General features: G+C 70.6%; 56 protein-coding genes (2 of these 56 only partly in view). 39 read left to right on the plus strand and 17 right to left on the minus strand.

What is annotated here, in order from left to right:
* The 4 genes from ACQBJO_RS04725 to ACQBJO_RS04740 form a co-directional block, all read left to right on the plus strand.
* Positions 1 to 813, plus strand: the 3' portion of a protein-coding gene (locus tag ACQBJO_RS04725; protein WP_421006968.1) for a DUF418 domain-containing protein. The gene continues 255 nt to the left of window position 1, outside the view; 813 of the gene's 1068 nt are visible here — the last part of the coding sequence; its start codon lies beyond the left edge, outside the window; it ends in the stop codon at positions 811 to 813.
* Between the two features lie 177 nt (positions 814 to 990).
* Positions 991 to 3006, plus strand: a complete 2016-nt coding sequence (locus tag ACQBJO_RS04730) for a protein meaA (RefSeq protein WP_421007269.1) — start codon at positions 991 to 993, stop codon at positions 3004 to 3006.
* Positions 3003 to 3260, plus strand: coding sequence for a hypothetical protein (locus tag ACQBJO_RS04735; protein ID WP_421006967.1), 258 nt, complete (start codon positions 3003 to 3005; stop codon positions 3258 to 3260). Before ACQBJO_RS04730 ends, ACQBJO_RS04735 begins: the two co-directional genes overlap by 4 nt.
* 104 nt (positions 3261 to 3364) lie before the next feature.
* Positions 3365 to 3679 (plus strand): hypothetical protein, encoded by a 315-nt coding sequence (locus ACQBJO_RS04740; protein ID WP_421006966.1) that lies wholly within the window; start codon positions 3365 to 3367, stop codon positions 3677 to 3679.
* A gap of 3 nt (positions 3680 to 3682) precedes the next feature.
* Here the strand turns inward: ACQBJO_RS04740 and nucS are convergent, their stop codons facing one another.
* The gene (gene nucS / locus ACQBJO_RS04745; protein WP_421006965.1) at positions 3683 to 4378 is read right to left on the minus strand and encodes an endonuclease NucS; all 696 of its coding nucleotides are present in this window, start codon (positions 4376 to 4378) and stop codon (positions 3683 to 3685) included.
* Positions 4379 to 4484: 106 nt separating this feature from the next.
* On the opposite strand from nucS, the gene ACQBJO_RS04750 reads away from it, so the two are divergent.
* Positions 4485 to 5693: a 3-hydroxyacyl-CoA dehydrogenase NAD-binding domain-containing protein gene (locus ACQBJO_RS04750; protein ID WP_421006964.1), complete on the plus strand. Its 1209-nt coding sequence runs from the start codon at positions 4485 to 4487 to the stop codon at positions 5691 to 5693.
* A 60-nt stretch (positions 5694 to 5753) separates the two neighbouring features.
* Here ACQBJO_RS04750 and ACQBJO_RS04755 read toward each other — a convergent pair whose 3' ends face one another.
* A complete protein-coding gene (locus ACQBJO_RS04755) occupies positions 5754 to 6308 on the minus strand; it encodes a DUF421 domain-containing protein (protein WP_341013228.1) in 555 nt (184 codons plus the stop codon).
* A gap of 75 nt (positions 6309 to 6383) precedes the next feature.
* Here ACQBJO_RS04755 and ACQBJO_RS04760 point away from each other — a divergent pair, with 75 nt between their 5' ends.
* The 3 genes from ACQBJO_RS04760 (at position 6384) to ACQBJO_RS04770 (ending at position 10562) form a co-directional block, all read left to right on the plus strand.
* On the plus strand, positions 6384 to 6668 hold the full coding sequence (locus ACQBJO_RS04760) for a hypothetical protein (RefSeq protein ID WP_421006963.1): 285 nt from the start codon (positions 6384 to 6386) through the stop codon (positions 6666 to 6668).
* A 163-nt stretch (positions 6669 to 6831) separates the two neighbouring features.
* Positions 6832 to 8565: an ABC transporter ATP-binding protein gene (locus ACQBJO_RS04765; protein ID WP_421006962.1), complete on the plus strand. Its 1734-nt coding sequence runs from the start codon at positions 6832 to 6834 to the stop codon at positions 8563 to 8565.
* Positions 8562 to 10562, plus strand: a complete 2001-nt coding sequence (locus ACQBJO_RS04770) for an ABC transporter ATP-binding protein (RefSeq protein ID WP_421006961.1) — start codon at positions 8562 to 8564, stop codon at positions 10560 to 10562. The genes ACQBJO_RS04765 and ACQBJO_RS04770 overlap by 4 nt, the downstream gene beginning before the upstream one ends.
* Before the next feature lie 214 nt (positions 10563 to 10776).
* Here the strand turns inward: ACQBJO_RS04770 and ccrA are convergent, their stop codons facing one another.
* Positions 10777 to 12117 carry a crotonyl-CoA carboxylase/reductase gene (gene ccrA / locus ACQBJO_RS04775; RefSeq protein ID WP_421007268.1) on the minus strand — a complete coding sequence of 447 codons (1341 nt, stop codon included), beginning with the start codon at positions 12115 to 12117 and terminating at the stop codon, positions 10777 to 10779.
* Between the two features lie 272 nt (positions 12118 to 12389).
* A complete protein-coding gene (gene mce, locus ACQBJO_RS04780) occupies positions 12390 to 12821 on the minus strand; it encodes a methylmalonyl-CoA epimerase (protein WP_421006960.1) in 432 nt (143 codons plus the stop codon).
* A 228-nt stretch (positions 12822 to 13049) separates the two neighbouring features.
* On the opposite strand from mce, the gene ACQBJO_RS04785 reads away from it, so the two are divergent.
* A complete protein-coding gene (locus tag ACQBJO_RS04785) occupies positions 13050 to 14249 on the plus strand; it encodes an acetyl-CoA C-acetyltransferase (RefSeq protein WP_255185638.1) in 1200 nt (399 codons plus the stop codon).
* A gap of 2 nt (positions 14250 to 14251) precedes the next feature.
* Positions 14252 to 15217 carry a methylmalonyl Co-A mutase-associated GTPase MeaB gene (gene meaB, locus ACQBJO_RS04790; protein ID WP_255185639.1) on the plus strand — a complete coding sequence of 322 codons (966 nt, stop codon included), beginning with the start codon at positions 14252 to 14254 and terminating at the stop codon, positions 15215 to 15217.
* A 52-nt stretch (positions 15218 to 15269) separates the two neighbouring features.
* Here meaB and ACQBJO_RS04795 read toward each other — a convergent pair whose 3' ends face one another.
* Positions 15270 to 15827 (minus strand): hypothetical protein, encoded by a 558-nt coding sequence (locus tag ACQBJO_RS04795; RefSeq protein ID WP_255185640.1) that lies wholly within the window; start codon positions 15825 to 15827, stop codon positions 15270 to 15272.
* Positions 15828 to 15929: 102 nt separating this feature from the next.
* Here ACQBJO_RS04795 and ACQBJO_RS04800 point away from each other — a divergent pair, with 102 nt between their 5' ends.
* The 6 genes from ACQBJO_RS04800 (at position 15930) to ACQBJO_RS04825 (ending at position 21097) form a co-directional block, all read left to right on the plus strand.
* Entirely contained in the window at positions 15930 to 17429 is a 1500-nt protein-coding gene (locus tag ACQBJO_RS04800) for a serine/threonine-protein kinase (RefSeq protein WP_421006958.1), read from the plus strand.
* Positions 17430 to 17441: 12 nt separating this feature from the next.
* Positions 17442 to 17753, plus strand: coding sequence for a thiamine-binding protein (locus tag ACQBJO_RS04805; RefSeq protein ID WP_255185642.1), 312 nt, complete (start codon positions 17442 to 17444; stop codon positions 17751 to 17753).
* Between the two features lie 89 nt (positions 17754 to 17842).
* Positions 17843 to 18487: a hypothetical protein gene (locus tag ACQBJO_RS04810; RefSeq protein WP_255185643.1), complete on the plus strand. Its 645-nt coding sequence runs from the start codon at positions 17843 to 17845 to the stop codon at positions 18485 to 18487.
* Complete coding sequence (locus ACQBJO_RS04815) at positions 18484 to 19452, plus strand: hypothetical protein (RefSeq protein ID WP_255185644.1); 969 nt, start codon at positions 18484 to 18486, stop codon at positions 19450 to 19452. Before ACQBJO_RS04810 ends, ACQBJO_RS04815 begins: the two co-directional genes overlap by 4 nt.
* 70 nt (positions 19453 to 19522) lie before the next feature.
* On the plus strand, positions 19523 to 20497 hold the full coding sequence (locus tag ACQBJO_RS04820; RefSeq protein WP_421006957.1) for a tetratricopeptide repeat protein: 975 nt from the start codon (positions 19523 to 19525) through the stop codon (positions 20495 to 20497).
* A 123-nt stretch (positions 20498 to 20620) separates the two neighbouring features.
* On the plus strand, positions 20621 to 21097 hold the full coding sequence (locus ACQBJO_RS04825; protein ID WP_421006956.1) for a C40 family peptidase: 477 nt from the start codon (positions 20621 to 20623) through the stop codon (positions 21095 to 21097).
* Here ACQBJO_RS04825 and glgB read toward each other — a convergent pair.
* Genes glgB through ACQBJO_RS04840 form a run of 3 tightly spaced genes read right to left on the minus strand, consistent with a single transcriptional unit; the run spans position 21073 to position 26800 of the window.
* A complete protein-coding gene (glgB, locus tag ACQBJO_RS04830) occupies positions 21073 to 23295 on the minus strand; it encodes a 1,4-alpha-glucan branching protein GlgB (RefSeq protein ID WP_421006955.1) in 2223 nt (740 codons plus the stop codon). The genes ACQBJO_RS04825 and glgB overlap by 25 nt on opposite strands.
* Positions 23292 to 24704 (minus strand): maltokinase N-terminal cap-like domain-containing protein, encoded by a 1413-nt coding sequence (locus ACQBJO_RS04835; RefSeq protein ID WP_421006954.1) that lies wholly within the window; start codon positions 24702 to 24704, stop codon positions 23292 to 23294. Before ACQBJO_RS04835 ends, glgB begins: the two co-directional genes overlap by 4 nt.
* Positions 24704 to 26800, minus strand: coding sequence for an alpha-1,4-glucan--maltose-1-phosphate maltosyltransferase (locus tag ACQBJO_RS04840; RefSeq protein WP_421006953.1), 2097 nt, complete (start codon positions 26798 to 26800; stop codon positions 24704 to 24706). Before ACQBJO_RS04840 ends, ACQBJO_RS04835 begins: the two co-directional genes overlap by 1 nt.
* A 47-nt stretch (positions 26801 to 26847) precedes the next feature.
* Here ACQBJO_RS04840 and glgP point away from each other — a divergent pair, with 47 nt between their 5' ends.
* Positions 26848 to 29424 carry an alpha-glucan family phosphorylase gene (gene glgP / locus ACQBJO_RS04845; protein ID WP_421006952.1) on the plus strand — a complete coding sequence of 859 codons (2577 nt, stop codon included), beginning with the start codon at positions 26848 to 26850 and terminating at the stop codon, positions 29422 to 29424.
* A gap of 251 nt (positions 29425 to 29675) precedes the next feature.
* Here glgP and glgX read toward each other — a convergent pair whose 3' ends face one another.
* Entirely contained in the window at positions 29676 to 31739 is a 2064-nt protein-coding gene (gene glgX / locus ACQBJO_RS04850; RefSeq protein WP_421006951.1) for a glycogen debranching protein GlgX, read from the minus strand.
* A gap of 34 nt (positions 31740 to 31773) precedes the next feature.
* Between glgX and ACQBJO_RS04855 the strand changes: the two genes are divergently transcribed.
* From ACQBJO_RS04855 to ACQBJO_RS04905, 11 genes are all read left to right on the plus strand, one after another.
* The gene (locus ACQBJO_RS04855; protein WP_255185651.1) at positions 31774 to 32292 is read left to right on the plus strand and encodes a T3SS (YopN, CesT) and YbjN peptide-binding chaperone 1; all 519 of its coding nucleotides are present in this window, start codon (positions 31774 to 31776) and stop codon (positions 32290 to 32292) included.
* On the plus strand, positions 32289 to 33071 hold the full coding sequence (locus ACQBJO_RS04860) for an enoyl-CoA hydratase/isomerase family protein (protein ID WP_421006950.1): 783 nt from the start codon (positions 32289 to 32291) through the stop codon (positions 33069 to 33071). Before ACQBJO_RS04855 ends, ACQBJO_RS04860 begins: the two co-directional genes overlap by 4 nt.
* Positions 33071 to 34033, plus strand: coding sequence for a class I SAM-dependent methyltransferase (locus ACQBJO_RS04865; protein ID WP_421006949.1), 963 nt, complete (start codon positions 33071 to 33073; stop codon positions 34031 to 34033). Before ACQBJO_RS04860 ends, ACQBJO_RS04865 begins: the two co-directional genes overlap by 1 nt.
* Positions 34034 to 34041: 8 nt before the next feature.
* A complete protein-coding gene (locus tag ACQBJO_RS04870) occupies positions 34042 to 34686 on the plus strand; it encodes an acyltransferase (protein WP_255185654.1) in 645 nt (214 codons plus the stop codon).
* A gap of 1 nt (position 34687) precedes the next feature.
* A complete protein-coding gene (locus tag ACQBJO_RS04875; RefSeq protein ID WP_421006948.1) occupies positions 34688 to 35041 on the plus strand; it encodes a hypothetical protein in 354 nt (117 codons plus the stop codon).
* A 192-nt stretch (positions 35042 to 35233) separates the two neighbouring features.
* The gene (locus ACQBJO_RS04880; RefSeq protein WP_255185656.1) at positions 35234 to 36013 is read left to right on the plus strand and encodes an electron transfer flavoprotein subunit beta/FixA family protein; all 780 of its coding nucleotides are present in this window, start codon (positions 35234 to 35236) and stop codon (positions 36011 to 36013) included.
* A 31-nt stretch (positions 36014 to 36044) separates the two neighbouring features.
* The gene (locus ACQBJO_RS04885; protein ID WP_421006947.1) at positions 36045 to 36986 is read left to right on the plus strand and encodes an electron transfer flavoprotein subunit alpha/FixB family protein; all 942 of its coding nucleotides are present in this window, start codon (positions 36045 to 36047) and stop codon (positions 36984 to 36986) included.
* A 176-nt stretch (positions 36987 to 37162) separates the two neighbouring features.
* On the plus strand, positions 37163 to 38086 hold the full coding sequence (locus ACQBJO_RS04890; RefSeq protein ID WP_421006946.1) for a hypothetical protein: 924 nt from the start codon (positions 37163 to 37165) through the stop codon (positions 38084 to 38086).
* Positions 38087 to 38266: 180 nt separating this feature from the next.
* On the plus strand, positions 38267 to 39400 hold the full coding sequence (locus tag ACQBJO_RS04895) for a tyrosine-type recombinase/integrase (RefSeq protein WP_430407153.1): 1134 nt from the start codon (positions 38267 to 38269) through the stop codon (positions 39398 to 39400).
* A 40-nt stretch (positions 39401 to 39440) separates the two neighbouring features.
* Positions 39441 to 39731, plus strand: coding sequence for a helix-turn-helix domain-containing protein (locus ACQBJO_RS04900; protein WP_430407168.1), 291 nt, complete (start codon positions 39441 to 39443; stop codon positions 39729 to 39731).
* Between the two features lies 1 nt (position 39732).
* Positions 39733 to 41853: a hypothetical protein gene (locus ACQBJO_RS04905; protein WP_421006943.1), complete on the plus strand. Its 2121-nt coding sequence runs from the start codon at positions 39733 to 39735 to the stop codon at positions 41851 to 41853.
* A 47-nt stretch (positions 41854 to 41900) separates the two neighbouring features.
* Here ACQBJO_RS04905 and ACQBJO_RS04910 read toward each other — a convergent pair whose 3' ends face one another.
* Positions 41901 to 42263 (minus strand): ArsR/SmtB family transcription factor, encoded by a 363-nt coding sequence (locus tag ACQBJO_RS04910; RefSeq protein ID WP_421006942.1) that lies wholly within the window; start codon positions 42261 to 42263, stop codon positions 41901 to 41903.
* Between the two features lie 84 nt (positions 42264 to 42347).
* On the opposite strand from ACQBJO_RS04910, the gene ACQBJO_RS04915 reads away from it, so the two are divergent.
* The 5 genes from ACQBJO_RS04915 to ACQBJO_RS04935 are packed head-to-tail and all read left to right on the plus strand — an operon-like array spanning position 42348 to position 45401.
* On the plus strand, positions 42348 to 42815 hold the full coding sequence (locus ACQBJO_RS04915; protein WP_421006941.1) for an ArsI/CadI family heavy metal resistance metalloenzyme: 468 nt from the start codon (positions 42348 to 42350) through the stop codon (positions 42813 to 42815).
* A 2-nt stretch (positions 42816 to 42817) separates the two neighbouring features.
* A complete protein-coding gene (arsB, locus tag ACQBJO_RS04920) occupies positions 42818 to 43921 on the plus strand; it encodes an ACR3 family arsenite efflux transporter (protein ID WP_084449589.1) in 1104 nt (367 codons plus the stop codon).
* Positions 43918 to 44541 carry an arsenate reductase ArsC gene (locus ACQBJO_RS04925; RefSeq protein WP_007928070.1) on the plus strand — a complete coding sequence of 208 codons (624 nt, stop codon included), beginning with the start codon at positions 43918 to 43920 and terminating at the stop codon, positions 44539 to 44541. The genes arsB and ACQBJO_RS04925 overlap by 4 nt, the downstream gene beginning before the upstream one ends.
* 24 nt (positions 44542 to 44565) lie before the next feature.
* Positions 44566 to 44988, plus strand: coding sequence for an arsenate reductase ArsC (locus ACQBJO_RS04930; protein WP_084449402.1), 423 nt, complete (start codon positions 44566 to 44568; stop codon positions 44986 to 44988).
* On the plus strand, positions 44985 to 45401 hold the full coding sequence (locus tag ACQBJO_RS04935; protein WP_143445375.1) for a low molecular weight phosphatase family protein: 417 nt from the start codon (positions 44985 to 44987) through the stop codon (positions 45399 to 45401). The genes ACQBJO_RS04930 and ACQBJO_RS04935 overlap by 4 nt, the downstream gene beginning before the upstream one ends.
* A gap of 180 nt (positions 45402 to 45581) precedes the next feature.
* Here the strand turns inward: ACQBJO_RS04935 and ACQBJO_RS04940 are convergent, their stop codons facing one another.
* From ACQBJO_RS04940 to merA, 6 genes are all read right to left on the minus strand, one after another.
* Positions 45582 to 46583 (minus strand): IS481 family transposase, encoded by a 1002-nt coding sequence (locus ACQBJO_RS04940; RefSeq protein ID WP_155048747.1) that lies wholly within the window; start codon positions 46581 to 46583, stop codon positions 45582 to 45584.
* 69 nt (positions 46584 to 46652) lie between these two features.
* Positions 46653 to 47573 (minus strand): cytochrome c biogenesis CcdA family protein, encoded by a 921-nt coding sequence (locus ACQBJO_RS04945; protein WP_058623030.1) that lies wholly within the window; start codon positions 47571 to 47573, stop codon positions 46653 to 46655.
* 3 nt (positions 47574 to 47576) lie between these two features.
* A complete protein-coding gene (locus tag ACQBJO_RS04950; RefSeq protein WP_005882713.1) occupies positions 47577 to 48101 on the minus strand; it encodes a TlpA family protein disulfide reductase in 525 nt (174 codons plus the stop codon).
* Positions 48098 to 48397: a hypothetical protein gene (locus tag ACQBJO_RS04955; RefSeq protein ID WP_005882715.1), complete on the minus strand. Its 300-nt coding sequence runs from the start codon at positions 48395 to 48397 to the stop codon at positions 48098 to 48100. The genes ACQBJO_RS04950 and ACQBJO_RS04955 overlap by 4 nt, the downstream gene beginning before the upstream one ends.
* A gap of 29 nt (positions 48398 to 48426) precedes the next feature.
* Positions 48427 to 49089, minus strand: coding sequence for an organomercurial lyase MerB (merB, locus tag ACQBJO_RS04960; protein ID WP_155048750.1), 663 nt, complete (start codon positions 49087 to 49089; stop codon positions 48427 to 48429).
* A gap of 45 nt (positions 49090 to 49134) precedes the next feature.
* Positions 49135 to 50559, minus strand: a complete 1425-nt coding sequence (gene merA / locus ACQBJO_RS04965; protein ID WP_005882720.1) for a mercury(II) reductase — start codon at positions 50557 to 50559, stop codon at positions 49135 to 49137.
* A 105-nt stretch (positions 50560 to 50664) separates the two neighbouring features.
* Between merA and ACQBJO_RS04970 the strand changes: the two genes are divergently transcribed.
* From ACQBJO_RS04970 to ACQBJO_RS04990, 5 genes are all read left to right on the plus strand, one after another.
* Positions 50665 to 51054, plus strand: a complete 390-nt coding sequence (locus tag ACQBJO_RS04970; RefSeq protein ID WP_040347802.1) for a heavy metal-responsive transcriptional regulator — start codon at positions 50665 to 50667, stop codon at positions 51052 to 51054.
* Between the two features lie 133 nt (positions 51055 to 51187).
* On the plus strand, positions 51188 to 51547 hold the full coding sequence (cmtR, locus tag ACQBJO_RS04975; RefSeq protein ID WP_084449591.1) for a Cd(II)/Pb(II)-sensing metalloregulatory transcriptional regulator CmtR: 360 nt from the start codon (positions 51188 to 51190) through the stop codon (positions 51545 to 51547).
* Entirely contained in the window at positions 51544 to 52146 is a 603-nt protein-coding gene (locus ACQBJO_RS04980; protein WP_094364785.1) for a cadmium resistance transporter, read from the plus strand. Before cmtR ends, ACQBJO_RS04980 begins: the two co-directional genes overlap by 4 nt.
* Positions 52147 to 52767: 621 nt before the next feature.
* Complete coding sequence (locus ACQBJO_RS04985) at positions 52768 to 53049, plus strand: ArsR/SmtB family transcription factor (protein ID WP_421006940.1); 282 nt, start codon at positions 52768 to 52770, stop codon at positions 53047 to 53049.
* Positions 53046 to 53987, plus strand: coding sequence for a cation diffusion facilitator family transporter (locus tag ACQBJO_RS04990; RefSeq protein WP_421006939.1), 942 nt, complete (start codon positions 53046 to 53048; stop codon positions 53985 to 53987). Before ACQBJO_RS04985 ends, ACQBJO_RS04990 begins: the two co-directional genes overlap by 4 nt.
* 22 nt (positions 53988 to 54009) lie before the next feature.
* On the opposite strand, the gene ACQBJO_RS04995 is transcribed toward ACQBJO_RS04990, so the two are convergent.
* Entirely contained in the window at positions 54010 to 54570 is a 561-nt protein-coding gene (locus ACQBJO_RS04995) for a TetR/AcrR family transcriptional regulator (protein WP_421006938.1), read from the minus strand.
* Between the two features lie 105 nt (positions 54571 to 54675).
* On the opposite strand from ACQBJO_RS04995, the gene ACQBJO_RS05000 reads away from it, so the two are divergent.
* A protein-coding gene (locus ACQBJO_RS05000; protein ID WP_421006937.1) for an ABC transporter permease crosses the window boundary here: on the plus strand, positions 54676 to 55507 show its 5' portion. The gene runs 173 nt beyond the window's last position; only the first 832 of its 1005 coding nucleotides appear in the window; it begins with the start codon at positions 54676 to 54678; its stop codon lies beyond the right edge, outside the window.

Consider the following 55507-nt stretch of genomic DNA (forward strand, 5'->3'; position numbering starts at 1 on the left):
GTGAGCGGTCCCGTCTTCATCGCGCGCGATGTCGTGCGGGGTCTGCTGCTCGTGCTCGTCGGCCTGGCCCTGCAGTCGCTCGGCACCTTCGTCGCGATCGTGCTGATGTCCCTCGGGCTGACCCTGGCCGTCGCCGCCCCGCTCGCCCTGCTGCCCCTGCCGGCCGTCGCCGGACTCGCCGCCGCCAGCTTCGCGGTCGGGCCCTGGGTCACCGCTGCCGCCCGCTCGACCTTCGACCCTGCTCGGGTGCACTCGCCGGCGCTGCTCGACCAGGTGCTCCAGTGGGTCGTCCTGTCGACCCACTACCGCGTGGTGAGCCTGCTGCCCTTCGTGCTGCTCGGGGTGGTGCTCGCCCGCCTGCGGCTGACACCGAGGGTCGCCGGCGCGACCCTCGGGCTCGGGCTGGTCGCCGGCGTCGGCGTCGTGGCGCTGCGGCTGGCCGGCCACGGCCTCGGCGTGAGCCAGGTGCGCTCCGGTGACCTGCCGGACGCCCTGCTCGACCTCGCCCTCGCGGCGACGGCGTGCGGCGCCGTCGTCCTGCTCGCCCGCTGGGCGCCGGCGCGCCCCCTCGTCGCGGCGTCGGCCCCGGTGCGCGCGACCGGGGCGCTCGCCCTCACCGCCTATGTGCTGCACGTGTGCCTCATCGCCGTCGCGATGCGCGCGATCCCGTGGCCGACTGCCCAGGAGTGGTGGGCCCCGCTGGGCGGCGGGATCCTCCTGGTCACCCTCGTCGTCTGCCACGCGTGGTGGGCGCGACTGGGCAAGGGGCCGGTCGAGCGGGTCGTCGCCGCGGTGACCGACCGCATCGGGTGAGGCGGGCTCCCTTCGTCGTGGGGAGGCGGCCACCTGCGCCGGGTGTGGCGTCATTCACCGCGGACAGGCCTACGCGGCGGCGGGCGCCGCGGGTACGTTGCCCCCATGGCCGACAGCACCGATGCCCCCACCCCTGCAGCCGAGGCAGTGCGTCCCGAGCGTGACCGTCCGTGGGTGATGCGGACCTACGCGGGGCACTCGAGCGCTGCGGCGTCCAACGAGCTCTACCGCCGCAACCTCGCGAAGGGCCAGACCGGTCTGTCCGTGGCCTTCGACCTGCCGACGCAGACGGGCTACGACCCCGACCACGTGCTCAGCCGCGGTGAGGTCGGCAAGGTGGGCGTGCCGATCAGCCACATCGGTGACATGCGCCGGCTCTTCGACCAGATCCCGCTCGGCGAGATGAACACGTCGATGACGATCAACGCCGTCGCGATGTACCTCCTCGCCCTCTACCAGGTCGCCGCCGAGGAGCAGGCCGAGGCCGCAGGGGAGGACCCCGCCGAGGTGCGCGCCCGCCTCGCCGGCACGACGCAGAACGACATCATCAAGGAGTACCTGAGCCGCGGGACCTACGTCTTCCCGCCCGGGCCCTCGATGCGCCTGATCACCGACATGGTCACCTACACCGTGGGCGAGATCCCCAAGTGGAACCCCACCAACATCTGCAGCTACCACCTGCAGGAGGCCGGCGCGACGCCGGTGCAGGAGATCGCCTACTCGATGTCGACGGCCATCGCCGTCCTCGACGCCGTGCGTGACTCCGGCCGCGTGGCCGAGGAGGACTTCGGCAAGGTCGTCGCCCGCATCTCCTTCTTCGTCAACGCCGGCGTGCGCTTCGTCGAGGAGATGTGCAAGATGCGCGCCTTCGTCGAGCTGTGGGACGAGATCACCCGCGAGCGCTACGGCGTGACCGACGCCAAGCAGCGCCGCTTCCGCTACGGCGTCCAGGTCAACAGCCTCGGCCTCACCGAGGCCCAGCCGGAGAACAACGTCCAGCGCATCGTCCTCGAGATGCTCGCCGTCACGCTGAGCAAGGACGCGCGCGCCCGCGCCGTCCAGCTGCCCGCGTGGAACGAGGCGCTCGGCCTGCCCCGCCCGTGGGACCAGCAGTGGGCGCTGCGCCTGCAGCAGGTCCTCGCCTTCGAGTCCGACCTGCTCGAGTACGACGACCTCTTCACCGGCTCGCCGGTCGTGGAGCGCAAGGTCGCCGAGCTCGTCGAGGGCGCCAAGGCCGAGATCGAGCGCATCCAGGAAATGGGCGGCGCCGTGCCCGCCGTCGAGTCGGGCTACATGAAGTCCGCCCTCGTCGCGAGCCACGCGCTGCGCCGCCAGCGGATCGAGGCCGGCGAGGACATCGTCGTCGGGGTCAACAAGTTCGAGACCACCGAGCCCAACCCGCTGACCGCCGACCTCGACACCGCGATCCAGACGGTCGACGCCGACGTCGAGGCCAAGGCCATCGAGGCCGTGCGGGCCTGGCGCACCGAGCGGGACGCCGACCCGGAGCAGGCCGAGGCCGCCCGCAGCGCGCTCGCCACCCTGCAGGAGACGGCGAAGACCGACGACAACCTCATGGAGGCCTCCTTGGCCTGCGCCCGTGCCGGTGTCACCGTCGGCGAGTGGGCCCAGGCGCTGCGCGAGGTCTTCGGCGAGTTCCGCGCCCCGACGGGCGTCTCCGGCTCGGTCGGCGTCGCCGACGGCGGCTCGTCCGACCTCGTCGACGTCCGTCAGCGGGTCAAGGCGACGGGGGAGGAGCTGGGCGGCCAGCTGCGCGTCCTCGTCGGCAAGCCGGGCCTGGACGGCCACTCCAACGGCGCCGAGCAGATCGCCGTGCGGGCGCGTGACGCGGGCTTCGAGGTCGTCTACCAGGGCATCCGCCTCACGCCGGACCAGATCGTCTCCGCGGCCGTCGCCGAGGACGTCGACCTCGTCGGCGTCTCGATCCTCTCCGGCTCGCACATGGAGCTCGTCCCCGACGTGCTCGAGGGGCTCAAGGCCGAGGGCGCCGGTGACATCCCGGTCGTCGTCGGCGGCATCATCCCCGAGTCCGACGCGGCGAAGCTGCGCGAGCTCGGCGTGGCCGCCGTCTTCACGCCCAAGGACTTCGGGCTCAACGAGATCATGGGCTCCTTCGTCGACATCATCCGCGAGCGCCGCGGCCTCGCGGACCGGGAGACCGTCGACGCGTGAGCGCCGCCCGCGTCTCCTGGCTCCACGCGGTCGTCGCGGTCCCGGTCGCGGCGGTCGCGTGGGTCGTCGTCTCCGGAGCGCTCGCCTATGCGCTCGGTGACATCGCCCTCGGTGGCCTCGTCGCCTGCGGCATCGGCGCGGCCGTGGGTGCCGTGCTGCTGCTCGTGCCCCGGCCCGGAGCCCGCGGCGCCGGTCTCGGGTCCATCGTCACGATGCTGCCGTGCGCGATCGGCCTCGCCGTCAGCCTGATGTGAGCCGGCCGGTAACCCTGCACAACCCTAGGGTCCTGCAGAGTTGGGGGCTGGTGACTGCGCAAAACCCTAAGGTCCTGCAGTGTTGGGAGGGCTAGTGTCGGGGGATGGCCCTGCACTGCCCGGCGACACTGCTCGTGGCCCCTGCTCCGCGTGATGCGAAGGGGGTGGCCTCCCTCGTCGACGCCCTCACGGGCGACCGGGTGCTGGCCGTCGTGCGGGCCCCCGGCGTGGCGGTCGGGCAGGAACTCGCGGAGCGGCTCGGGGCACCGCTGGAGGACGAGGTCGGCCTCGCCGCTGACGAGCCCGACCCGGCGACCCTCGACGCGATCGCGGACCTGCACCGTGGGGAGAAGGTCCTCGTGCTCACGTCACCCGGGGAGGCGAGGGGCGCTCCCTTCGTCCGGCTGGAGCTGGACTGAGCCTCAGAAGAGGCGGTGCATGCTCGTGTCGATGCCCTTGAGCTCCTCGTAGTCGAGGGTGACGCAGCGGATGCCGCGGTCCTCCGCGAGCGTGCGCGCCTGCGGCTTGATGACCTGGGCGGCGAAGACGCCGGTGACCGGGCGCAGGGCGGGGTCCCGGTTCATCAGCTCGAGGTAGCGGGTCAGCTGCTCGACGCCGTCGATCTCGCCGCGACGCTTGATCTCGACGGCCACGGAGACGCCCTGCGCGTCCTTGGCGAGGATGTCGACCGGACCGATCGCGGTCATGTACTCCCGGCGCACGAGGGTGTAGCCCTCGCCGAGGGTCTCGATGTGCTCGGCGAGCAGCTTCTGCAGGTGGGCCTCGACACCGTCCTTGACGAGACCGGGGTCGACGCCCAGGTCGTGGGCGGAGTCGTGGTGGACCTCGTGGAGCTTCACCCGCAGGCGGTCCTCGGTCTTGGCGTGCTGGACCACCCACACGGACTCGACGCCCTCGGCGGCCTCGGCCTCGTCGGGGGCGACCTCGGCCATCGAGCAGGGCGGGGCCATCCAGTTGAGCGGCTTGTAGGAGCCGCCGTCGCTGTGGACGAGGACCGAGCCGTCGGCCTTGACCATGAGCAGACGGGTCGCCAGGGGCAGGTGGGCGTTGAGCCGCCCCTCGTAGTCGACGCTGCAGGTCGCAATCACCACTCGCACCCCGCAGACCCTACGCGCACAGCGAAATCGACGGCGACATCCCTGTGCGGACCATCACGCCACGAACCCCTACCGGGGGGTCATGGGGACTGCGATAGTGCTCGACATGTCAGACTCCCGCGCCCTTGCAGACGCCCTGGTCTTCCCGTACCTGAACCACGCCGCCTCGATGTTCGACGAGCAGTACGCCTCGCGTGAGGACATCGACAACGGCATGCGCTTCGGCTGCGGTCTGCCCAAGGGGCCGCTCACCGTCATCGACGAGCTCGGCCTCGAGACCGTGCGTGACGCGCTCGCCGCCCGCTTCGAGCAGACCGGCGACCCGCGCCACCAGCCCAACCCCGCCATCGAGCGACTCATCGCCGAGGGGCGCACCGGCAAGGCTGCCGGCAAGGGCTTCTACACCTACGAGGGTGACGAGGTCGTCGCCGACGAGCTCACCCCCTCCGGCACCGGTCAGGGCGCGGCCCGCCCGGTTAAGACCGTCGGCGTCGTCGGCTCCGGCACCATGGCCAGCGGCATCGTCGAGGTCTTCGCGGCCAACGGCTTCCCCGTGACCTACGTCGCCCGCACGCAGGACAAGGTCGACGCCGTCGCCGCCAAGATCGCCAAGAACCTCGCCCGCCAGGTCGACAAGGGCCGCCTCGAGCAGGGCGACGCCGACGCGATCCTCGGCCGCCTCACCGGGGCCACCGAGCGCGAGGCTCTCGGCGACGTCGACATCGTCGTCGAGGCGATCGCCGAGGAGATCGGCATCAAGAACCAGCTCTTCGCCGACCTCGACCGCATCTGCAAGCCCGGCGCCGTCCTCGCGACGACGACCTCCTCGCTGAGCATCGCCGACCTCGCCGCGCAGACGAAGCGCCCGCAGGACGTCGTCGGCATGCACTTCTTCAACCCCGCGCCGGTGATGAAGCTCGTCGAGGTCATCAACCACCCGACGACCGGCCAGGACGTGCTCGACACCGTCCTCGACCTGTGCCGCAGCACCCGCAAGGTCGCCGTCAGCTGCGCCGACCGCTCCGGGTTCATCGTCAACGCGCTGCTCTTCCCCTACCTCAACGACGCCATCAAGGCGCACGAGGAGGGTGCCGAGCTCGACGCGATCGACGGCGCGATCACCGAGCACTACGGCTACCCGATGGGTCCCTTCGCCCTGCTCGACGTCGTCGGCAACGACGTCGCGCTCGCGATCGAGGAGGAGCTGCTCGCGGAGTTCGAGCACGCCTCGCTCACCCCTGCCCCGCTCCTGCGCGAGGTCGTCGCCGCCGGCAAGCTCGGCCGCAAGACCGGTGAGGGCTTCCGCACCTACTGATCGCCGCGCACGACCACGGCCCCGGATCTCCCTTCGGTCCGGGGCCGTGGCGCGTCGAGGTCACGATGACGAGGGGGCCAGCAGCTCCGGAGGGACGAGCGAGGCACCCACGACCCCGCTGAGGAGCAGCGGGTCGACGCGCTCCCCGCGCCGCAGCACGCTGATCGCCCCCGACGGCTCGAAGGTCACCGCGACGACCTCCTCGTGGTGGCGCACCCCGGCGAGCCGCAGCCGCGACTGGAGCTCGCCCGGGAGGACGTGGCAGCGACGCATGTGCTCCTCGATGACGTGCGGGCCGGCCATGAGCAGGACCGGAGGGTTGACGATCGTGCGCTGGATCCACCCGCGATGCCGCAGCACCCCGAGGAGGCCCTGCATCGTCACGAGGGTCGTCAGGGCGACGAGCCCGCTGCCGAGCACCGGGACGTCGCCGAGCGAGGCCCGCCCGATGATCGAGCCGAAGGCGATGACCGCGACGAGGTCGAAGCTCGACATGCCCGAGAGGACCCGCTGACCCAGCACCCGTACGAGGAGGAGCATCGCGAGATACATGCCGACCGTGCCCACGGCCACGGAGACCGCATCCGTCGGGGTGATCCAGAGCAGGTCGCGCACAGGTCCTCGATTCTTCGGTCGGCGTCGAGCCGGACCGACTGGCCCGGCGGGCGGGGCGTGGGACAGCATGGTCCCATGCCCCGCAACAACCGCCGCAGACGTGACGAGCACCGGCCGCTCGCGCTGGGACGGGCGCCGCAGACGCGGGAGACGTGGATGGGGCGCGCGTGGATCGTGCGGCGCCTCACCGGGCAGACCTCGCAGCGCACCTACACCTGCCCGGGGTGCACGCACGAGATCACGCCGGGGACCCCGCACGTCGTCGTCTGGCCCGACGACGGGCTCGGGGGAGCGGACGACCGGCGGCACTGGCACTCGCGGTGCTGGCAGGCGCGGGACCAGGGGCGCTACGGGCGCTGACCCTTCGAGACGGCCGCGGGCGGCCTCCTCAGGGAGCGGGCACGAGACGGCCGCGGGCGGCTTCCGGATCCTGAGGAGCGAGTCCGCGAAGCGGGCGAGCATCTCGAAGGGCAGGGACCGAAAAGATGTTGGTGCACTACGTGCACGGTGCAACAATCACGGGGTGCTCCTACCCCTCGTGCGCCGCCACCTGAGCGGCACGGGCGGCCGGGTGGTCCTGCTGCTGGTCCTGCAGCTCGTCGCCACGCTCGCCTCCCTGTACCTGCCCAGCCTCAACGGCGAGATCATCGACAACGGCGTGGCCACCGGTGACACCGGCTACATCGTGCGGCACGGGGGGCTGATGCTCGCGGTCTCGGTGCTCCAGATCGCCACGACGATCGCCGCGACGTGGATCGGCGCCGGCCTGTCGGCGACGATGGCCGCCCGGCTGCGGGCGGCCGTCTTCTCCCGGGTCGGCAGCTTCAGCGCGCAGGAGGTCGCCCGCTTCGGGGCGCCGACGCTCATCTCGCGCACGACGAACGACGTCACCCAGGTGCAGACCGTCACCAACATGGCGCTGACGATGATGGTCACCGCGCCGATGATGATGGTCGGCGGCGTCATCATGGCCCTGCGCGAGGACGTCGGTCTCAGCTGGCTCGTCGCCGTAGCCGTGCCCCTCCTCGCCGTGTGCGTCGGCCTCGTCATCCGGGCGATGATCCCCAACTTCCGCCGCATGCAGACGAGCGTCGACACGGTCAACCGGATCCTGCGCGAGCAGATCACCGGCGTGCGCGTGGTCCGTGCCTTCGTCCGCGAAGGGAGCGAGCGCGAGCGCTTCGAGGTGGCCAACGCGGAGTACACCGCCGCTGCGGTCGCCGTCGGCCGGCTGATGTCCCTGGCCTTCCCGATCGTCATGGTGATCCTCAACCTCTCGACCGTCGCGGTGCTGTGGTTCGGCGCGCACCGCATCGAGAGCGGGCAGATGCAGATCGGTGCGCTCACGGCCTTCATGACCTATCTCATGCAGATCCTCATGTCGGTGATGATGGCGACCTTCATGTCGATGATGCTGCCGCGCGCGGCGGTCTCGGCCGGCCGCATCGACGAGGTGCTCTCAATCGAGTCGAGCGTCGTCCCGCCGATCGCCCCGCGGCCGATGCTCGAGGAGCGGCCCGCGGTCGTCCTCGAGGACGTCGAGTTCTCCTATCCGGGCGCCGACTCGCCGGTCCTGTGCGATGTCGACCTGCGGGCCGAGCCCGGTCGCACGACGGCGATCATCGGCTCGACGGGTGCCGGCAAGACGACCCTGCTCGACCTCGTGCCGCGGCTGCACGACGTCACTGGTGGGCGCGTGCTCGTCGGCGGCGTCGACGTCCGCGAGCTCGACCCGGCGCAGCTGTGGTCGAGCATCGCCGTCGTGCCGCAGAAGGCCTTCCTCTTCAGCGGCACCATCGCCTCCAACCTGCGCCAGGCCAAGCCCGACGCGAGCGACGACGAGCTGTGGGAGGCGCTGCGGGTCGCGCAGGCCGAGGACTTCGTCCGGGCCCTCGACCTCGGGCTCGAGGCCCCCGTCGCCCAGGGCGGGACCAACCTCTCCGGCGGGCAGCGCCAGCGCCTGTCGATCGCCCGCGCCATCGTGCGTCGACCGGCGATCTACCTCCTCGACGACTCCTTCTCCGCGCTCGACCTGACGACCGATGCCCGGCTGCGCGCCGCCCTTCGTCCCGTCGTCGCCGACAGCGTCGTCCTCGTCGTCGCCCAGCGGGTCTCCTCGATCATGGACGCCGACCACATCGTCGTCCTCGACGACGGCCGCGTCGTCGGTGACGGCACCCACGAGCAGCTGCTCGAGACCTGCCCGACCTATGTCGAGATCGTCGAGTCCCAAGCATCGCGCGAGGAGGCAGCATGAGCGAGGTACCCACCGCGGAGGAAAAGGCGGCGCAGGCGCGACGGGGGCCGGGTGCCGCCGCGCGCCGCGGACCCATGCAGATGGGCACGCCGGGGGAGAAGTCGCAGGACTTCCTCCCTTCGGCCAAGCGGCTGCTCGGTCGGCTGCGCCCGCAGCGCTCGCGGGTGCTCACGGCCATCGTCCTCACCGTCGTCTCCGTCGCGCTGAGCGCGGTCGGACCGCTCGTGCTCGCCCGGGCCACGGACCGGATCTTCGCCGGGTGGATCGGCGCCGAGCTGCCCGCCGGTGTCCCGCTCGACACGATCGTCGAGCAGCTGCGGGCGCAGGGGGAGGACCGGCAGGCCGACATGCTCGCGGCCATGCCGCACCTCGTGCCGGGGCAGGGGATGGACTTCGGGGCGATCGGCCGGATCCTGCTGCTCGCGCTCGGCCTCTACGTCGTCGCCGCGGTGCTGTCGTGGCTGCAGGGGCGGGTCATCGTCCACGCGGTCAACCAGGTCGTCTTCGACCTGCGGGCCGAGGTCGAGGCGAAGCTGCACCGGCTGCCGCTGCCGTACTTCGACAAGCAGCCGCGCGGCGAGGTGCTCAGCCGGGTGACCAACGACATCGACAACGTCGCGCAGTCGCTGCAGCAGACCCTCAGCCAGCTGCTGACGAGCCTCATCACCGTCGTCGCGATGGTCTCGATGATGGTGTGGATCTCGCCGCTGCTCTCGCTCATCGCGCTCGTGACGATCCCGATCTCGATCGTGCTCACCGGCGCGATCGGCAAGCGCAGCCAGCGGCACTTCATCCAGCAGTGGAAGTCCACCGGCGAGCTCAGCTCGGTCATCGAGGAGACCTACACGGGCCACTCGCTCGTCAAGGTCTACGGGCGGCAGGCGGAGGTCGACGCGGCCTTCGCCGAGCGCAACGAGCAGCTGCGGTCCGCGGGCTTCGGCGCGCAGTTCGTCAGCGGCATCATCATGCCGGCGATGATGTTCGTCGGGAACCTCAACTACGTCGTCATCGCCGTCATCGGTGGCCTGCGGGTCGCCTCCGGCACGATGACTCTCGGTGACGTGCAGGCCTTCATCCAGTACTCGCGGCAGTTCACCCAGCCCCTCACCCAGGTGGCGTCGATGGCCAACCTCATGCAGTCGGGGGTCGCCTCGGCCGAGCGGGTCTTCGAGGTGCTCGACGCGCAGGAGCAGCTCGAGGACCCGGGCGTGCCGGCGGCGCGCGGCGAGGGGCACGGGCGGGTGGCCTTCGAGGACGTCAGCTTCCGCTACGACCCGGCGAAGCCCCTCATCGAGGGGCTCGACCTCGTCGTCGAGCCGGGGCAGACGGTCGCGATCGTCGGTCCGACGGGCGCCGGGAAGACGACGCTCGTCAACCTGATCATGCGCTTCTACGAGCTCGACTCCGGCCGGATCACCATCGACGGCGTCGACATCACGACGATGTCGCGGGCCGAGCTGCGCTCGCGCACCGGCATGGTCCTGCAGGACACGTGGCTCTTCAGCGGGACGATCGGCGACAACATCGCCTACGGGCGCCCGGGCGCGACGCGCGAGCAGGTCCGTGCGGCAGCGGAGGCGACCTACGTCGACCGCTTCGTCCACTCGCTGCCCGACGGGTACGACACCCACCTCGACGACGAAGGGGGCAACATCTCCGCCGGCGAGAAGCAGCTGGTGACCATCGCCCGCGCCTTCCTCGCCGACCCGAGCCTGCTCATCCTCGACGAGGCGACGAGCTCGGTCGACACCCGCACCGAGCGGCTCGTGCAGCAGGCGATGGCGGCGTTGCGGGGCCATCGGACGAGCTTCGTCATCGCGCACCGGCTCTCGACGATCCGCGACGCGGACCTCATCGTCGTCATGGAGGACGGGCACATCGCCGAGCAGGGCACGCACGAGAGCCTGCTCGCCGCCGACGGTGCCTATGCGCGCCTGTACCGCAGCCAGTTCGCCGCAGCCGTCACGGAGCTGGACACCTCGGTCAGCCTCGCCTGAGGAGCGCGGCGCAGCCCGAGGCAGGGGGCCGCTCCCGGCGAGGAGGGCCGGCGCGCTGCCGACGTCCGTCGTCGTCGTGTCGTCCCGTTGTCGTTGCTGCGCCGACCCTCCTCGCCGTCCGCCCCCTTCGCTCGACCACAGGCGCGCCCCACGGCATGACGAAGGGGGCCGCACCGGTGATCCGGTGCAGCCCCCTTCTGTGGTGCTGGTGCGGTCAGACCGCCTGGAAGCGGTTGATCTGCTTCTCGAACTTGGCGCGCTTTTCGGGGTCGGTGACGCCGAGGCCAGGCTCGGGGGAGAGCGCGAGGACGCCGACCTTGCCCTGGTGCTTGTTGTGGTGCACGTCGAGCGTCGCCTGTCCGACCTCCTCGAGCTTGTAGGTCTTGCTCAGGGTCGGGTGGACGAGACCGCGGTTGATGAGTTCGTTGGCCTCCCACGACTCGCGGTAGTTCGCGAAGTGGCTGGAGATGATGCTCTTGAGGTTCATCCACAGGTAGCGGTTGTCGTACTCGTGCATGTAGCCCGAGGTCGAGGCGCAGGTGACGATCTTGCCGCCCTTGCGGGTGACGTAGACCGAGGCGCCGAAGGTCTCGCGGCCCGGGTGCTCGAAGACGACGTCGACGTCGTGGCCACCCGTGAGCTCACGGATCTTCTTGCCGAGGCGCTGCCACTCCTTGGGGTTCTGCTCGGTGTTGTCGTCGTTCCAGAACTTGTAGCCCTCGGCGTTGCGGTCGATGATCAGCTCAGCACCCATGTCGCGGCAGATCTGGGCCTTCTCGGGGGAGGAGACGACGCAGATCGGGGTCGCGCCGGCCGCCAGGGCCATCTGCGTGGCGTAGGAACCGAGGCCACCCGAGGCACCCCAGATGAGCACGCGGTCGCCGAGCTTGAGCGAGGCGCCGTTCTTGGAGATCAGCTGGCGGTAGGCGGTGGAGTTGACCAGACCGGGGGAGGCGGACTCCTCCCAGGTGAGGTGCTGCGGCTTGGGCATGAGCTGGTTGGCCTTGACGATGGCCAGCTCGGCGAGGCCACCGAAGTTGGTCTCGAAGCCCCAGATGCGCTGCTGCGGGTCCATCATCGTGTCGTCGTGGCCGTCGGCGTCCTCGAGCTCGACGGACAGGCAGTGGGCGACGACCTCCTGGCCGGGCTTCCACTTCGAGACGTGGCCGCCGGTGCGCAGGACGACGCCGGAGAGGTCGGAGCCGACGATGTGGTACGGCAGGTCGTGACGCTTGGAGTACTTGTTGAGCCGGCCGTAGCGCTCGAGGAAGCCGAAGGTCGAGACCGGCTCGAAGATCGAGGTCCACACGGTGTTGAAGTTGATCGCGCTGGCCATGACGGCGACGAGCGCCTCGTCGGGGGCGAGCTCGGGGATCGGCACGTCGTCGATGTGCAGCGACTTGCGCGGGTCCTTGTCGCGGCTCTGCAGACCCTTGAACATCTCGACCTCGTCCTTGTGGACGGTCGTCGCGCGGTAGGTGTCCGGCAGGGGGAGGTTGGCGTAGGTCTCTTCGCTGCGGTCACCGGAGAGGATCGCGTCGCGGATCTGGTCGATTGCCATGAAGGGGGCTCCTCGGCCTCGTCGGGGTGTCTGGGTGATGCGTCTGCGTGCAACTTAGGTCGTCATGGCGCCGTGGGGGCGGCGCTCATGACCCAGTTCACACATCGCTGTGGGACGGTGCGCACCGGGGTGCGGACCGCATCGAAGACATCGTGTCCCGTCCGACGATCCGACGCAGGACCCCGGCTCGTGACCTCCCTCTCACACGACGCAGGGGGTGGCGCACCGATCGGTGCGCCACCCCCTTCGCGTGCTGCTGCGGAGTGTCAGTGACCGCCGTCGGCGGCCGGCTCGACGAGCTCGACGAGGATGCCGCGGGCGTCCTTGGGGTGGATGAAGTTGACGCGCGAGTTGCTCGTGCCGCGCTTCGGGGTGTCGTAGAGCAGGCGCAGGCCGCGCTCACGGAGCGTCGTGCACACGGCGTCGATGTCCTCGACGCGGTAGGCGAGCTGCTGGATGCCCTGGCCGTTGCGGTCGAGGAACTTCGCGATCGTCGACTCGGGGGAGAGGGGCGCCAGGAGCTGGATGCACGAGCCGGAGTCGCCGACGCGCATCATCGCCTCGCGCACGCCCTGCTCCTCGTTGGTCTCCTCGTGGGCGAGCTCCATGCCGTAGGAGTCGCGGTAGAAGGCGATGGCCTCGTCGAGGTCGGGAACGGCCACACCGACGTGGTCGATGGCGGTGAAGAGATCAGTCATGTTCGCACTCTAGAGAGCCGAAGGGGGGCGCCGCGCCCCCCTTCGGCTGTGGTCTGTCCCACCCGCAGGTGGTGCGTGGTCAGGCCCCGACGCGGCCCGTCGTGCCGGCGCGTGTGGCGGGCCCCACCCGGGTGGGGCCTGCCCTCCCTTCGTCCTCGTCGCTAGGGTGAGCGCAAGCCGCGGCCCGGGACCGGTGCCCGTGGGACCACACATGTTGGAGGCTTTTACATGTCCGATCGTCCCGTGTCCGTCATCGTCGCCGGGGCCCGCACCCCGATGGGTCGCATGAGCGGCTCGCTCAAGGGCTTCTCCGGCTCCGACCTCGGCGGCTTCGCCATCAAGGGCGCGCTCGACAAGGCCGGGGTCAAGGGCGAGGACGTCGACTACGTGATCATGGGCCAGGTGCTCACCGCGGGCGAGGGCCAGATCCCCGCCCGTCAGGCGGCGATCAAGGGCGGCATCCCCAAGAACGTCCCGGCCCTGACCGTCAACAAGGTCTGCCTCTCCGGCATCGACGCCATCGCGCTCGCCGACCAGCTCATCCGCGCCGGCGAGTTCGACATCGTCGTCGCCGGTGGCCAGGAGTCGATGACCAACGCCCCGCACCTGCTGCCCAAGAGCCGCGACGGCATCAAGTACGGCGACGCCACGCTCAAGGACTCGATGGCCTACGACGGTCTCCACGACGTCATCACCAACCAGGCGATGGGCGCGCTCACCGAGGCCAAGAACGCCGAGAACTCGGACTTCACCCGCGAGGAGCAGGATGCCTTCGCCGCCGCGAGCCACCAGAAGGCCGCCAAGGCCTGGGCCGACGGCAAGTTCGCCGACGAGGTCGTCCCGGTCGAGATCCCGCAGCGCAAGGGCGACCCGGTCGTCTTCGCGACCGACGAGGGCGTGCGCGCCGACACGACCGCCGAGTCCCTCGGCAAGCTGCGTCCCGCCTTCGCCAAGGACGGCACCATCACCGCCGGCTCCGCCTCGCAGATCTCCGACGGTGCTGCCGCGGTCGTCGTCATGAGCAAGGCCAAGGCCGAGGAGCTGGGCCTGACCTGGCTCGCCGAGATCGGCGCCCACGGCGTCGTCGCCGGCCCCGACTCGACCCTGCAGGCCCAGCCGGCCAATGCCATCGAGGCCGCCGTGGCCAAGGAGGGCATCGCCGTCTCCGACCTCGACGTCGTCGAGATCAACGAGGCCTTCGCGGCCGTCGGCCTGGCCTCGGCCAAGCAGCTCGGCCTCGCGGACGAGCAGGTCAACCCCAACGGCGGCGCGATCGCCATGGGTCACCCGCTCGGCATGTCCGGCGCCCGCATCACCCTCGCGCTCGCCCACGAGCTCAAGCGCCGCGGTGGCGGCGTCGGTGCCGCCGCCCTGTGCGGTGGTGGCGGTCAGGGTGACGCGCTGATCATCCGCGTGCCGAGCGCCTGAGCTTGAGCCGCAGCGTCGACGTCCCCGTCCTGGTCGAGGAGGCCAGGACGGGGACGTCCCGTGCCATCGGGCGTCTGGTCTCGCTCGTCGACGACCAGCACCCGGACCTCCCCGAGGTCATGCGGCTGCTCGCGCCGCACACCGGCCGGGCGCACGTCGTCGGCATCACCGGGGCCCCCGGCGTCGGCAAGTCGACGACGACCAATGCCCTCGTGCGGGCCCTGCGCGAGCAGGGTCAGCGGGTCGCGGTGCTGGCCGTCGACCCGTCCTCACCCTTCAGCGGCGGTGCGCTGCTCGGCGACCGCATCCGGATGACCGACTCGGCGAGCGACCCGGGCGTGTGGATCCGCTCGCTCGCCAGCCGCGGGCACCTCGGCGGGCTGTCGGTCTCGACGCCGCAAGCCGTGCGGGTCCTCGACGCCGCGGGCTTCGACACCGTGCTCGTCGAGACGGTCGGCGTCGGCCAGTCGGAGGTCGAGATCGCCGGCGCCGCCGACACGACGCTCGTGCTCCTCGCGCCCGGCATGGGCGACGGGATCCAGGCGGCCAAGGCGGGGATCCTCGAGATCGGTGACGTGTTCGTCGTCAACAAGGCCGACCGTGAGGGTGCCGACGCGACCGTCCGCGACCTGCGGCACATGATCCAGCTGGGCGAGGGGACCGCCCCCGGCGGCTGGCGCCGCCGGGTCGTGCGCGCCTCCGCGATGAACGGCGACGGCGTCGACGACGTCGTCACGGCCGTCACCGACCACCTGCAGCACCTCGCCTCGAGCGGCACCCTGCGCCGGCGGCGCACCGCGCGCGCCCGCGACGAGATCACGGCCCTGGCCATCGCCCGGCTGCGCGCCCGGATGGGCGACCTCGGCTCGGGTGGGCTGTTGCAGTCGCTCGCCGAGCGCGTCGTCGACGGCAGCAGCGACCCCTATGCCGCCGTCGACGAGCTGCTCACGACCCTCGACATGTCCTGAGTCCGCATCTCCCCAGGGAGATGCGGACTCAGGACGGTGCGGGAGGGCTGGGTCAGAGGCCCTCGGAGACCCGGATCTCGTCGCGGTCGTCGACGTCGAAGACCGCGCCGATGCAGGTGACGTTGCTGTCCGTCTCGCCGGGCTCGAGGTAGGACGTGTTGCACGTGACGTCGTCGAGGACGTTGCCGTCCTCCATCAGGTAGAAGGTCAGGTAGAAGGAGTCGGCCGTGCCGCTCGTGTTGCTGACGCTCAGGTTCACCACGTCGCCGGTCGAGTCGATCGACCACCCGCTCTGGACGGCGGCGCCGTCGACGGTGATCGAGCCGCCCTCGGAGACGGTGCTCGCGCCGGCTGCGTCGGCATTCTTCGACGAGTTGGCCGACGAGCTGTAGCTCGAGACCTGGTCGCTGGCCTCGTTGGCCACGAAGAGGAAGAACCCGCCGACCGAGCAGCAGCACAGGATGACGACCGCGGCGATGATGCCGAGGACCCACCACAGGGTGTTGTCCTGCTTCTTCGGCGGGATGCCCTGGGGGGCGCTGCCGTACGGCGCCTGGTAGGGGTTGGGGCCACCGGCGCCACCGGGCGGAGGCGGGGCTGGGTAGGACATGCGTGGATCCCCCTGGATCTGAGGTGTCTGGACTGGGCGAGTGCCCTGGGTCGGCAGTCTACGTCCCGGTAGCCGGGCCCGGCCGTCTACGCTGGCCCGGACATGACTGACGACACAACGCCCGAGCTCATCGGTGGCCGCTACGAGCGCCTGCGACCGATCGGCCGCGGGGGCATGGGCACCGTGTGGCTGGCTCGCGACACCGTCCTCGGCCGCCGGGTGGCGGTCAAGCAGATCGGTGACTTCCCCGGCGAGAGCGAAGGGGAGACCCGTCGCGCCATGCGCGAGGCACGGGCCGCGGCCGCGCTCAACCACCCCAACGTCGTCGCCGTCTACGACGTCACCGAGCACGACGGCACGCCGTGGCTGGTCATGGAGTACGTCGCCGGCCCGACCCTCTCGTCGGCGGTGCGCGAGCGCGGCCCGATGACGCCGAAGGGAGCGGCGGACCTCGGTGCGCAGCTCGCGGGCGCGCTCGCGGCGGCGCACCGGGCGGGCATCGTCCACCGCGACGTCAAGCCGGCCAATGTCCTCATCGGCGGGGGCCGGCCCAAGCTCGGCGACTTCGGCATCGCCCGGGCCGGCACCGACGACCAGCTGACCCAGACCGGTCTCGTGACGGGCACCCCGAGCTACATGGCCCCCGAGGTCGCCGTGGGCGGCGAGGGTGGCGAGTCCGCGGATGTCTGGGCGCTCGGCGCGACGATCTACTTCGCCGTCGAGGGCCAGGACGCCTACCCCTCGCAGGGCAATGCCCTGGCGACCCTGCGCAGCATCTCCTCGCGGCCCCCGCGCCGCCCCGAGCGCGCCGGCGCGCTCGAGCCGGTCCTCGCCGACATGCTCTCGCGCGACCCCGCACGTCGCGGCACGATGGCCCAGGTCCTGCGCCGGCTCGAGAGCGTCGCCGCCGGTGGCACGGCCGGCGCCTCGCCCGCACCCGCCGCGACGACCGTGGCCCCCGCGGCGGGGGCTGCGGGACCGGGGGGAGCCCCCCTTCGTCAGACGGGGCAGGCGCCGCCGCCGCGCCGGGGCAATGCCCTGCTGTGGGCCGTGCTCGTCGCCGGTGTCGTCGCGCTGGCGATCGGGGCGATCGCCTTCGCGATGTCGCAGGGGGACGAGGGCACCGGGAGCGGTGGCTTGTCGTCGACCGGGACCCAGCAGGAGCCGACCTCGAGCGAACCCGAGACGCTCACCGAGACGACGACGGAGACGACGACCTCGACCCCCACCCAGTCGTCCACCTCCGAGAGCTCCTCAGAAGAGCCCACGAGTCCGGACGCGGACGAGGAGCAGATCAGCGAGGACGAGGCGCGCGACTTCATCGACACCTACTTCGCGACCGTGACGAGCGACCGCGACGCGGCCTGGGACATGCTCGCCCCGAGGCGGCAGACCGACCGGGCCGGCTACGACGGCTTCTGGGACTCGATCGACAAGGCCAAGGTCACGGACCTGTCGTGGGACGAGGACGCGAGCGCCGCGACCGTCACCATCGAGTACCACCCCAAGGCCAAGGGCAAGGGCAAGGGCAAGGCCCCGAGCGCCGAGACCCACACCTATGTGCTGACCCGCATCGACGGTCAGATCAAGATGACGAAGTGATCGGAGTCCCCTGTGCTGCTTGCCTTCTCGATCGCCCCGGCCACGCCTGACCCGACCGGTTCCTACGCCGAGGCCGTGGCCGCCGCCCTGAGGGTCGTGCGTGACAGCGGGCTGCCGCACGACCTCGGCTCGATGTTCACGACGATCGAAGGGGAGTGGGACGAGGTCATGGCCGTCGTCAAGGGCTGTGTCGACGCGATGGGGCCCTACGGAGACCGGGTGAGCCTGGTCATGAAGGCCGACATCCGCGCCGGTCGCTCGGGCCAGATGAGCGCCAAGGTCGAGCGGGTCCGGGGCCTGCTCGACGACCCGACGCAGTCGTGACGATTTTGTGACCTTCGGGGGTCTTTGGGATGGTGGATCGTCCGCCACCTCGGTGGGCACCCCCTGATGTCCCACGGAAAGTCCCCGATGTGAGCACGCTCCTGCAGCGCGTGGCCGGCGCGATCCTGGCCCTCCTCGGCCTCGTCGCCGCGGTGGTCGGCGGTTGGTTCCTCGCCAACCTCGGCACCTCCGGCACCGCCACCTTCACCGCCGAGCCCGGCCAGCGCGTCGTCGTCCTCGAGCCCGACGTGCTCAACCGTGTCGACCACCCCGTCGAGATCACCGCGACCGGCTCCGGCCGCATGTGGTCCGGCACCGCGCGCCCCTCCGACGTCGAGGCCCTCCTCGGCGACGGCGCCCGCGCCCACGTGGCCGGCGTCGACGTCTCCGACTGGGCCCTCGTGAGCACCGACGAGGGCTCCGGCAAGGCGGTCTCGCCGGGCACCCTCGACGTGTGGCAGGAGACGACCACCGGCGACGGCGAGGTCACCCGCACCATCGAGCAGGCCGACGCCCCGCAGACCCTCGTCGTCGCGGCCCCCACGGGCGCCGAGGTCGACTCCGTGACGATGACCGTCGTCGACGGTGGTTGGGGCACGAAGGCCCTGACGACCCTCGTCGTCGGCATCGTCGTGCTGCTGCTCGGCCTGGCCCTGCTCGCCCGCTCCTTCGGGCGCCTCGGCGGTCGCCGTGACCGGACCGCCCGCCCGACCACCGAGGAGGCCCGCGCATGAGCCGCCGTCTGACCCCCTTCGTCCTGGCCCTGCCGCTCGCCCTCGGTGGCTGCGGCGTCGGCTCGTCCATCGCCGGTGTCCACGACGCCCCGGCCGAGCGCTCCGACGGCGCGTCGATCACGACGACGACCGCGACCAAGGTCGCCAGTCGGGTCGTCGGCGACGTCGCCGGCGTGAGCCTCGCCGAGGACGACACCCGGCTGCGCAAGGAGCTGCTCAGCGGCCCCGCCCTGCGCGAGATCGAGGCCGTCGTCACGAGCAAGGACGTCTCCGGCCGCTCCACGGCCACCCCCAAGGACCTCGAGGTGCTCGCGGTCAGCCGCGGCACCGACTGGCCTCGGGCCGTCCTCGCGACCTCGCGCACCGGCGACGTGCAGCACCTGCACGTGCTCGTCGCGCAGAGCGCGGACCGGGCCTACACGCTCTTCGCCGACGTGCCGATGGCCGCCGGGGCGAGCGTCCCCGCGCTGCCGCCCGTCGAGGAGGGAGCCGCGGTCAAGCTCTCCTCCGCGCCCGAGCAGGACGTCACCTCCGCCGCCAATGCCTGGGCGAAGGGGGTCGCCTTCCCCGCGTCGAAGAAGGCCTCCAAGGAGGTGTCCGTCGGCGACGGCTTCTCCCAGGCGCTGAAGAAGAACGCCGCGAAGACCAAGGAGGACCTCGGGGACCTCGGCTACTACGCGCAGCGCCAGACGGTGGCCAAGGGCGAGACGGTGAGCTTCGAGCTCGCCGACGGCGGGGCGATCACCTTCCTGCCGATGACCCGCACCGACACGATCCGCGCGACCAACAAGCTCAAGGAGCTCAAGGTCCGCGAGCCGGCGCTCAAGTACGTGCTCGACGCGTCGACGGTGGAGCGCGCGCTCTCGGTCAAGCACGTCGAGACCCTCGCGCTCGTCACCCCGGAGCAGGGCAAGGCCCGCGTCGTCGGTGCCAGCGAGGTCGTCGCCTCCGCAGCCGGCAGCTGACGGGCCCGACCGGCTCCCGGCGCTCGACGCCGGGTGCCGGCGGCCCGGGCCGGTGGGGGACAATGACGGCATGAACGACCCGACCCGAGCCCTGCGCGGCGCCGTCGACCTCTCCGGGCTCGGCGCCCCCGCCCGTCCCGACTCCCCGGCCGCTGGCGCCGGTGCACCGCGTGGTGCCGCTGGTGGTGCGGCCGCTGGCGGCGCACCTGCCGCCGGTGCTCCCGCCGGTGGTCTCGACGCCATGCTCGTCGAGGCGACCGACGCGACCTTCAACCAGATCGTCGGCCGCTCCAGCGTCGTGCCCTCCGTCGCCGTCGTCTGGTCGTCGCAGCAGCCGCAGAGCAAGGCGCTGCTCGACGACGCGCTCGACATCGCCGGCGCCCTCGACGGTCGCCTGCAGGTCGTGAGCATCGACATCGCGACCAACCCTCAGATCACCCAGGCGATCCAGCCGCCCGAGGTGCCCCTCGCCCTCGGTCTCGTCGGCGGGCAGCCGGTGCCGCTCTTCAGCGGGCTCGTCGACCGCGAGCAGTTCCGCCAGGTCGTCGACCAGCTGCTGCAGGTCGCGGTCCAGCACGGGGTCACCGGACGGGTCAGCGGCGCGGCCGCGCCCGAGGGCGCCGAGGACGAGCTGCCGCCCCTGCACCAGGAGGCCTACGAGGCCATCGAGCGCGACGACCTCGACGCGGCGGCCGCCGCCTACGAGCAGGCCATCGCCGCCGACCCCAAGGACACCGAGGCCCAGCTCGGGCTCGCCCAGGTCGGCCTGATGCGCCGCACCCGGGGCGTCGACCTGCAGGCCGCCCGCGAGGCAGCTGCCGGAGACCCGCAGGACATCGACGCGGCCCTCGTCGTCGCCGACCTCGACGTCCTCGGCGGGCACGTCGAGGACGCCTTCACCCGGCTCATCGACCTCGTGCGGGTCACGGCCGACGAGGACCGCGAGCGGGTCAAGGCGCACCTGCTCGACCTCTTCTCCGTCGTGGGCTCGCAGGACGAGCGCGTGCGCAAGGGCCGCACGACGCTCATGAGCGCGCTCTTCTAGATCACCGGCCGCGGGTGGCGTGAAGTTGGCAACGACGACACGCTGCCCGTGACCTCGACTTGACCGACCCGTGATCTGTCTGTGACCATCGGTGCGCCCCTGCGCCTATCCGGAAGCCACGCCATGCGTCACCTGCCCAAGATCACGACCGCCCTGTCCGCCCTCGCGGTCGCCGCCACCGGTGGTGTCGCTGCCGAGACCGTCGCCCCGGCGCCGGCCGAGGCCGCCACGAAGGTCACCGCCTCGTCGGGCGACCGCACGGACGCCACGACGCTCGCGAAGTCGCGGGTCAGCAAGACCCCCTACCGCTACGGCGGCACCTCGCTGTGGACCGGCGCCGACTGCTCCGGCTTCGTCCAGACGGTCTTCGCCAAGCAGGGCGTGAAGCTCCCGCGCACCGTCTCCCAGCAGAAGGCGGCCGTGCGCCAGACCTCGAAGACCTGGCTGCGCCCCGGCGACCTCGTCTTCTACGGCAGCTACCACGTCGGCGTCTACGTCGGCAACGGCTACATCGTCGACGCGCCCTCCTCGGGCCGCATGGTCAGCAAGCGCAAGATGTGGTCCGGCTCCCGGACCTACGGCACGCTGCGCCCGGCCTGACCCACCTCGGCGACCGGCGTGAGGTAGACCGCGCCGAGCGCCGCCACGTGCACCTCCGCCGACCACGGCTGGCCCTGCCAGGGCCATTCCTGCGCCGTGACGACGACGCCCGCCTGGCTCGGTGAGCCGGCTCCGTCGTAGCCGCAGGTGTCGAGCGCGACCTCCCAGCGACCCCCCTTCGGCAGACCGATGCGAAGGGGGGTCCGCGCCACCCCGCCGAAGTTGACGACCACGGCGACGACGTCGTCGTGGCGCTCGCCGTCGCCGAAGCGCAGGAAGGAGACGGTGTTGCCCTGCTCGTCGTCCGCGTCGAGCCACTGGAAGCCGGCCGGTTGCGCGTCGAGCGCCCACATCGCCGGGTGCGCCGTGGCGAAGGAGTTGAGGTCGGCGACGAGCTCGCCGAGGCGCCGGTGGTCGGCGTGGTCGAGCAGGTGCCAGTCGAGGGAGCGGCTCTCCGACCACTCGCTCGTCTGCCCGAACTCCGTGCCCATGAAGATCAGCTGCTTGCCCGGGAAGGCCCACTGGTAGGCGTAGAAGGCGCGCAGCGTCGCGAAGCGCTCGGCGTCGCCGCCGGGGATCTTGTAGGGCATCGAGCCCTTGCCGTGGACGACCTCGTCGTGGCTGATCGGCAGCAGGTAGTGCTCGGCGTAGGCGTACATCATCGCGAAGGTGAGCAGCCGGTGGTGGTGCTCGCGGTTGATCGGGTCCTCCGCGAGATAGCGCAGGGCGTCGTTCATCCAGCCCATGTTCCACTTCAGCCCGAAGCCGAGGCCGCCCTCGCTCGTGCGCCGGGTGACGCCCGGCCAGGCGGTCGACTCCTCGGCGATGGTGACGATGCCGGGGGAGCGGCGGTAGGCGGTCGCGTTGATCTCCTGCAGGAGCGCGACGGCCTCGAGGTTCTCGCGCCCGCCGTGGACATTGGGCACCCACTCGCCGGCCTGGCGGGAGTAGTCGAGGTAGAGCATCGAGGCGACGCCGTCGACGCGCAGCCCGTCGACGTGGAACTCCTCGAGCCAGTACAGCGCGTTGGCGACGAGGAAGTTGCGCACCTCGGGGCGACCGAAGTCGAAGACATAGCTGCCCCAGTCGGGCTGCCAGCCGCGGCGCGGGTCGGGGTGCTCGTAGAGCGGCAGCCCGTCGAAGCGCACGAGGGCCCACTCGTCGGTCGCGAAGTGCCCCGGCACCCAGTCGAGCAGCACGCCGATGCCAGCGCGGTGCAGCTCGTCGACGAGGTGGCGGAAGTCGTCGGGGTGGCCGAAGCGCGAGTTGGGCGCGAAGTAGCTCGTCACGTGGTAGCCCCACGACGGCGGGTAGGGGTGGTCCATGACCGGCATGAGCTCGACGTGCGAGAAGCCGTGCTCGCGCACGTGGTCGACGAGCTCGGTCGCCAGCTCGCGATAGGTCAGCCCCTGGCGCCAGGACCCGAGGTGCACCTCGTAGACGCTCATCCGGCCGGTGTGCGGGTCGCGCTCGGCACGCTCGGCCAGCCACTCGGCATCGCGCCACGCATACGTGCTCTCGGTGACGACCGAGCCGGTCGCCGGGGCGGTCTCGGCGAGCCGGGCCATCGGGTCCGCCTTGTGCCGCAGCACGTCGTCGGCGCCGCGCACGGCGAACTTGTAGACGCTGCCGACCGCGGCGTCGGGGACGAAGAGCTCCCACACGCCGGACTCGCCGAGCAGGCGCATCGGGTGGGTGCGCTCGTCCCAGCCGTTGAAGTCGCCGATGACGTGGACGGCCTTGGCCCGTGGGGCCCACACGGCGAAGGCGACACCGTGCACCGGCCCCATCGGCCCGTCGTAGCGCTGCGGTCGGGCGCCGAGCACGGTCCACAGCTGCTCGTGGCGGCCCTCGCCGATGAGGTGCAGGTCGACGTCGCCGAGCGTCGGCACGAAGCGGTAGGGGTCGTCGCCGACGTGCTCGATGCCGTCCTCCCAGGTCGTGAGGACCCGGTAGTCCATCGTGCGGGTCGCGTCGGGGCGCAGGCCGGAGAAGATGCCATCGTTCTCGTGCTGGAGATCGACGACGACGTCGTCCTCGAAGCGCACGCGCACCCGGGTGGCGAGCGGTCGACGCACCCGCACGCGCAGTCCGCCCTCCTCGAGGTGCTGGCCCAGGACGTCGTGCGGCTGGGCGCTGCGCCCGTGGGTCACGGCCCACAGGGCGCCGGGCAGGGCGGAGTCGGGGACGGGCGTCACGGGCGTGCCTCCTGCAGCAGTCGGTCGATCGCGGTCGTCGGCAGCTCGAGCCAGGTCGGGCGGGTGCGCGCCTCGTAGACGACCTCGTAGAGGGCCTTGTCGAGGACGAAGGCGGTGAGCAGCGCGCCGTGGGAGCGCGGGTCGGGGCCCACGTCGGCGTAGCCGTCGAGATAGGCGGTCTGTGCGGCCGTGCACCAGCGGCGGACGTCGCGGCCGGGCTCGGCCCGCTCGACGGTGCCGGCGACGTAGTCGAGCGAGCGCAGCACCCCGGCGACGTCGCGCAGGGTGCAGTCCGGTGCGTTGCGCTCGGCGAGGGGGCGCAGGGGCTCGCCCTCGAAGTCGATGAGCACCCAGCCGCGGTCGGGCGCGTCGAGCACCTGGCCGAGGTGGAGGTCGCCGTGGATGCGTTGCAGCGCAGGCCAGCTCGCCTCCTCGGCGGCCGCCCACACGGCCTCCAGGTCGGCCGCTTGGGCGGCCAGCCCGGGCACCTCGCTCGTCGCCATCGCGGCCCGGCGGCGCATGGCCGCGACCCGGCGGGCGACCTCGTCGGCGCCGGGCGCCACCGTGGGCAGGGCGCGGGCCAGGGTCGCGTGGACCTCGGCGGTCGCCCGGCCGAGCTCGCGGGCCCGGGCGGTGAAGTCGGTGCCGTCGCCAGCCATCCGCAGGCACTCGCGCCACGCGTCCGTCGTGCCCTCGAGATACTCCTGGGCGAAGGCCAGCTGACCGACGTCCCTCCCTTCGCCATCGGGCCGCTGCCAGGCGCCGGCCACGTGACCGACGCTCGCGGGGACGAAGGGGGAGTGCGACGCGGCGAGTGCACCCTGGAGGGTGATGTCGGGGTTGTCGCCCGGGGAGAGGGTGCGGAAGACCTTGAGGATCACCGGGGCGCCCGTGCCGGGGGCCGGCTGCACGACGACCGAGGTGTTGGACTGCTCGCCGGTGAGCACCCGGCTCGAGGCGACGACCGGGTCGTCGGGCCACGCCGGGTGCGGTGCCCCGACGACGTCGGGGTCGACGGTGTCGGACACCGAGCCGGCCTGTGCTGCAACGCGCCCGCGGAGCAGTGCCATGAGCTGGGTGACGAAGACGGGGTCGTGCGGGGCGTCGTAGACCCACCGGTGGCCGAGGACGGAGTGCTCCATCTCGCCGACGAGCGCGGCCTCGCCGCCGGGCAGGGGAGCGCCGCGGTAGGTGAGCGGCACCTGGTGGACGGTCGGGCTCGGCCCGGACTCGTCAAGGACGACGATCACCTCGATGCCGACCTCGCCGGCCGGGTCGTCGAGGCGCCACGAGTCGAGACGGCGCAGCCTTGGGCGGCCCTGGCCGGGGAACCATCGCTGCTCGCCGACCCAGCCGGCGAGCAGCTCGAGCTTCGAGGGGACGAGGGTGGCGTCGTGGACGGTGGCCATCAGCGCCGCACCGAGACGATGTGCACCGGCTCGGCGTCGGGGCCGAGGCGCACATAGGTGGCCTGGCCCCACTCCCAGCGCGCGCCGGTCACGTGGTCCTCCACCTCGAAGCGCGCGTCGGGCTCGAGGCCGAGGGCGCCCATGTCGAGACGCAGGGTCGACTCGCGCGTGGTGTGCGGGTCGACGTTGGCGACGACGATGACGGTGTCGACGGTGCCGTCGTCGAGGGTGCGCGACTTGGAGTAGGCGATGAGGTTCTCGTCGTCGACGTGGTGGAAGGTCAGGTTGCGCAGCAGCTGCAGGCTCGGGTGCTGCCGGCGGGCGCGGTTGAGCATCGTCAGCCACCCGATGAGCGAGTCGCCGCGCTCGGCGACCTCGGCCCAGCGGCGGTCCTTGAGCTCGTACTTCTCGTTGTCGATCTGCTCCTCGGCGCCGGGGCGGGCGACGTGCTCCATGAGCTCGTAGCCGGCGTAGATGCCCCACGTCGGCACCATCGTCGCGGCGAGGGCGGCACGCACCTGCCAGGCGGCCCGCCCGCCGAACTGCATGTAGGGCGTGAGGATGTCGTGCGTCGTCGGCCAGAAGCTCGGCCGCATGTAGGCCGCGGCCTCGCCGCTCACCTCGGTGCCGTACTCGACGAGCTCGGGCACGGTCGTGCGCCAGGCGAAGTAGGTGTAGCTCTGCTGGAAGCCGACCTTGGCCAGGGTGTGCATCATCGCCGGCTTGGTGAAGGCCTCGGAGAGCCAGATGACGTCGGGGTGGTCGACGGCGACATCGGCGATGAGCCACTGCCAGAACTCCACCGGCTTGGTGTGCGGGTTGTCGACGCGGAAGATCTTCACCCCGTGGTCGATCCACACCTGGACGACGCGACGCACCTCGGCGTAGATGCCGGCGGGGTCGTTGTCGAAGTTGACCGGGTAGATGTCCTGGTACTTCTTCGGCGGGTTCTCCGCATAGGCGATGGTCCCGTCCGCGCGCGTCGTGAACCACTCGGGGTGCTCGGTGACCCACGGGTGGTCGGGGGAGCACTGCAGCGCGAGGTCGAGGGCGACCTCGAGGCCGAGCCGGGTGGCGTCGGCGACGAAGGCGTCGAAGTCCTCGAAGGTGCCCAGCTCGGGGTGGATCGCGTCGTGCCCGCCGTCGGGGGAGCCGATGGCATACGGCGAGCCGGGGTCGTCGGGCCCGGCCTCGAGGGTGTTGTTGGGCCCCTTGCGCGCGGTCGTGCCGATGGGGTGGATCGGCGTGAGGTAGACGACGTCGAAGCCCATCGCCGCGATCGCCGGCAGCCGCTGGGCCGCGGTGCGCAGCGTGCCCGTGACCCACCGCCCGGTCGCCTCGTCGAAGCGTGCCCCCTCGCTGCGGGGGAAGATCTCGTACCAGGACCCGAAGAGCGCCAGCTCGCGCTCGACGAGCAGCGGCAGGTCCGTGCTCGGGCTGACCAGCTCGCGCAGCGGGCGGGCCTCGAGCTCCGCGGCAGCGGGACCGGTCGTCACGAGGTGCAGCGCCGCGGTCGCCTGGTGACCCGTGAGGTCGCGCAGGACCGCCGCTGCCTGGCGAAGGGAGGTCCGCCCCCCTTCGTCACGGAAGGGCTCGGCCGCGGCCCGGTCGAGGACGATCGCCCCCTCCTCCCGCATGAGGTCGGCGTCGATGTCCGCCGGGATCTTGATGCCGGCGTCGTGCACCCACGTGCCCCACGGGTGGGACCAGCCCTCGACGCGGTAGTGCCACAGGCCCTCGCGGTCGGCGACGACCTCGGCCTCCCACAGGCTCAGGCCGGGGTTGGTGCAGGTCATCGGCAGGTGGCGCTCGGCGCCGTCGGGGTCGGTGAGCACGAGGGTGGCGCTCACCGCGTCGTGCCCCTCGCGGAAGACCTCGGCAGTGACGGTGAAGGGCTCGCCGACGACGGACTTCGCGGGGCGGGCGCCGTGGTCGACCACCGGACGCACCCCCGTGACGGGGATGCGGCCGAGGGGGAACTGCGGCGGCCCGGAGACCGGCGTGCCGGTCGTCGGGGACGGGGCAACGGTGAAGTCGGTGCTCACCCCTGTGAAACTACCCGCCGCAGGGCGTCGACCCCAGCGGGGGGAGGTCATCGGTGTGGACTTGGCCACAACGGCTGGGAGGCGCAAAGATGGCCCGGGTGAAGGCCATCCGACGTTTCAGTGTCCGAACCGCCCTCCCCGAGCCGATCGCCGCCCTCGGCGACCTGGCCATGAACCTGCGCTGGAGCTGGCACTCGCCGACCCGCGCTCTCTTCGCCGGCATCGACCCCCAGCGGTGGGACACCGTGCACCACGATCCTGTTCGCATGCTCTCCGCCTTCTCGGCGAGCGAGCTCGACGCGCTGGCCGCGGACACCGACTTCGTCTCCCGCGTCGCCGCCGCCAAGGCCGACCTCGACGCCTACCTGTCCGCCCCGCGGTGGTTCCAGGAGGAGAGCGCGAAGGGTGACGCCCCCGCTTCGATCGCCTACTTCAGCCCCGAGTACGGCATCACCGCCGTGCTGCCGCAGTACTCCGGTGGCCTCGGCATCCTCGCCGGCGACCACCTCAAGGCGGCCTCCGACCTCGGCGTGCCGATCGTCGGCGTCGGTCTCTTCTACAAGACCGGCTACTTCAAGCAGAGCCTCAACGCCGACGGCTGGCAGCAGGAGACCTATCCGGTCGCCGACCCGCAGGGGCTGCCGCTGCACCTGCTGCGCGAGGCGGACGGCACCCCGTGCGTCATCAGCGTCGCGATGCCCGGCGGCGGGCAGCTGCGCGCGCACGTGTGGCGCGCCCAGGTCGGCCGCGTGCCGCTGCTCCTGCTCGACTCCGACGTCCCCGGCAACGACGACGCGATGCGCGCGGTCACCGAGCGGCTCTACGGCGGCGGGGGTGAGCAGCGCCTCCAGCAGGAGATGCTCCTCGGCATCGGCGGCGTGCGCGCCCTGCGGCTGTGGTCGCGCCTCACCGGAGCGCCCGAGCCGGAGGTCTTCCACACCAACGAGGGCCACGCCGGCTTCCTCGGCATCGAGCGGATCAGCGAGTTCACCCAGTCCGCGGGGATGAGCTTCGAGGAGGCGATGGAGGCCGCCCGGGCCGGCACGGTCTTCACGACGCACACCCCCGTGCCCGCCGGCATCGACCGCTTCGACGTCAGCCTGCTCGAGCGCTACTTCGGTGGTGCGCAGGAGCTGCCGGGCGTGCCGCTCGACAAGCTGCGGGCGCTCGGCGCCGAGACCTACGAGGGCGGCTCCGAGGGCATCTTCAACATGGCGGTCATGGGGCTGCGCCTCGCCGAGCGCGCCAACGGCGTCTCGCAGCTGCACGGGCACGTCTCCCGCGAGATGTTCGACGGGCTGTGGCCGGGGTTCGACGACTCGGAGGTGCCGATCACCTCGATCACCAACGGCGTGCACGCCCCGACCTGGGTCGACGACGCGGTCTTCGACGTCGCCGCCGAGTACCTCGGGGGCCGAGACGTCGAGGCCGGTGACCAGTGGTTGCAGATCGGGGACGTGCCCGGCGAGGCGATCTGGGCGGCCAAGGCGCAGATGCGCGCCCGGCTCGTCGAGGACGCCCGTGCCCGCCTGCGGGCGAGCTGGGGCAAGCGCGGGGCGACCGACGCCGAGCTCGGCTGGACCGACTCCGTCCTCGACCCCGACGTCCTGACGATCGGCTTCGCCCGCCGGGTGCCGACCTACAAGCGCCTCACCCTCATGCTGCGCGACCCCGAGCGGCTCAAGGCCCTGCTGCTCCACCCGGAGCGCCCGGTCCAGCTCGTCATCGCCGGCAAGTCGCACCCGGCCGACGAGACCGGCAAGCAGCTCATCCAGCAGATGGTCCGCTTCGCCGACCAGCACGACGTGCGCCACCGCATCGTCTTCCTGCCCAACTACGACATCGCGATGGCCCGCACCCTCTACCCGGGGTGCGACGTGTGGCTCAACAATCCGCTGCGCCCCTTCGAGGCCTGCGGCACCTCGGGCATGAAGGCCGCGCTCAACGGCGGGCTCAACCTCTCCATCCTCGACGGCTGGTGGGACGAGTGGTACGACGGCGACAACGGCTGGGCGATCCCCACCGCCGACGGTGTCGAGGACGAGGGACGTCGCGACGACATCGAGGCCGCCGCGCTCTACGACCTCATCGAGACCCAGGTCGCGCCGCGCTTCTACGACGTCGACGAGCAGGGGCTGCCGCAGCACTGGCTGTCGATGCTGCGCCACACCCTCACCACCCTGGGGCCCAAGGTGCTCGCCACCCGGATGGTCCGCGACTACACCGAGCAGCTCTACGCCCCCGCGGCCGCGCACAACGCCCGGGTCAACGCCGACGACCACGCCGGCGCCCGCGCGCTCGCCGACTACAAGGCCCGCGCCCGCGCCGGCTGGTCGGCCGTGCACGTCGACCACGTCGAGGGCTCCGGCATCTCCGACAGCCCGCTCGTCGGCGAGCAGCTGAGCGTCGACGCCTACGTCGCCCTCGACGGCCTCGCGCCGCACGAGGTCGACGTGCAGGTCGTCGCCGGCCGCGTCGAGCTCGGCACCGACGACCTCGTCGACTGGGACGCCACGTCGCTGGGCTTCGTCGAGGCCTACGAAGACGGCAAGGCGAAGTTCTCCGGCCAGGTCCCCATCGAGCGCACCGGCCAGTTCGGCTGGACCGTGCGCGTGCTGCCCCGGCACGAGCTCATGGCCTTCCCGTCGAGCCTGGGGCTCGTCGCCAACGCCTGAGTTCTCGGTCCTGCACCACCCGCGTGGTCGCCTCTCTCTCGTCGCGGGCGCCTCGTGCGTCGCGGGCGAAGGGAGGGGTGGCCCTAAGGAAAAGTCCGGCCGCTTGGCATGCCGACTCACGTCGTGCGGGCAGCCGGACTTTCCCATGAGTCGGGCCGACCCCTCCCTTCGCCGCTCCTGTCGTGCATCGGGTGGAGGTGGTGGCGACCGGCTATGCGGTCGCTCATACCTCGACCCGCCCTCTCGCGGCGTCAGGTCGTGTAGAGGTGCAGGCTGAGGGGGGTGAGGGTCTGCTGGCGGTCGGCGGAGCCCGAGTCGGCGTCCTGCGGGCGCTCCCAGGCGCTGTCCCACCTCAGGCGAAGGGGGCCGACGTCCGGGAGCGTGACGGCAGCCTCGGCGAGGCCCCCGTGCACCACGAGCAGCGCCGCGGGCTCGCCGGCGAGGTGCAGCTGCAGGGTCCGCCGCTCGTCCTGGGCCCAGGTCTCGTCGGTCATCTCGGCGCCGGTCTCGTCGTACCAGTCGATGACCGACTCGTCGTGGTCACGCAGCACGGGGACCTCGCGCCGCAGGGCCGTGAGGTGGGCGGCGGTGGCGAGCAGGTCGCGCCGCGCGTCGTCGAGGTCCCAGTGCAGCCAGGTCATCTCGTTGTCCTGGCAGTAGGGGTTGTTGTTGCCGTCGTGGGTGCGGCCGATCTCGTCGCCGGAGGCGACCATCGGCACACCCGCCGACAGCAGCAGGGTGCCGAGCAGGTTGCGCACCGAGCGGCGGCGGGCGAGCGCGATGACGGCGTCGTCGGTGGGGCCCTCGGCGCCGTGGTTCCACGAGCGGTTGTGGTCGTTGCCGTCGCGGTTGTTCTCGCCGTTGGCCTCGTTGTGCTTCGTGTCGTAGGCGACGAGGTCGGCCATGGTGAAGCCGTCGTGCGCGGTGACGAAGCCGACCGACGACAGGGGAGTGCGCTCGCCGAAGAGGTCGCGGCTGCCGACGAGCCGGGTCGCGATCTCGCGCACACCGGGGCCGCTCACCTCGCCGCGCGAGAGCGCCCCCGCGTCGGCGAGCCAGAAGTCGCGGGTCGCGTCGCGGAAGCGGTCGTTCCACTCCGCCCACGCGCCGGGGAACTGCCCGGTGCGCCACCCGTCGGGCCCGAGGTCCCAGGGTTCGGCGACGTGCAGCACCCGCGAGAGCACCGGGTCCTCGCGCAGGGCGACGAGGAAGGGGTGGTCGGGGTCGTAGCCGAGGTCGTCACCGCGGCCGAGCGCGACGGCCAGGTCGTAGCGGAAACCGTCGACGTGGACCTCCTCGACCCAGTAGCGCAGCGAGTCGAGGACCATCTCGAGCACGAGTGGCTCGGTGAGGTCGAGCGTGTTGCCGCAGCCGGTGACGTCGACGTCGTGCCCCTGCTCGTCGAGGCGGTACCAGGTCGCCGCGTCGAGCCCGCGCCACGAGAGGGTCGCGCCGCCGGTGCTCTGCTCGGCCGTGTGGTTGTAGACGACGTCGAGCAGCACCTCGATGCCGGCCGCGTGCAGCAGCTTGACCATGCCCTTGATCTCGCGCAGCACCTCGTGCGGGTCGGCGTCGCTGGCATAGGGCGCGTGCGGGGCGAAGAAGCCGAGCGTGTTGTAGCCCCAGTGGTTCGTCAGGCCGAGCTCGACGAGGTGCGGCTCGTCGGCGAAGGCGTGCACCGGCAGCAGCTCCACGGTCGTCACGCCGAGCCGCTGCAGGTGCTCGATGGTCACCGGGTGCGCCATGCCGGCGTAGGTGCCGCGCAGGTGCTCCGGCACGCCGTCGAGCAGCCGGGTCACCTCGCGCACGTGCGCCTCGTAGACCACCCGCTCGTCACGCGGGTGCGCCGGCGGGGCGTCGTCGCCCCAGTCAAAGGTCGTGTCGAGCACGACGTTGCGGGGGACGAAGGGGGCCGAGTCCAGCTCCGAGCGGACGGTCACGTCACCCTCGCCGGCCTCGTCGACGGCATGCCCGTAGACGGCCGGCTCGTAGGTCACGCGGCCCTCGACGGCGCGGCCCCACGGGTCGAGCAGCAGCTTCGCGGGGTTGTGACGGTGGCCGGCAGCCGGGTCCCACGGGCCGTCGGCCCGCAGCCCGTAGCGGGTGCCGGGGTGCACGTCGGGGACGAAGCCGCCCCACCAGCCCTCGCCGGCGGAAGGCAGGGAGACGCGAGATTCCTCCCCTTCGTCGTCGAAGAGGCACAGCCACACGGCGGTGGCGTGCGCGGCCGGCACGGCCACCTCGACCCCGCCCGCGACGGGGCGCACACCCGGGGCGGGACGGTCGGGGAGCGCCTGGGCTGTGGTCGTCGACATGGCTCACAGGGTAAGCAGTCGGTACGTTGAGGCCATGAGCGATCCGACCGCCCTTCCCAACTTCGGCACCACCCCCACCCCCTCCGGTGAGCAGAGCGAGCCCGAGGCCCCCCTGCGCGACCGCATCGAGGCGGCGCTGCGCGAGCTCGGTCTCGAGCCGCGCATCGACGACGAGGGTGACGTGGCCTTCACCTTCTCCGAGCAGCAGATGTTCGTGCGCGCCGCGGACGACGAGTCCAACGTGCTGCGCGTCTTCGGCCAGTGGGCCCTCGAGGACCCGGTGCCGACCGACCCGATGGAGCGGCTCCAGGTCAGCAACGACCTCAACGTCGCCTTCAACCTCGTCAAGGCCGCCGTCGCCGGCGACACCCTCCTCGTGACGAGCGAGCACATCCTCCCGCGCGGCGCCGACGTGCGCGGCCTGCTCGGCCTCGCCCTCCCGCTCGTCCTGCAGGGCGTGCAGCTGTGGCACCAGCGCGCCACCGGCCAGGACCTCGAGGAGGCCGTCGCCGAGCAGCAGGGCCAGCAGACCGACGGGCAGGCCCCGGCATGAGCGAGCAGGTCGTCCGGCTCGAGGTCGCCGACGGCATCGGCACGATCGTCCTCGACCGCCCGAAGATGAACGCGCTCGACGCGCAGATGCAGCGCGAGCTCGTCGCCGTGGCCGACGAGGCCGCCGAGCGCGACGACATCAAGGCGGTCATCGTCTGGGGCGGCGAGCGGGTCTTCGCCGCCGGCGCCGACGTCAAGGAGATGGCCGAGATGTCCTACACGGACATGGCCGCCCACGTGCGTCTGCTCCAGCGCTTCTCCCGCGCGCTCGCCTCGATCCCCAAGCCGACGGTCGCCGCGATCACCGGCTTCGCGCTCGGTGGCGGGCTCGAGACCGCGCTGTGCTGCGACTTCCGGGTCGTCGCCGACAACGCGAAGGTCGGCCTGCCCGAGATCACGCTCGGCATCATCCCCGGTGCCGGTGGCACCCAGCGGCTGCCGCGCCTCGTCGGCCCGGCGAAGGCCAAGGAGCTGATCTTCAGCGGCCGGATGGTCGACGCCGCCGAGGCCCTGGAGATCGGTCTCGCCGACCGGGTCGTGCCCGCCGCCGAGGTCCTCGACGCCGCGAAGGCGCTCGTCACCCCCTTCGTCACCGGGCCGACGCAGGCCCTGCGCGCCGCCAAGGAGGCCGTCGACCGCGGGCTCGAGACGAGCCTCGACACCGGTCTGCAGATCGAGGCCCAGCTCTTCTCCGCGCTCTTCGCCACGCAGGACCAGAAGTCCGGCATGCGCAGCTTCGTCGACAACGGCCCCGGCAAGGCCACCTTCGAGGGCATCTGATGACCGGTGCCGGCGCCGCGAGCGCAGAGCAGGTCGAGGCCGCCTGGGAGGACAACAAGCTGGCCCAGGTGCTCTACCACGACTGGGAGGCGCAGACCTACGACGAGAAGTGGTCGATCAGCTTCGACGACCGCTGTACCTCCGTCGTGCGCGACCGCTTCCTCCACGTGCTCGAGTCGACCCGCCAGCCGGGGGAGTCGCTGCCCTACGGGCGCACGCTCGAGCTCGGCGCCGGCACCGGCTTCTTCTCGCTCAACCTCAAGCTCGCCGGCCTCGTCGACGAGGTGCACGTCTCCGACCTGTCACCCGGCATGGTCGAGGCGGCCAAGGCCAATGCGCGGCGCCTCGGCTTCGAGATCGAGGGACAGGTCGCGGACGCGGAGGCCCTGCCCTACGAGGACGACAGCTTCGACCTCGTCGTCGGGCACGCGGTGATCCACCACATCCCCGACGTCGAGGGCGCCCTGCGCGAGGTGGTGCGCGTCCTCAAGCCGGGCGGGCGCTTCGTCATCGCGGGTGAGCCGACGACCATCGGGCACTGGTACGCCCGGCACATCTCCCGGGCGACGTGGGAGACGGCGACGCGGGTGGCCAAGCTGCCTCCCTTGCGCCGCAAGTGGGCTCGCGCCCAGGCCGAGCTCGACGAGTCCTCCCGCGCAGCGGCCCTCGAGGCGGTCGTCGACCTGCACACCTTCGACCCGAAGCAGCTGGCGGCCCTGGCCCGTCACGCGGGTGCGAAGCACGTGGGCACGGCGACGGAGGAGCTGACCTCCGCGCTCGCCGGGTGGCCGATCCGCACCTTCGAGTACGCCGTCGCCGAGGACGCCCTCGGCTTCGGCTGGGCGAAGTTCGCCTACGGCACGTGGAAGAACCTCATGAAGGTCGACGCGGTCCTCGGCCGCGTCGTGCCGCAGCGCTTCTTCTACAACGTCGGCGTCACCGGCACCAAGCCCCTGCGGTGACGCGAGCGGTGACAGCGCGCTCCTCGCACCTCACGTGGTGGCACTGGGCCCGGTGGGTCGTCGCCAACCGGGCCTGGAGCCACCACCACGTCCTCGGCTACCTGCGGATGGTCCGGGCGAAGGCCCGCACCCCCGGCCTGGTCTTCGAGGGCCCGTGCTTCATCGGGCCGGACGTGCAGTTCCAGGTCGCGCCCGGCACCGCCCGCCTCGTCATCGGTGCCTACACACACATCGGTGGCGGGTCGGCGCTGCGCGCCCACGAGGGCACGCTGCGCATCGGGGCCAAGACGGTCATCGGCATCCGCAACACCTTCAACACCTGGCTCGACATCGAGATCGGTGAGGCCTGCCTCTTCGCCGACGACGTCTACGTGTGCGACTTCGACCACCGCACCGAGGACCTCGAGACGCCGATCAAGGACCAGGGGATCATCAAGTCGCCGGTGCGGATCGGCGACGACGTGTGGGTCGCGACGAAGTGCGTCATCACCCGCGGCACGGACATCGGCGACCACTCGGTCGTCGGTGCCGGCGCCGTGGTCCGCGGGACGCATCCCCCCTTCGTCGTCCTCGGCGGTGTGCCGGCACGCGTGGTCAAGCAGCGCCAGCCCGTCCCGGTCCCGGACGACCTCGACCTGCCCGCGGGGTGGTGACGTGACCCGCGAAGCCCTCGACGTCCTCGTGGCGCACATCCCGGCCACCCACACCGAGCAGGTGCTGGCGGCGCTCTTCGACGCCGGCGCGGGTGCGGTGGGGGGGTACCGCGAGTGCGCCTTCGTCCAGCGTGGCGAAGGGAGGTTCCGTCCCGTGGGCGGGGCGAACCCGACGATCGGCGAGGTCGGCCGGCCCGAGCGGGTCGTCGAGGACCGGGTCGAGGTGACCTTCCCGCGATCGCGAAGGGCGTTGGTGGTCAATGCTCTTCGCTCGGCGCACCCCTACGAGGAGCCCTCCTTCCACGTGCTCACCAACGTCGCGGACGAGACGCCCTCCGTCCCTCCCGCTCCCTGAGGAAGGTCGCGCAGCGACCGCCTCGAAGGGCGGTGTGGTGAAGGGCACCCTCACCCGCGTTGGAGGTCTGGTGCCGCGCTGGATAGCGTGAGCGGACTGGGAGCCTCCCCACAGTTCGGGCCCAACCGGCGCGGCTGCTGAGAGGATCGCCCGGTACCCAGCCCCCTCACCCAGGAAGAGGACGATTCGCCGATGAACATCGTCGTCTGCGTGAAGTACGTTCCGGACGCACAGTCCGACCGCGGATTCAACGAGGACAACACGACCGACCGCGAAGGCGTGGACGGTCTGCTGTCCGAGCTCGACGAGTACGCCGTCGAGCAGGCCCTGCAGATCGTCGAGGCCGGTGAGGGCGAGGTCACCGTGCTGACCATCGGTCCCGCCGACGCTGCCGAGGCGGTCAAGAAGTCGCTCCAGATGGGTGCGGACAAGGGCGTGCACGTCTCCGACGACGCGATCGCCGGCTCCGACGCGCTCGCCACCTCGCTCATCCTCGCCGAGGCGATCAAGAAGATCGGCACCCCCGACATCGTCCTCACCGGCATGGCCTCGACCGACGGCACCATGGGTGTCGTCCCCGCGATGCTCGCCGAGCGTCTCGGTCTGCCGCAGGTCACCTACGCCTCCGAGCTGACCGTCGACGGCGGCGTCGCGAAGATGCGCCGGGACGGCGACACCGCGAGCGAGACCGTCGAGGCCTCCCTCCCGGCCCTCATCTCGGTCACCGACCAGATCAACGAGCCGCGCTACCCCTCCTTCAAGGGGATCATGGCCGCGAAGAAGAAGCCGGTCGAGGAGTGGACCCTCGCCGACCTCGGTGTCGACGCCGGCCAGGTCGGTCTGGCCAATGCCGCGACCGCCGTCGAGGCGACGACCAAGCGTCCCCCGCGCGAGCAGGGCACGATCGTCACCGACGAGGGTGACGGCGGCACGAAGCTCGCCGAGTTCCTGACCACCAACAAGTTCGTCTGAGCGACGACCCGGACACCAAGGAGCAACAGACATGGCTGAAGTCCTCGTCCTCGTCGACCACGCAAACGGTGAGGTGAAGAAGCCCGCCGCGGAGATGCTGACCATCGCCCGCCGCCTGGGTGAGCCCTCCGCCGTCTTCATCGGCCCCGGTGCCGAGACCGCCAAGGACCTGCTCGCCCGCTACGGCGCCGAGAAGATCTACGCCGTCTCCGACCCGGCCGCCCTCGAGCACCTCGTCGCCCCCCAGGCCGAGATCCTCGCGCAGCTGGTCCAGGAGAAGTCCCCCGCCGCGGTGCTCATCCCGAGCAACTCCGCCGGCAAGGAGATCGGTGCCCGCCTCGCGGTCAAGACCGACTCCGGTCTGATCGCCGACGCCGTCGACGTGCAGGAGGGGCCGGTCACGACCCAGTCCGTCTTCGCCGGCAGCTACACGGTCCAGGCCAAGGTCACCAAGGGCACCCCGATCATCTGCGTCAAGCCCAACTCCGCTGCGCCGGAGCAGGCCAACGGCGCCGGTGCCTTCGAGGAGCTCTCCGTGAGCCTCTCCGACGGCGCGAAGGCCGCCAAGGTCACCGCGTCCGAGCCGAAGAAGGCCTCCGGTCGTCCCGAGCTCACCGAGGCGGCGATCGTCGTCTCCGGTGGTCGTGGCACCGGCGGTGACTTCTCGCCGGTCGAGACCTTCGCCGACGCGCTCGGTGCCGCCGTCGGTGCCTCGCGCGCCGCGGTCGACGCCGGCTGGTACCCCCACTCGTCGCAGGTCGGTCAGACCGGCAAGCAGGTCTCGCCGCAGCTCTACGTCGCGGCGGGCATCTCCGGTGCCATCCAGCACCGGGCCGGCATGCAGACCTCCAAGACGATCGTCGCGATCAACAAGGACGAGGAGGCCCCGATCTTCGAGCTCGTCGACTTCGGTGTCGTCGGTGACCTCTTCACCGTCCTGCCCCAGGCCACGGAGGCCGTCAAGGGCAAGTGACCTCCGGTCACGCCTGACGAAGGGCGCCGCTCCCCATCAGGGGGCGGCGCCTTTCGCCGTCCCGGGCGGTGACCTGTGACACCGCCCTTTACCAAAACGTGACTTCTGGCAGAAGGTGTGGTTATGGTGTTCGCGGCCGTGAGGCCCGTCCCCTGTTTTCCACCCCGAGGTCTCGCGTGAGTTTCCCCCGCTACGTCGGCCGCCACGGCAGCCGTCGTCCCAGCCCCCTGTCCCGCCTGAGCAGCCTGCCGTCGTCGGTCGGCTCGCACGGCGCCCGCACCGCGGCCAAGTCGGTCGCCGGCATCGGGATCGTCCTGGGCTCCGGCGCCTTCGTCGTCGCCCCGAGCCAGGCCGAGGGCACCTCGACCCCGAGCATCGACTCCGTCGCCACGGCGCGCACGAGCGCGAGCGACCTCTTCGCCGACCGCACGGGCGAGGCCGCCTCGCGGTCGACGGCCCGCGCCGCGATCACCGCCCCCGCCAGCTCCCAGTCCGAGGACTCCCAGGGTGACGTCGGCGAGCTCGACGTCGACGCGGTGTCGAAGCCGGACTACGTGCCGCCGAAGCCCAAGCCCAAGCCCGAGCCCAAGCCGGAGCCGAAGCCCGAGCCCGTCGAGGAGACCGAGGCCCCGGCCGAGGACGAGGCGACGCAGGAGGCCCCCGAGCCGACCGAGCAGGAGAGCGACGCGACGGCCGACGAGGCCCCGCAGGAGTCGACCGAGTCCACCGAGAGCACCTCCACCGGCGCGCCCCAGACGGGCAACTTCGCCGCGGAGGCTGCCGGTCTCGGCCTGGGCCCCAACGCGCAGCAGGTCTACTCCGCCGTGCGCACCCAGTTCCCCGACATGACCAACATCGGTGGCTACCGCGCCGGCGACCCGGGTGACCACGGCACCGGCAATGCCGTCGACATCATGGTGACCGGCGCCCGCGGCGACCAGATCGCGGCCTGGCTGCAGTCCAACGCCGGCTCGCTCAACATCAAGTACATCATCTGGCAGCAGCGCATCTGGATGCCCGGCGGCAGCTGGAAGATGATGGAGGACCGCGGCGACCCGACGCAGAACCACTACGACCACGTGCACGTCTCGGTCAACTGAAACGCTGACATATTGCAGCAGATGTAGGATCCCGAGTCCCGGGAAGGCTGATTTTCCGGGGTTCTCAGGGTTCTAGTCCGATCGACTGCGGCTCTTGGCGGGCGTTCTCAGCCCCTGATTTTCCGGGCTTTCTTGCATGTGATGTACGAATCATGCATTTGATGTATGTTCGCTCATGTGGTGGATGACGACGGGGACATGGGCGCGCTCGTCCTGCCGTTCAGGGCGTCGGGAGACCCGGTCGCGACGGCTGACGCCTTCGTCGAGGAGATGTTGCAGGGGTTCGCCAATCAGCAGCGGGCTCGGTCGTTGAACCTCGCCACGATCCACGCGCGGGACCGGCAGGTTCGCCGATTCATGGAGTTCTGCGGTTCGATGCCGTGGGAGTGGGGCCCCGTGGATGTCGAGGACTGGACGACGCATCTGGTGTCTGAGCCCAGGCCGGTGGCCACTTCGACCGTGCGCGCCTACCAGCAGGCCGTTGCGCTGTTCTGTGACTACCTCGTGGACCCTCGTTACGGATGGGGCGAGCGGTCCATGGAGATGTTTGGCTCGCATCCTGTCCAGATCTTCCACGAGTGGAACACCACCGCGCACGTGATCGATACGGAGGCGCGTCCGCAAGTCCGCCCTTTGACGCGGGTGGAGGTCCAGCGACTGCTCGACCATGCGGATGAGCGTGCGTTCCAGGCGCATGGCTCGGGCCGCAAGGGGTGGGCGACGGCGTACCGGGATGCGACCCTCTTCAAGGTCATCTATGCCTTCGGGCTACGGCGCAGAGAGGCGGCGATGTTGGACGTGCACGACTTCACGCGAAACCCGGCAGCGCCGGAGTTCGGCAAGTACGGAGTGTGCAACGTGCGATGGGGGAAGGCCTCGCGTGGTTCCGGGCCGCGTCGTCGAGGGGTCGTCGCGGTGCACCGGTGGGCGAGCGAGGCGCTGGCCCAGTACGTGGAGCAGGTGCGTCCGCAGTTCCAGACGACCTCGCCGGCGTTGTGGCCCACGGAGAGACAGGGCCGGGTCAGCAGTCACCATGTCGATCGCAGATTCGCGCAGTGGCGCGAGGAGTTGGGGCTCGACCCCCTCCTGCATCCGCACTGCCTGCGACACTCATACGTCACCCATTTGATCGAAGATGGTTTCGACCACCGATTCGTCCAGGAGCAAGCTGGGCACCGCTGGGGTTCGACGACTGCTCTGTACACCGGGGTGTCAGGCGACTACCGCAACCAGGTGGTGCGACAGGCTTTGGACCGAGCGTTCACCCCACCGACGGAAAGGCCGAATGATGAGCCAAGCAACGAAGACGGTTGACTATCGGTGGCACCTCCGTCAGGTGATGGCTGAGCACGGGATGCACGCTACTTCGGATCTGGTGCCGCATCTGGCCGATCGCGGGGTGGTCATGACGCCGACGCAGGTCTACCGAATCGTCACATCGCCGCCAGCCAGGATGAACATGAAGCTCTTGTCGGCGCTGTGCGATCTCTTTGGCTGTGGCCCAGGGGATCTGATCGAGCCGTATGTGGTGTCGACCTCTCGTCGGGCGCGCAAGGCAGTGGGCCAACGACCAGACGCGCCGCGGCGCGGGGGCGCACCTAGAGCAGTTCGGGCTCAGGTCGTGCACGACCCTGGGGATACATGACATGTCCGATGACGAGGACCGCGCGGCCAACGACGACGTGCAGCATGTGGTCGACGCCCTGCGTCGGCACGACCCGCAAGTCCAACCCGAGCTGATCGCGAAACTCGTCGAGCAGGTCGCGCCGGGACCCCGAACTCGCAAGGACCTGCTCACGTACCTGCGCGAGCACCCCGACGTCGTGACGCAGGGGGGATCGAGAATGCCGAAGGTCGTCGGCGAGTTGTTCTACGCCGCGATCGCCGCCGGTGTGAAGGGGGTGGTCAGTCCTGCCTGCGCGTCGTGTGCTCGCCCGCGCACCCTCTTCCACAACACCACAGACGGGCAGCGAATCTGTCCCAGTTGCTACAACCGCACGCGACGGGCCATCTGCTCGATGTGCGGCCAAGAGCGTCACGTGGCGAGTAGAAACTCCGAAGGGGGGGCGCTCTGCGGGACGTGCAGGAACGCAGGAAAGGCCGATGGTGAGTGTGCCGGGTGCGGCCGGGTCATGCAGGTGCGGCGCTCGAAAGATGGACTCGAATACTGCCGACGGTGCGCCAGTCGTCGTGCGCCGACCGAATCCTGCGCCAGCTGCGGCCGGGTCACCCGCGTCAACGCACGTCAGCCAGATGGGTCCGGCCTATGTGCCGCCTGCTACGCCAAGGAGAGGCAGGCGGTGGCACTTTGCGACGCGTGCGGGCAATTGGCCACGCTCGTCGCGAGAAAGGGCGGTCGTGGCGGTCATGACCGGAACCTGTGCGGACGTTGCTACCGCCACCCGCACAGGGAGTGCGGTCTATGCGGTCGCACCCGACGGGTCGCTCTTCGTGCAACGGAGACCTCTCCTGACGTGTGCCCGACCTGCTACTGGGCCCCGGTTGTGCTGTGCGCGACGTGCGGGCAGGAGGGATTGGGGCGCAGGACCACCAACGATGGAGACCCGTGGTGCTTCGCCTGTCAGGCGGCCACGAGGGTCGACGAGTTCTTGGCGGACGAGCAAGGGCGCCTGCGCCGGGGGTACGCGCCCGTGCGCGAGGCACTGCTGGAGACGGACCCTCGTTCGGTGCTGCACAACTGGGGACGAGTTGAGTGTTTCCGGCTGCTCGGAGACCTGCTGAGCGAGCATGGGGAGGTCACCCATGAGCTGCTAGATGCCGAGCCGCAAGTGTTCAGCGTGCACTACCTGCGAGGAGTGCTGGTGTCCGCGGGCCTTCTGGGCGAGCGTGATGAGCACCTGGCACGGCTGAGGGTCTTCTGCGAGGACGTCGTGGCCGAGGTCGACCGGGTGAGCGAACGCCAGGTGCTCGCGCGCTACGCGCAGTGGTACGTGATCGCGCGCCTGCAGATCGGCCCGGGCGGGCTGACCGCCAACCAGGCATACAACGCTCGCAGCGAGGTCCGAAGCGCCCAAGGCTTCATTGCCTTCCTGAACCTCCGCGGTGTCGGTGTGCGTGACTGCCGACAACGGGACGTCGAGGAGTGGGCCCTCGAGGGCAGGAGCCTGCACTTCGTCCGGTGGCTCAAGCGACAGCGCTCCCTACCGGCGAGCGTCGCCATCACCACTCCAAGCGTGGCCTCGTCCCCGCAGACTGGTGATCCAGACGAACAGCTGGAGCTGGCCCGCCGGCTCCTGCACGATCCGTCCATAGCCGGAGTTGAGGAGCGAGTGGCCGGAACCCTCCTACTGCTCTATGCGCAACCGGTGGCCCGGATTGCGCGGCTGACGCTCGAGGACCTCGCCGAGGTTGAGGGGCGGATGCAGGTCAAGCTGGGCGAGCATCCGCTCGACGTTCCTTCTGTGCTGGCGGACCTTCTTCGGCAACTGCCCGTCCACAAGCCCTTCGGGGCTGCTCGTGAGTTGGCCGACGAGCAGTGGCTCTTCCCGGGCAAGAGGGCCGGTCAGCCGCGGCACGCGATGTCGTTGATGAGAGCACTTCGACCACTGGGGATCCCCGCGCGGGTCAGCCGCAACACCGCGCTGCTGCATCTGGCCGTCAGCGTCCCACCAGCGGTCATTGCCAACGCCTTGGGGATCGATACGAGCACCGCCCAGAAGTGGGCCGAAGTGGCGGGTTCAAGCTGGAGCGCCTATGGCCCATCGCGCCGGCGGGACGTGAATCAGGGGCCGGTCGTCGATGTGTGACGGGGCCGCCACGCTGCGGCGGGCCGGTTGGTGTCGCTCCCGACTGGTCAGGCGTCGAGGACCTGACGCGCCAGAGCGAGGCGATCGGGCGCGAGGGTGAACCAGGCCCACTGCCCGCGACGCTCCCGGGTCAGCAGGCCGGCATCGACGAGCACCTTGAGGTGGTGACTCACCGTGGGCTGGGCCAGGCCGAGGGGCTCCGGTAGGTCGCAGGCGCACACTTCCTGACCGGGAGAGCAGCGCACGATGCCCAGGATCTGCAGGCGGACGGGGTCGGCGACCGCCTTGAGCAGTCGGGCCACCGCCTCGGCGTCCTCGCGCGAGATCGGTGCGCTGCCCTCGGTGGCGCAGCACCGCTCCACCGCCTGGCTGAGGAGGGTGCTTCCGTCGGTGGAGGGGGCGATCGACATGGCCCCATATTGACATGCGTCGATGCGCAGTGCCAAGGTTGACGTATCGACACACGTCGATATGACCCGATGGAGGAACCCCACGTGAGCCGCGTCCAGATCGCTCTCAATGTCGTCGACCTCGAGGCGTCCATCGCCTTCTACTCCACGCTCTTCGGTGTCGAGCCGCACAAGCGCCGGCCCGGCTACGCCAACTTCGCGATCACCGAGCCGCCGCTGAAGCTCGTGCTCATCGAGACCGGCGAGGCGACCCGCGAGAGTGGGCCGCGCGGTGCGCTGAACCACCTCGGTGTCGAGGTTGACGGCGCCGAGCAGGTCAGCGAGGCGCGCGCACGGCTCGCGGATGGCGGGCTGGCGACCTTCGACGAGGACGACACGACGTGCTGCTATGCGCTCCAGGACAAGGTGTGGGTCCACGACCCGGCCGGCGCTCCGTGGGAGGTCTACGTCGTCAAGGACGACAACCCGGCGAATGCGCAGCCGGCCACCGCGTCCCTGCCCGTCCTCGAGCAGTCCTCGCCGTGCTGCGCCCCGCAGGGGAGCCGGGCGTGACGATGTCTGAGGTGGCCACCGAGCGCGCGCCCGCGCGCCTGGCGATGCTGGATCGTTACCTGCCCGTGTGGATCGGCATCGCCATGGTCGCCGGGCTCGTGCTCGGTCGTGGGGTGCCTGGTCTGGGGTCCGCGCTGGACGCTGTGCAGCTGCATGGCATCTCGCTGCCGATCGCCCTCGGCCTGCTCGTCATGATGTACCCGCCGCTGGCCAAGGTCAGGTACGACCGCCTTGATTCGGTCACCCGTGACCGCAGCCTGCTCGGGTCCTCCCTCGTGCTCAACTGGATTGTCGGGCCGGCGCTGATGTTCGCCCTGGCGTGGGCCTTCCTGCCCGACCTGCCGGAGTACCGGACCGGTCTGATCATCGTGGGCCTCGCCCGGTGCATCGCCATGGTGATCATCTGGAACGACCTGGCCTGCGGCGACCGTGAAGCGGCTGCCGTGCTCGTCGCGCTCAACTCGATCTTCCAGGTCATCGCCTTTGCGGGCCTCGGGTGGTTCTACCTGTCGGTGCTGCCTGGCTGGTTGGGTCTGGAGCAAAGCGCGCTGGACGTCTCGTTCGGCCAGATCGCCGTGTCGGTCCTGATCTTCCTCGGGGTCCCCCTGCTCGCCGGGTACCTCTCCCGGCGCATCGGCGAGCGGCGCTGGGGCCGGCAGGCATACGAGGGCACCTTCCTGCCGAAGATCGGCCCGTGGGCGCTCTACGGCCTGCTCTTCACCATCGTCGTCCTCTTCGCCCTGCAGGGCGACGCCATCACCTCGCGCCCACTGGACGTCGCCCGCATCGCGGTGCCCCTCCTGGCCTACTTCGCCCTGATGTGGGGCGCCGGATACCTCACCGGTCGCGTACTCGGGATGACCTACGAACGCACCACCACGCTCGCCTTCACCGCGGCGGGCAACAACTTCGAGCTGGCCATCGCCGTCGCCATCGCGACCTTCGGCGTCACCTCCGGCCAGGCCCTCGCAGGCGTCGTCGGACCTCTCATCGAGGTGCCGGTCCTCGTCGGCCTCGTCTACGTCAGCCTCGGCCTGCGTCGACGATTCCCCCACCCTTCGTCAGCCGTGGCACCATCTCGCATCCCAGCAGAGGACCGCACGTGAGTACCGCACCCCACACGCCCGACACGTACGACCGACTCATCGACGACCTGACCTACGCCTACGACGGGGTCTTCTCACCCGAGACCATCGCCACAGTCGTGCACGAGGCCCGCGCCCTGCTCGAGCCGCGCGCCACGATCACGCAGTACCTGCCGATCTTCGTCGCGAAGCAGGCACGCGAGCAGCTCATGACCGTGGCCCAGGCTGAAGGGAGAGTCGCCAAGCAAGTCCCCGAGATCCTCTTCGTCTGCGTGCACAACGCCGGGCGGTCCCAGATGGCGGCCGCCCTGACCGAGCACCTGTCTGCCCGCAAGGTCCATGTGCGCTCGGCCGGGTCCGAACCCGTGGACACGGTCAACCCCACCGTCCTCGACGCCCTGGCTGAGCGTGGCATCCCGCTCAGCGCGCCATACCCGAAGCCATTGACCCACAGCGCCGTCCAGGCAGCAGACGTCATCGTCACCATGGGCTGCGGCGACGCCTGCCCGGTCTTTCCCGGCAAGCGCTACGAGGACTGGGACGTCGCCGACCCCGACGGCCAACCACTCGACGTCGTGCGGGACATCCGGGATGACATCCAACAGCGGGTGACCCGCCTCCTTCGTGACGTCCTCGCCTGACCTCTCCCACCCTCTGGAGCCCACATGACCGACCAACTCTCAGTCCTCTACGTCTGCGTACACAACGCCGGCCGCTCCCAGATGGCCGCCGCCTACACGCGCACTCTCTCTGGCGGCGCTGTCGAGGTGCGTTCGGCCGGATCGGCACCCGCCGACACGATCAACCCTGCCGTCCGAGAAGCGATGCTCGAGGAGGGCATCGACCTGTCTGCGGAGACGCCCAAGATCCTCACGACCGAAGCCGTCGAGGCCTCCGACGTCGTCATCACGATGGGCTGCGGTGACACCTGCCCGATCTTCCCCGGCAAGCGCTACGAGGACTGGACGCTCGATGACCCAGCCGGGCAGGGCGTCGAAGCGGTGCGCCCGATCCGCGACAACATCCGAGCGCGAGTCGGCGAACTCCTCGACTCCCTCGGCATCGAGCAAGTTGAGGCCAGCTCGTGAGCGCGCGCCCATCCGTGCTCTTCGTATGCGTCAAGAACGGCGGCAAGTCCCAGATGGCTGCCGCCCTCATGCGCCAGCGCCACGGCGAAGCCGTCGACGTGTACTCCGCCGGCACCCGCCCCGGCGGAATGCTCAACGCAGCGTCCGTCGCCTCGCTCGAAGAGGTCGGGGCCAGCGTCACTGGTGAGCACCCCAAGCCCATCGACCCTGCCCTGCTCGACACCGTCGACCGCGTCATCATCCTCGGCGAAGAGGCACACATCGACCATCCGGGCAATGCCCAGATCGACCGGTGGATCACCGATGAACCCTCCACTCGAGGCGTCGAGGGCCACGAGCGCATGGCACTGATCCGCGACGACATCACTTCCCGGGTAGACGCTCTGGCAACGGACCTGAGCCAAGAGGCTTGAGGTACCCAATTTGCTAGCCAATCGCGACCTACTCGCGCACTTCGAATACGAAATGTTGCCAGTGTGCCGCCCGCGGTCATCGCGAGCATTCTGGGGATTCACCCCAACACGGCTCAACTGTGGGCGGAGCAGGCCGGAGCGAACTGGCTGACTTATGGTCCGACCAGGGAGTCGCCCTAGCTAGGTGTATGAGGCCAGGACGTTGTTGACGCGAATTGGCACGAGCGTGGCCGGCGGCTGACCGTCCGCGGCACCGTGCGGGCGGTGGTAGTTGTAGTGCAGGTTCCAGCGCTCGAGGGCGTTGGCGCGTTCGTCTTCTGAGGTCCATGTCCGTGCATAGAGGAACTCTTCGGCAAGGATCCGGTTGTACCGCTCGATCTTTCCGTTGTGGCGGGGCGTGTAGGGCGTGATCCGTTGGTGCCGCGACCCGGCCAGTGCATCGGCGAACGCTGAGGCGCGGTAACAGGATCCGTTGTCGGTCACGATCCGTTCGATGTGCGTGATGCCATGAGCCGCGAACCATGCCCGCGCTCGCGCGAGGAACGCAACGGCCGTCGCGGCCTGCTCGTTCGGCAAAGCCTCGGTGTACGCGAGGCGTGAGTAGCCGTCAATCGCTGAGTGGAGGTAGACGTAGCCGGCTCGCGTGCCGCGGGTTTTCGTCCGCGCGACGGCGCGAGCTTCCGGGCTGTCCTTGCCATGAGCCCGCCATCCGCCGCCATCGGGGATTCGGCCGACCTTCTTGACGTCCAGGTGAACCATGTGGCCGGGGCACCGAGCGACAATCTTCCTCGCTTCGCGGTTACTTTCCCCGGTCGGGTCGATGAAGCGGCGCCGGTTGAGCTGCAGGTCGGTGAGGATGCGACTCACCGTGCGCCGACTGATCTGAATGCCGACCTGTTCGAGCTCGAACGTGATCCGAGCCGCTGACCACTTGTGCTCGCGCCGCATGCGTTCGACTTCGCGAACAACGACGTTGGGGGTGGCTGTCGGGGATTGCTTAGGCGTCGATGAGCGGTCGAGCAGACCGACCTCACCGAACTCACGATGGCGATGGACCCACTTTGACGCGGTAGCGCGGGAGATTCCCATCTCAGCTGCCACGTGAGCGATCGGCCGGGTCTTGCAACGCTCGACCAGCCGCCGACGTCCCTCGACTGACAGTGGCGAGTTGCGGTGAGTCATGCACGTCCTTCGAAGAATGTTCCAGTCGAGTCGCTGAGTCCCGGACCAAGCCCCCCATTCAGCCGTCGGCTACTGACCCTCGTGGTCGCCGCCTGACACGCCGAGCCCGACGTTCGTGGTGTCGCAGCAGGCCTCCGGCGATTCGGAACTGGCTCGACGCCGCCTATGGGCGGCGCCAAGGGCGAGTACTACGAGGAGGGAGATGACCGCGAGCGCCGCGATCGGCGCCGTGTGAGCCTGAACCCAGCCGGACAGGGTCGTTGAGAGCCTGGCGACACCGCCGGCACGGCCGGTCGCGACGAGGTTGTTGTCGGCGGTGGCGGCGGGCCACCAGTACCACGCGAGGTAGACGCCGGTGAGCAGCAAGACGGCGCCGGTGATCCGGGGGCCATAACTCCCGAGGCGTGCGACGTGGCGGGTTAGGCCGGTACCCGCGGCGGTGGTCGCGAGTGCGAGCAGCAGCAGGATGCTGGCTGAGCCGGCGGCGTAGACACCGAAGACCAGCAGCAGCCCCGCGTAGCTGGCGGTGGCCTGTGCCTGGGCGATGACAGCAAGGATCACTCCGAAGGTGCACGACAGGGAGGCGAGGGCGTAGCCGATCCCGAAGACCAGCATCCGGGCGGTTGGCGGGAGGCCTTCGGTTGCTCGGCCGGTGATCCGGGGCAACCGCACGGAGATCGAACGGCCGGCCAGCATCCACAGGCCGAGGAGCACCAGTAGGACGCCTACGGCGAGACCGAGTTTGGGCGCTGCCTGGATCAGGCCCCGAGCCCCGGCGCTCACCAGCAGGCCCGCAGCTGCGAGGGTGCCGGCGAACCCGATCGCCAGTGCGATTCCGGACCGCAGGGCCCTCAGCAGCCGCACCGGGACGGGCGAGGCGTCAGCGTCGCCGAGGGTCTGGCTGATCCAGGCCGGCAGCAGCGCGAACCCGCATGGGTTGACCGGCGCCACCATGCCGGCGGCGAAGGCGAGGCTGAGCAATCCGCCCATGGATCAGGCTCCGGCCTTGACGAGTTCGGCGGTGATCGTCTTCGCGTCGGGCTCGGTGGCACGGAAGGTCACCTTGCCGTCGCCGTCGATGACGATGAGGGTGGACAGGGCGGCAACGTCGAATCGCTGGGACAAGGCGGCACCCTCGTCTATGGCGGCCGGGACGTGTTCGGCGTCGACGTACTCCATGAATCCCTCGATGGTCTCCTTGGACTCGCCGGGGTCCATGTCGACGGCGAGGAAGCTCGCCCCAGCACCCGACTTCTCGGCAGCGGTGGCGGCCTCGCCGAGGGAGCGGACGCCTTCAACGCATTCGCCGCAGCCGACGGAGAAGAAGAACACCGCGGTCGGCTTCCCGCTGGCGGGCAGGCTGACCATCTGGCCGTCGATGCTAGTAACCGCCGCTGGCGTGCCCGCATCTGCGGCTGGTGTGGCGTCGGTGTTTCCGCAGGCGGTCAGAGCCAGGGAGCCTGCAAGCAGGAGGCCGGCGACCGAGAGGGTCGCGCGGCGGGTGCGGGTAAGCGTCATCGGTTCTGGTCGTCCTTCGTGTCGCTGGGGTGGGTGGAGTTCACAGGCGGGCAACAGCCATGCCTGGCGTTGTTGCCGCCGCTGCGGCGCCGCGTGGTCGCGAGGACCGCGAGCACCAGGACGGCGATGCCGGTGCCGATCACCCAGGGGTTGCCGAGGAACCCGCCGACACTGGCCAGCAGACCACCGGCGAGGAGCAAGGGAAGTAGGGCGCAGCAGGCGACCATGAGCAGCGCGGCCCCGGCTCCGAGGAGCAGGCCGCTGCCTCCCGGTTGGTCGTCGTGGTTGGACTTCATCGGAGTGGAGTTCCCTTCGGTGTTCTTGGTCAGCAGCGGCAGTGGCCGTCGTCGGCCACTGCCGCGTTGGCCTGGAACTGGTTGAGGAAGCCGGTCGTGAGGTCGGTACCGATCCGATAGGCAACGGCCACGGGCACGACCTCGGCGCGGGGGTGCTCGGCCAGCCAGCCCGCGGCGTCCTCATCGGAGGTGAAGTAGTGGACCTGGTTGCAGAAGGAGGACCGGATCGAGGTGATCTGGTCGGGGTTGACCAGCGACACCACCGCGGTGGCGGGTTCGACGCTGGTGACGCCGGCGACGGGGTCGATGGTGACCCGGATCGGCTCGCCGCTGGTCGGGGAGACCGACTCCACGCTCGCCGCGCGCTCGAGCAGGGTCGGAAAGATCAGGGTGTCCAGGGCGCACCAGGTGTAGAGCTCCTCACCGGCCACGGTGAACCGGTGAGGGGTGGGGCGCAGGGTGAGGCCCTGGCCGATGATGCGGCCCTGGTCGTCGTACTCGGTGTCCGGCACCGCGGCCAGACCCGTGCGTACGTCGTCGACCGGACGGCCGGCGGCCGCGGCGAACTGCTCGACGGTGACCGGGCCGCCCTCGACGATCAGCCGCAGCAGCGGGATCAATAGGACGGCGTCAAGGCCGGTCTCTTCGGTGTTGTTGAGTCGTTCGGGCAGTTGCGTCGTGAGCTCCGACATGGCGGTACCTTCTTCATGAGTCGGGTGGAGGCTGTCGGCTGCGGGTCACGCGCAGCAGGACAGCTTGGAGATGTCGGTGGTGAAGGCCTTGGCGGCGATCCGGATGCCTTCGGTCATGGTCAGGTAGGGCGCCCATGCGTCGGCGACCTCGGTGACGGTCTTGCCGAGGATGTGGACACCGGCGGCGGCGAGCTCGCCGGCGTCTTTGGCGACGGCGGTGAGGCCGAGGATCTCGCCGGTCTCAGCGTTGGCGACGATCTTGATGAAGCCGCGGGTGTCGCGGTTGACCAGCGCCCGGGGCACGTAGTCCAGCGGCAGGACGCGGCAGTCGCAGCGGATCCCGGCAGCGAGCACCTGGGCCTCGGTCATCCCGACCGCGCCGATCGCCGGACTGGTGAAGGTCACCCGCGGCAGCCGGCTGTGGTCCACCGACCGCTCAGCGCCAGCGAACGTGTTCTCAGCGACCATGTTGCCGTGGTGGGCGGCGACGTAGACGAACTCGGGGTGCCCGGTCACGTCGCCGGCTGCCCAGATCCGGGGGTTGGAGGACTGCAGTTGGTCGGTGACCACGATCTCGCCCGTGTCGCCGGTCTTCACCTCCACCGCATCGAGGTTCAGCCCATCGGTGACCGGTCGGCGGCCGAGGGCGACGAGGACCTGTTCGGCGTGGAATTCCTGCTCGCCGCCGGAGATGTCAGCGGTGACAACAACCTGGCCCCTGACGTCGTCACGGGCAACGTGGGTCGGGACCGCACGGCGGACCACGCGGATGCCCTCGTCGGCGAAGACCTCCTGCAGCGCCTTGGATACCTCCGGCTCCTCCTTCGACGCCAGCCGGGAACGAACCAGCAGGGTGACCTTCGACCCGAGCCGGGCGAACAGTTGGGCCTGCTCCAAGGCGACGTAGCCGCCGCCGAGCACCAGCAGCGAGTCGGGAACCTTGGTCAACTCCATCGCCGTGGTCGAGGTCAGGTAGCCGGCCTCCTCAAGACCGTCGATCGGTGGGGCCCATGCGCTGGCGCCGGTGGCGACCAGGTAGTGATCAGCGTCGATCGTCTCGACCGCACCGTCAGTCGCGGTGACCTCAAGAACGGGCGCTTCTGGCGTGCCGGCGAACGCAGCGTCGCCGTGGCGGATCTGCCAGCCGTAGGCGTCGGCGACGTCGACGTACTTCTCACCCCGAAGTTCCTCGACGAGGTCCTGCTTGCTGCTGATCAGCGCGGGCATGTCCACGTCGTCCGCTGTGGTGGCGATCCCCGGGAAACGGTTGCCCGCCTCGGCAGCGGTCTGGCGGGCCTCAGCGGCGGCGATGAGCGCCTTCGACGGCACGCAGCCGGTGTTCACGCACGTGCCGCCGAAAGTGCCGCGCTCGATCATCACCACCGACTTGCCGAGCGTGGTCGCGCGGATGGCGGCGGCGAACGCGGCGCCACCCGATCCGATGATCGCAAGGTCGTACCTGGACTGCATCCCGATTCCTCCCCTGAGTCTTGAGAATTGCTCTTGATGCAGCCACAATGGACCTTCCAGTACGGGGGAAGGTCAAGTGCGACCTGTGACACATCGGAGACCCAGATGAGGATCGGCGAACTCGCCGAGGCGGCCGGCACCACCGCCAAGACCCTGCGGTTCTACGAGGAGCAGGGCCTGCTTCCCGCGGCCGAGCGCACCGCGTCGGGATACCGCGACTACGATCCGGAAGCAGCGACTCGGATCGACTTCATCCACCGCGGCCAGGCTGCCGGACTTACCCTCGCGCAGATCAAACAGATCCTCGACATCCGCGATGGAGGCGAGATTCCCTGCGGCCACGTCCGGGACCTCCTAGACGTTCGTCTGAAGGACATTGAGCGCCAGATCTCGGATCTCGTCTCCCTCCGCGACAACGTTGCCGCCCTCCGCGACGCAGCCGCAGAACCCGAACCCGAGACCTGCAACGCCGACGAGGTCTGCAGGTACCTGTAGCCAATCCGAGATGACGCGCGCAGAGGCGGAGCCTCCTGCCGCGACCTTCCTACGTGACCACAACGTTATGGCCAGCAACAGCTAGGCTGACGCCTGCGACCGAGTGTTCAGTGCGCGCTGTATAGTTCAGTGCATGCTGATTATTGCTTCGCGTCTCGACGTGATGAACCGCCTGGGTCGTGCACTGGCCGACCCCACTCGATCCCGGATCATCTTGACCCTGCTCGACCATCCCGCTTACCCGGCGGAACTGGCCCGAGATCTGGACCTGACACGCCCGAACGTGTCCAACCACCTGGCATGCCTGCGCGATTGCGGGATCGTCGTCTCCGAGCCCGAGGGTCGTCGGACACGATATGAGATCGCCGATTCGCACCTGGCGCAGGCGCTGACGGCACTGGTCGATGCCACCCTGGCAGTGGACGAAGACGCCCCGTGCATCGATCCCGCCTGCTCGCTTCCCGGATGCGACGCAGCTGGGGAGGGCGCATGATCCTCACCTCGGTCTTGCAGGCGATGGGCCTGTTCGCAGCGACCAACATCGACGACATCATCGTGCTCTCCCTCTTCTTCGCGCGAGGGGCAGGCCAGCGCGGCACTACCGCCCGCATTCTGGCCGGCCAGTACCTCGGATTCGCCGGCATCCTCGGTGCCGCGGTCCTGGTGACCATCGGCGCCGGAGCATTCCTACCCTCGGCAGCCATCCCGTACTTCGGTCTCATCCCTCTGGGCCTCGGCCTCTGGGCCGCATGGCAGGCCTGGCGCGGAGACGATGACGACGATGACGACGAGGCCAAGGTTGCCGGCAAGAAGGTCGGCGTGTGGACAGTCGCAGGCGTCACCCTTGCCAACGGCGGCGACAACATCGGCGTCTACACCCCTGTCTTCCTCAGCGTGGAACCTCTCGCAGTAGTCGCCTACTGCATCATCTTCCTCGCGCTCGTCGCGGTCCTGGTGGCCCTGGCAAAGTTCGTCGCCACCCGCCCCCCGATCGCCGAAGTGCTCGAACGCTGGGAGCACATCCTCTTCCCCATCGTTCTCATCGGCCTCGGCATCGTGATCCTCGTCAGCGGCGGAGCCTTCGGACTCTGACGTAGCGGCAGCGATCCAAACGGCCCCGACCGGGCGCACCCCTCTCGGTTCAGACCGCGACACCTACCTGCAGCCAGGGAGAGTCGCTCGATCATGAGCGGGGAAAGGCGTCTCATTGACCACCGAGCAACGATGTACCGCACGATCGACCGGAGCGAAGAAGATGAGGTGTCGACAATGAGGGAGGGTCTCGGTGACTGCGGCGGGTCCAGCGACGGCCTCGAGTGGTCGGCCGTGTGGCGGCTGGCATGACCTACTTCGGCCTCGCGGTCACTGGACTCGTGGGGAGCGGAACTGGCAGGGCTTAACGGCCTCGGATGCTCGCGAGCACGAGCTATTCGTGCAGTTCGAATATGTGACGTCGCCAGTAGACCCCGCACCCGACAGCCCCGGCACGCCCCGCGTGCCGGGGCTGTCGGCGTCCTGCCCGCCGTTGCTCCGTACGACGGGCCGCGGCTCCCCGCTGGGCGGATCCGGGACGCCCACATCGCGCTACGCCGTTGCTCCGTGCCGTGAGCCGGGGTTCAGAGCACGGAGCAACGGCGTAGGCGGTCATCCGCGCCCCGAGTCCGCGCCCGCTCGCACCTGCCGGTGATCGTCGCGTGGGTATAACATCGTCACATGACGATGAATAACGTGACGCTCGTCTTCCACGCGCTGTCCGAGCCGACGCGGCTCGCGCTCCTCGAGCACCTGCGCAGCGGCGAGCACCGGGTGCGCGACCTCGTCGACCACATGGGTTTGGCGCAGTCCACCGTGAGCGTCCACCTGGCCTGCCTGCGCGACGCCGGTCTCGTGCAGGTCCGTGCCGAAGGGAGGGCCAGCTGGTTCTCCCTTCGGCATCCGGAGCGTCTGCAGGACCTGCTGCGCTGTGCCGAGGTGCTGGCGGGGGAGGCGACATGAGCCACGGGCACGGTCACTCCCACACGCCGACCTCGGCGGCCCCGGACCGGGGGCTGCGCAACCGGCTGGCGATCGCCTTCGGCATCACGGTGCTCGTCGTCGTCGCGCAGGCCGTGGGTGCCCTGCTCACCGGCAGTCTCGCGCTGCTCACCGACACCGCGCACGCCCTCGCCGACTCCGTGGGGCTGCTCGTCGCCCTCGTCGCCGCGACGATGATGCTGCGGCCGCCGAGCAGCCGGCGGACGTGGGGATTCGCGCGCATCGAGGTCATCGCGGCGCTCGGCCAGGCCTGCCTGCTGCTCGTCGTCGGGCTCTACGCCGCGGTGGAGGGGGTGCGCCGCCTCGTCGAGCCGGCCCAGGTGCCCGCCCGCGAGCTGCTCGTCTTCGGCGTGCTCGGCCTGCTCGCCAACCTCGTCGCCATGACCGTGCTCGCCTCGGGACGGGGGGCCAACGTCAACATGCGCGCGGCCTTCCTCGAGGTCGTGGGCGACGCGCTCGGCTCGCTCGGGGTCATCGTCGCGGCGATCGTCATCGCGACGACCGGCTTCACCCGGGCCGACACGATCGCCGGTCTCTTCATCGCGGCGCTCATCGTGCCGCGGGCGGTGCGGCTGCTGCGGGAGACGACGCGGGTGCTCATGGAGTTCGCCCCCGAGGACGTCGACCTCGACGTCGTGCGCGCCCACGTCCTCGAGCTCGAGCACGTGTGCGAGGTCCACGACCTGCACGCCTCGATGATCGGCACCGGGCTGCCGGTGATCTCGGCCCACGTCGTCATCGACGACGGCTGCTTCGAGTCCGGGCATGCACCGCAGATCCTCGAGCAGATCCGTGGGTGCCTGCGCGAGCACTTCCCGGTCTCCTTCGACCACGCGACGATCCAGCTCGAGACCGCAGCCGTGCGCGAGCGCACGTGCGGGTCGATGGAGCACGTCTGAGGTCGGGCGCCGGCCCGAGCCGTCAGTCCGGGCGCAGGCCCCGCAGGTACACCTCGACGAGCCAGCTGCTCACGTCGGGGACGAGGGCCGAGGCGGCGCTCGGCAGGGGGCGCGTGGCGACCGCCAGGCCCATCTGGAACTGTGCGGCGGTGACGTCCTCGCGGACCAGGCCGGCCCCCTTCGCCAGCTCGACGACCTCACCGACGGCGGCCAGTGCGGCGTCGCGGCGCCGAGAGATCTGGGGGATGACCGTCTCGATGTCGACGCCCTCGACGACGCGGGGCATGAGGGCCGCGACCCGTAGCTCGACGATGTCGGCGACGAAGCCGGGCCAGGCCTCGTGCGGGTTCGTCTGCATCGGCCCCAGCCAGCGCTCGCGGACCTCGTGGATCGTCGCGCTCAGCCACTCGACGACCCCGAGCACGAGGTCCTGCTGGGTGGGGAAGTGGCGGTAGAGGGTGCCCGCCCCGACGCCGGCCTCCTCGGCGATCGCGGAGAGGGGGGCGTCCGGACCACGAGTGGTGTAGAGGCGCCGGGCGGCATCGATGATCGCGGCGCGGTTGGCGCGGGCGTCGGCGCGCACGGGCGCTCCCTTCGACGGTGGCTGACGTGCCAACCACCATAGCGGAGGAATGCTCTCCATTTGTAAATGGAGTTTGATCCTCCGCTTCTAGCCAAGGAGTCGGCCATGGCCACCCGCACCACCAGCTCACCCCGCACGCTCGTCGCGATCGTCGTCGGCATCACGGTCATGGTCGCGCTCATGCTGCTCGCCTTCGCCGCACCGGCGCTCAACTCCGGCCCGAAGGACCTGCCGCTCGCCGTGAGCGGCCCCGAGCAGGCCACCTCGAAGGTCACCGCCGCCCTGGACAAGCAGGCGCCCGGCACCTTCGACGTCACGACCTATGCCACCGAGCAGGAGGGGGCCGAGGCCATCACCGACCGCGAGGCCATCGGTGGCATCACCGTCGGGGCGAAGGGGGTGACCGTCCAGACCGCGACGGGTGCCGGCACGGCCTACACCCAGGTGCTCAAGGGCGTCGGCGCCGGCCTCGAGGAGTCCGGCCAGAAGGTCACCTACGTCGAGCTCGCCCCGACGACCACCGACGACCCGCAGGCCGTCGGTGTCTCGACCCTCGGCCTGCCGCTCGTCTTCGGCGGGATGGCCACGGCCGCGCTGCTCCTGCTCGTCTACAGGGGCTCGACCCTCATGCGCTTCGTCGGTGCGACCGCCATCGCCTTGCTCGCGGGCTTCGTCGCCACCGCGATCCTCCAGCTCGGCTTCGGTGCGCTCGACGGTGACTACTGGCTGACCTCGCTGTCGATCTCCGCGGGGATCCTCGCCATCTCGGCCACCGTGCTCGGTCTCGGCGCGCTCGTCGGCGCCCCCGGCATCGGCATCGGTGCCGTGACGATGCTCTTCGTCGCCAACCCGCTCTCCGGCCTGGCCAACGGCCCGCAGTGGTTGCCCGGGGTCTGGGGCGAGGTCGGGCAGCTGCTGCCCGTCGGTGCGGCCGGCT

Source organism: Janibacter zhangyanbonis (genome assembly GCF_050507325.1).
Lineage (GTDB): Bacteria > Actinomycetota > Actinomycetes > Actinomycetales > Dermatophilaceae > Janibacter.

Bases quoted from the DNA above. Each gene is read 5' to 3' on its own strand.
- ACQBJO_RS04730 (WP_421007269.1), top strand. From the start codon at position 991: ATGCGGACCTACGCGGGGCACTCGAGCGCTGCGGCGTCCAACGAGCTC.
- ACQBJO_RS04740 (WP_421006966.1), top strand. From the start codon at position 3,365: ATGGCCCTGCACTGCCCGGCGACACTGCTCGTGGCCCCTGCTCCGCGT.
- ACQBJO_RS04750 (WP_421006964.1), top strand. From the start codon at position 4,485: ATGTCAGACTCCCGCGCCCTTGCAGACGCCCTGGTCTTCCCGTACCTG.
- ACQBJO_RS04760 (WP_421006963.1), top strand. From the start codon at position 6,384: ATGCCCCGCAACAACCGCCGCAGACGTGACGAGCACCGGCCGCTCGCG.
- ACQBJO_RS04770 (WP_421006961.1), top strand. From the start codon at position 8,562: ATGAGCGAGGTACCCACCGCGGAGGAAAAGGCGGCGCAGGCGCGACGG.
- mce (WP_421006960.1), bottom strand. From the start codon at position 12,821: ATGACTGATCTCTTCACCGCCATCGACCACGTCGGTGTGGCCGTTCCC.
- ACQBJO_RS04785 (WP_255185638.1), top strand. From the start codon at position 13,050: ATGTCCGATCGTCCCGTGTCCGTCATCGTCGCCGGGGCCCGCACCCCG.
- ACQBJO_RS04795 (WP_255185640.1), bottom strand. From the start codon at position 15,827: ATGTCCTACCCAGCCCCGCCTCCGCCCGGTGGCGCCGGTGGCCCCAAC.
- ACQBJO_RS04800 (WP_421006958.1), top strand. From the start codon at position 15,930: ATGACTGACGACACAACGCCCGAGCTCATCGGTGGCCGCTACGAGCGC.
- ACQBJO_RS04815 (WP_255185644.1), top strand. From the start codon at position 18,484: ATGAGCCGCCGTCTGACCCCCTTCGTCCTGGCCCTGCCGCTCGCCCTC.
- ACQBJO_RS04820 (WP_421006957.1), top strand. From the start codon at position 19,523: ATGAACGACCCGACCCGAGCCCTGCGCGGCGCCGTCGACCTCTCCGGG.
- ACQBJO_RS04825 (WP_421006956.1), top strand. From the start codon at position 20,621: ATGCGTCACCTGCCCAAGATCACGACCGCCCTGTCCGCCCTCGCGGTC.
- ACQBJO_RS04835 (WP_421006954.1), bottom strand. From the start codon at position 24,704: ATGGCCACCGTCCACGACGCCACCCTCGTCCCCTCGAAGCTCGAGCTG.
- ACQBJO_RS04840 (WP_421006953.1), bottom strand. From the start codon at position 26,800: ATGACCTCCCCCCGCTGGGGTCGACGCCCTGCGGCGGGTAGTTTCACA.
- glgX (WP_421006951.1), bottom strand. From the start codon at position 31,739: ATGTCGACGACCACAGCCCAGGCGCTCCCCGACCGTCCCGCCCCGGGT.
- ACQBJO_RS04855 (WP_255185651.1), top strand. From the start codon at position 31,774: ATGAGCGATCCGACCGCCCTTCCCAACTTCGGCACCACCCCCACCCCC.
- ACQBJO_RS04860 (WP_421006950.1), top strand. From the start codon at position 32,289: ATGAGCGAGCAGGTCGTCCGGCTCGAGGTCGCCGACGGCATCGGCACG.
- ACQBJO_RS04865 (WP_421006949.1), top strand. From the start codon at position 33,071: ATGACCGGTGCCGGCGCCGCGAGCGCAGAGCAGGTCGAGGCCGCCTGG.
- ACQBJO_RS04880 (WP_255185656.1), top strand. From the start codon at position 35,234: ATGAACATCGTCGTCTGCGTGAAGTACGTTCCGGACGCACAGTCCGAC.
- ACQBJO_RS04885 (WP_421006947.1), top strand. From the start codon at position 36,045: ATGGCTGAAGTCCTCGTCCTCGTCGACCACGCAAACGGTGAGGTGAAG.
- ACQBJO_RS04900 (WP_430407168.1), top strand. From the start codon at position 39,441: ATGCACGCTACTTCGGATCTGGTGCCGCATCTGGCCGATCGCGGGGTG.
- ACQBJO_RS04905 (WP_421006943.1), top strand. From the start codon at position 39,733: ATGTCCGATGACGAGGACCGCGCGGCCAACGACGACGTGCAGCATGTG.
- ACQBJO_RS04910 (WP_421006942.1), bottom strand. From the start codon at position 42,263: ATGTCGATCGCCCCCTCCACCGACGGAAGCACCCTCCTCAGCCAGGCG.
- arsB (WP_084449589.1), top strand. From the start codon at position 42,818: ATGTCTGAGGTGGCCACCGAGCGCGCGCCCGCGCGCCTGGCGATGCTG.
- ACQBJO_RS04930 (WP_084449402.1), top strand. From the start codon at position 44,566: ATGACCGACCAACTCTCAGTCCTCTACGTCTGCGTACACAACGCCGGC.
- ACQBJO_RS04940 (WP_155048747.1), bottom strand. From the start codon at position 46,583: ATGACTCACCGCAACTCGCCACTGTCAGTCGAGGGACGTCGGCGGCTG.
- ACQBJO_RS04945 (WP_058623030.1), bottom strand. From the start codon at position 47,573: ATGGGCGGATTGCTCAGCCTCGCCTTCGCCGCCGGCATGGTGGCGCCG.
- ACQBJO_RS04950 (WP_005882713.1), bottom strand. From the start codon at position 48,101: ATGACGCTTACCCGCACCCGCCGCGCGACCCTCTCGGTCGCCGGCCTC.
- ACQBJO_RS04955 (WP_005882715.1), bottom strand. From the start codon at position 48,397: ATGAAGTCCAACCACGACGACCAACCGGGAGGCAGCGGCCTGCTCCTC.
- merB (WP_155048750.1), bottom strand. From the start codon at position 49,089: ATGTCGGAGCTCACGACGCAACTGCCCGAACGACTCAACAACACCGAA.
- merA (WP_005882720.1), bottom strand. From the start codon at position 50,559: ATGCAGTCCAGGTACGACCTTGCGATCATCGGATCGGGTGGCGCCGCG.
- ACQBJO_RS04970 (WP_040347802.1), top strand. From the start codon at position 50,665: ATGAGGATCGGCGAACTCGCCGAGGCGGCCGGCACCACCGCCAAGACC.
- cmtR (WP_084449591.1), top strand. From the start codon at position 51,188: ATGCTGATTATTGCTTCGCGTCTCGACGTGATGAACCGCCTGGGTCGT.
- ACQBJO_RS04980 (WP_094364785.1), top strand. From the start codon at position 51,544: ATGATCCTCACCTCGGTCTTGCAGGCGATGGGCCTGTTCGCAGCGACC.
- ACQBJO_RS04985 (WP_421006940.1), top strand. From the start codon at position 52,768: ATGACGATGAATAACGTGACGCTCGTCTTCCACGCGCTGTCCGAGCCG.
- ACQBJO_RS04990 (WP_421006939.1), top strand. From the start codon at position 53,046: ATGAGCCACGGGCACGGTCACTCCCACACGCCGACCTCGGCGGCCCCG.